Origin of the sequence: Arthrobacter sp. ISL-69 (genome assembly GCF_018613775.1) — a bacterium.
In the GTDB taxonomy this organism is placed as follows: Bacteria; Actinomycetota; Actinomycetes; order Actinomycetales; family Micrococcaceae; genus Arthrobacter.
Genome location: NZ_JAGGPO010000026.1, coordinates 1 through 56,796, shown reverse-complemented (window position 1 = coordinate 56,796; position 56,796 = coordinate 1). Strand labels below are relative to the sequence as shown.

Annotated in this window: 54 protein-coding genes and 1 tRNA gene (1 of these 55 only partly in view); 30 read left to right on the top strand and 25 right to left on the bottom strand. The window is 65.3% G+C overall.

Translation table 11 applies throughout. From position 1 onward, the window contains the following. The 3 genes in view from J7I79_RS18695 to J7I79_RS18685 are tightly spaced (at most 9 nt apart) and all read right to left on the bottom strand, a layout consistent with a single transcriptional unit that may run on beyond the window. A protein-coding gene (locus tag J7I79_RS18695; protein WP_214955741.1) for a glutathione S-transferase family protein crosses the window boundary here: on the bottom strand, positions 1-878 show its 5' portion. It extends 205 nt beyond the left edge of the window; the window shows 878 of its 1,083 coding nt (coding positions 1-878); its start codon is at positions 876-878; the stop codon falls past the left edge of the window. Positions 879-887: 9 nt separating this feature from the next. Then, entirely contained in the window at positions 888-1,646 is a 759-nt protein-coding gene (locus tag J7I79_RS18690) for a M50 family metallopeptidase (protein WP_214955739.1), read from the bottom strand. Beyond that, a complete protein-coding gene (locus J7I79_RS18685) occupies positions 1,643-2,008 on the bottom strand; it encodes a TraR/DksA family transcriptional regulator (RefSeq protein WP_214955737.1) in 366 nt (121 codons plus the stop codon). The genes J7I79_RS18690 and J7I79_RS18685 overlap by 4 nt, the downstream gene beginning before the upstream one ends. A gap of 142 nt (positions 2,009-2,150) precedes the next feature. Between J7I79_RS18685 and malQ the strand changes: the two genes are divergently transcribed. Then, positions 2,151-4,304 (top strand): 4-alpha-glucanotransferase, encoded by a 2,154-nt coding sequence (gene malQ, locus J7I79_RS18680; protein ID WP_214955735.1) that lies wholly within the window; start codon positions 2,151-2,153, stop codon positions 4,302-4,304. A 26-nt stretch (positions 4,305-4,330) separates the two neighbouring features. On the opposite strand, the gene J7I79_RS18675 is transcribed toward malQ, so the two are convergent. From J7I79_RS18675 to J7I79_RS18650, 6 genes are all read right to left on the bottom strand, one after another. Continuing rightward, positions 4,331-5,221: an HNH endonuclease gene (locus tag J7I79_RS18675; protein WP_214955733.1), complete on the bottom strand. Its 891-nt coding sequence runs from the start codon at positions 5,219-5,221 to the stop codon at positions 4,331-4,333. Positions 5,222-5,280: 59 nt separating this feature from the next. Next, on the bottom strand, positions 5,281-5,652 hold the full coding sequence (locus tag J7I79_RS18670; protein ID WP_214955731.1) for an STAS/SEC14 domain-containing protein: 372 nt from the start codon (positions 5,650-5,652) through the stop codon (positions 5,281-5,283). 142 nt (positions 5,653-5,794) lie between these two features. After that, entirely contained in the window at positions 5,795-6,994 is a 1,200-nt protein-coding gene (gene lhgO / locus J7I79_RS18665) for an L-2-hydroxyglutarate oxidase (RefSeq protein ID WP_214955729.1), read from the bottom strand. Positions 6,995-7,036: 42 nt separating this feature from the next. Beyond that, positions 7,037-8,338 carry a cyclopropane-fatty-acyl-phospholipid synthase family protein gene (locus J7I79_RS18660; RefSeq protein WP_214955727.1) on the bottom strand — a complete coding sequence of 434 codons (1,302 nt, stop codon included), beginning with the start codon at positions 8,336-8,338 and terminating at the stop codon, positions 7,037-7,039. Positions 8,339-8,820: 482 nt separating this feature from the next. Next, positions 8,821-9,012 (bottom strand): hypothetical protein, encoded by a 192-nt coding sequence (locus J7I79_RS18655; protein ID WP_209744677.1) that lies wholly within the window; start codon positions 9,010-9,012, stop codon positions 8,821-8,823. Beyond that, positions 9,009-9,482: a hypothetical protein gene (locus J7I79_RS18650; protein ID WP_214955725.1), complete on the bottom strand. Its 474-nt coding sequence runs from the start codon at positions 9,480-9,482 to the stop codon at positions 9,009-9,011. Before J7I79_RS18650 ends, J7I79_RS18655 begins: the two co-directional genes overlap by 4 nt. Positions 9,483-9,590: 108 nt before the next feature. Here J7I79_RS18650 and J7I79_RS18645 point away from each other — a divergent pair, with 108 nt between their 5' ends. From J7I79_RS18645 to J7I79_RS18635, 3 genes are all read left to right on the top strand, one after another. After that, positions 9,591-10,169, top strand: a complete 579-nt coding sequence (locus J7I79_RS18645) for a hypothetical protein (protein ID WP_214955724.1) — start codon at positions 9,591-9,593, stop codon at positions 10,167-10,169. Positions 10,170-10,296: 127 nt separating this feature from the next. Further along, positions 10,297-11,037 carry an HNH endonuclease family protein gene (locus J7I79_RS18640; protein WP_214955722.1) on the top strand — a complete coding sequence of 247 codons (741 nt, stop codon included), beginning with the start codon at positions 10,297-10,299 and terminating at the stop codon, positions 11,035-11,037. Positions 11,038-11,254: 217 nt separating this feature from the next. Then, positions 11,255-11,755 carry a DUF805 domain-containing protein gene (locus J7I79_RS18635; RefSeq protein ID WP_214955720.1) on the top strand — a complete coding sequence of 167 codons (501 nt, stop codon included), beginning with the start codon at positions 11,255-11,257 and terminating at the stop codon, positions 11,753-11,755. 127 nt (positions 11,756-11,882) lie between these two features. Here J7I79_RS18635 and J7I79_RS18630 read toward each other — a convergent pair whose 3' ends face one another. From J7I79_RS18630 to J7I79_RS18615, 4 genes are all read right to left on the bottom strand, one after another. Then, the gene (locus tag J7I79_RS18630) at positions 11,883-12,941 is read right to left on the bottom strand and encodes an MFS transporter (RefSeq protein ID WP_251043020.1); all 1,059 of its coding nucleotides are present in this window, start codon (positions 12,939-12,941) and stop codon (positions 11,883-11,885) included. Beyond that, on the bottom strand, positions 12,884-13,618 hold the full coding sequence (locus tag J7I79_RS24985) for a hypothetical protein (RefSeq protein ID WP_396020213.1): 735 nt from the start codon (positions 13,616-13,618) through the stop codon (positions 12,884-12,886). Before J7I79_RS24985 ends, J7I79_RS18630 begins: the two co-directional genes overlap by 58 nt. A 505-nt stretch (positions 13,619-14,123) precedes the next feature. Then, on the bottom strand, positions 14,124-14,807 hold the full coding sequence (locus J7I79_RS18620; RefSeq protein WP_214955718.1) for an alpha/beta hydrolase fold domain-containing protein: 684 nt from the start codon (positions 14,805-14,807) through the stop codon (positions 14,124-14,126). 268 nt (positions 14,808-15,075) lie between these two features. Next, a tRNA-Leu gene (locus J7I79_RS18615) sits at positions 15,076-15,158 on the bottom strand. A gap of 165 nt (positions 15,159-15,323) precedes the next feature. Between J7I79_RS18615 and J7I79_RS18610 the strand changes: the two genes are divergently transcribed. Together J7I79_RS18610 and J7I79_RS18605 are read left to right on the top strand one after the other, a co-directional pair. After that, positions 15,324-16,628 (top strand): M20/M25/M40 family metallo-hydrolase, encoded by a 1,305-nt coding sequence (locus J7I79_RS18610; RefSeq protein WP_214955716.1) that lies wholly within the window; start codon positions 15,324-15,326, stop codon positions 16,626-16,628. Positions 16,629-16,662: 34 nt separating this feature from the next. Next, positions 16,663-17,826, top strand: a complete 1,164-nt coding sequence (locus J7I79_RS18605; RefSeq protein ID WP_214955714.1) for an acyl-CoA dehydrogenase family protein — start codon at positions 16,663-16,665, stop codon at positions 17,824-17,826. Between the two features lie 66 nt (positions 17,827-17,892). On the opposite strand, the gene J7I79_RS18600 is transcribed toward J7I79_RS18605, so the two are convergent. After that, a complete protein-coding gene (locus J7I79_RS18600; RefSeq protein WP_214955712.1) occupies positions 17,893-18,126 on the bottom strand; it encodes a DUF5703 family protein in 234 nt (77 codons plus the stop codon). 39 nt (positions 18,127-18,165) lie between these two features. On the opposite strand from J7I79_RS18600, the gene J7I79_RS18595 reads away from it, so the two are divergent. Continuing rightward, on the top strand, positions 18,166-18,432 hold the full coding sequence (locus J7I79_RS18595) for a hypothetical protein (protein ID WP_214955710.1): 267 nt from the start codon (positions 18,166-18,168) through the stop codon (positions 18,430-18,432). 27 nt (positions 18,433-18,459) lie between these two features. On the opposite strand, the gene J7I79_RS18590 is transcribed toward J7I79_RS18595, so the two are convergent. Then, positions 18,460-19,395: an aldo/keto reductase gene (locus J7I79_RS18590; RefSeq protein WP_214955708.1), complete on the bottom strand. Its 936-nt coding sequence runs from the start codon at positions 19,393-19,395 to the stop codon at positions 18,460-18,462. A gap of 52 nt (positions 19,396-19,447) precedes the next feature. Between J7I79_RS18590 and J7I79_RS18585 the strand changes: the two genes are divergently transcribed. Together J7I79_RS18585 and mshC are read left to right on the top strand one after the other, a co-directional pair. After that, positions 19,448-20,281: an undecaprenyl-diphosphate phosphatase gene (locus J7I79_RS18585; RefSeq protein ID WP_214955701.1), complete on the top strand. Its 834-nt coding sequence runs from the start codon at positions 19,448-19,450 to the stop codon at positions 20,279-20,281. Between the two features lie 15 nt (positions 20,282-20,296). Further along, positions 20,297-21,574, top strand: coding sequence for a cysteine--1-D-myo-inosityl 2-amino-2-deoxy-alpha-D-glucopyranoside ligase (mshC, locus tag J7I79_RS18580; RefSeq protein ID WP_214955699.1), 1,278 nt, complete (start codon positions 20,297-20,299; stop codon positions 21,572-21,574). Positions 21,575-21,643: 69 nt separating this feature from the next. Here the strand turns inward: mshC and J7I79_RS18575 are convergent, their stop codons facing one another. Continuing rightward, complete coding sequence (locus J7I79_RS18575; protein WP_214955697.1) at positions 21,644-22,549, bottom strand: PAC2 family protein; 906 nt, start codon at positions 22,547-22,549, stop codon at positions 21,644-21,646. 186 nt (positions 22,550-22,735) lie between these two features. Between J7I79_RS18575 and J7I79_RS18570 the strand changes: the two genes are divergently transcribed. The 18 genes from J7I79_RS18570 to J7I79_RS18485 all read left to right on the top strand — a co-directional run bounded on the left by J7I79_RS18570 (position 22,736) and on the right by J7I79_RS18485 (position 43,601). After that, entirely contained in the window at positions 22,736-23,485 is a 750-nt protein-coding gene (locus tag J7I79_RS18570; RefSeq protein ID WP_214955695.1) for an HAD family phosphatase, read from the top strand. After that, entirely contained in the window at positions 23,478-24,665 is a 1,188-nt protein-coding gene (locus J7I79_RS18565) for a site-2 protease family protein (protein WP_214955693.1), read from the top strand. The genes J7I79_RS18570 and J7I79_RS18565 overlap by 8 nt, the downstream gene beginning before the upstream one ends. Positions 24,666-24,766: 101 nt before the next feature. Next, complete coding sequence (locus tag J7I79_RS18560) at positions 24,767-25,834, top strand: tRNA (adenine-N1)-methyltransferase (protein ID WP_251043006.1); 1,068 nt, start codon at positions 24,767-24,769, stop codon at positions 25,832-25,834. A gap of 82 nt (positions 25,835-25,916) precedes the next feature. Further along, a complete protein-coding gene (arc, locus tag J7I79_RS18555; protein WP_104174349.1) occupies positions 25,917-27,698 on the top strand; it encodes a proteasome ATPase in 1,782 nt (593 codons plus the stop codon). Then, entirely contained in the window at positions 27,695-29,368 is a 1,674-nt protein-coding gene (gene dop, locus J7I79_RS18550; RefSeq protein WP_214955691.1) for a depupylase/deamidase Dop, read from the top strand. Before arc ends, dop begins: the two co-directional genes overlap by 4 nt. An 83-nt stretch (positions 29,369-29,451) precedes the next feature. Continuing rightward, positions 29,452-29,655, top strand: a complete 204-nt coding sequence (locus J7I79_RS18545) for a ubiquitin-like protein Pup (RefSeq protein WP_104174275.1) — start codon at positions 29,452-29,454, stop codon at positions 29,653-29,655. A gap of 85 nt (positions 29,656-29,740) precedes the next feature. After that, positions 29,741-30,565, top strand: a complete 825-nt coding sequence (gene prcB, locus J7I79_RS18540) for a proteasome subunit beta (protein ID WP_214955689.1) — start codon at positions 29,741-29,743, stop codon at positions 30,563-30,565. A gap of 1 nt (position 30,566) precedes the next feature. Next, entirely contained in the window at positions 30,567-31,274 is a 708-nt protein-coding gene (prcA, locus tag J7I79_RS18535) for a proteasome subunit alpha (protein ID WP_214955687.1), read from the top strand. 1 nt (position 31,275) lies between these two features. Further along, entirely contained in the window at positions 31,276-32,640 is a 1,365-nt protein-coding gene (pafA, locus tag J7I79_RS18530) for a Pup--protein ligase (protein WP_214955685.1), read from the top strand. Between the two features lie 110 nt (positions 32,641-32,750). After that, positions 32,751-33,680 (top strand): FKBP-type peptidyl-prolyl cis-trans isomerase, encoded by a 930-nt coding sequence (locus tag J7I79_RS18525; protein WP_104174279.1) that lies wholly within the window; start codon positions 32,751-32,753, stop codon positions 33,678-33,680. Between the two features lie 30 nt (positions 33,681-33,710). Further along, on the top strand, positions 33,711-34,106 hold the full coding sequence (locus J7I79_RS18520) for an FKBP-type peptidyl-prolyl cis-trans isomerase (RefSeq protein WP_104174280.1): 396 nt from the start codon (positions 33,711-33,713) through the stop codon (positions 34,104-34,106). Between the two features lie 123 nt (positions 34,107-34,229). Continuing rightward, entirely contained in the window at positions 34,230-36,221 is a 1,992-nt protein-coding gene (locus J7I79_RS18515) for a YafY family protein (protein WP_214955683.1), read from the top strand. Between the two features lie 10 nt (positions 36,222-36,231). Then, positions 36,232-36,594, top strand: coding sequence for a hypothetical protein (locus J7I79_RS18510; protein WP_214955682.1), 363 nt, complete (start codon positions 36,232-36,234; stop codon positions 36,592-36,594). Between the two features lie 32 nt (positions 36,595-36,626). Then, entirely contained in the window at positions 36,627-36,923 is a 297-nt protein-coding gene (gene tatA / locus J7I79_RS18505; RefSeq protein WP_104174283.1) for a Sec-independent protein translocase subunit TatA, read from the top strand. 48 nt (positions 36,924-36,971) lie between these two features. Then, a complete protein-coding gene (tatC, locus tag J7I79_RS18500) occupies positions 36,972-37,766 on the top strand; it encodes a twin-arginine translocase subunit TatC (protein ID WP_104174284.1) in 795 nt (264 codons plus the stop codon). A gap of 24 nt (positions 37,767-37,790) precedes the next feature. Next, entirely contained in the window at positions 37,791-40,688 is a 2,898-nt protein-coding gene (locus tag J7I79_RS18495) for an RNA helicase (protein WP_214955680.1), read from the top strand. A gap of 81 nt (positions 40,689-40,769) precedes the next feature. After that, positions 40,770-42,440, top strand: coding sequence for an amidohydrolase (locus tag J7I79_RS18490; protein ID WP_214955678.1), 1,671 nt, complete (start codon positions 40,770-40,772; stop codon positions 42,438-42,440). A 420-nt stretch (positions 42,441-42,860) separates the two neighbouring features. Further along, positions 42,861-43,601, top strand: a complete 741-nt coding sequence (locus J7I79_RS18485; RefSeq protein ID WP_104174287.1) for a polyprenol monophosphomannose synthase — start codon at positions 42,861-42,863, stop codon at positions 43,599-43,601. A 119-nt stretch (positions 43,602-43,720) separates the two neighbouring features. On the opposite strand, the gene J7I79_RS18480 is transcribed toward J7I79_RS18485, so the two are convergent. From J7I79_RS18480 to J7I79_RS18465, 4 genes are all read right to left on the bottom strand, one after another. Then, the gene (locus J7I79_RS18480) at positions 43,721-44,068 is read right to left on the bottom strand and encodes an RNA polymerase-binding protein RbpA (protein WP_214955676.1); all 348 of its coding nucleotides are present in this window, start codon (positions 44,066-44,068) and stop codon (positions 43,721-43,723) included. 265 nt (positions 44,069-44,333) lie between these two features. Beyond that, positions 44,334-45,296 (bottom strand): SPFH domain-containing protein, encoded by a 963-nt coding sequence (locus J7I79_RS18475; protein WP_104174288.1) that lies wholly within the window; start codon positions 45,294-45,296, stop codon positions 44,334-44,336. Positions 45,297-45,401: 105 nt separating this feature from the next. Further along, a complete protein-coding gene (locus J7I79_RS18470; protein WP_104174289.1) occupies positions 45,402-45,863 on the bottom strand; it encodes an NfeD family protein in 462 nt (153 codons plus the stop codon). 122 nt (positions 45,864-45,985) lie between these two features. Continuing rightward, positions 45,986-46,840: a methyltransferase domain-containing protein gene (locus J7I79_RS18465; protein WP_214955675.1), complete on the bottom strand. Its 855-nt coding sequence runs from the start codon at positions 46,838-46,840 to the stop codon at positions 45,986-45,988. A gap of 115 nt (positions 46,841-46,955) precedes the next feature. Here J7I79_RS18465 and J7I79_RS18460 point away from each other — a divergent pair, with 115 nt between their 5' ends. Beyond that, on the top strand, positions 46,956-49,019 hold the full coding sequence (locus J7I79_RS18460) for a S9 family peptidase (protein ID WP_214955673.1): 2,064 nt from the start codon (positions 46,956-46,958) through the stop codon (positions 49,017-49,019). Here J7I79_RS18460 and J7I79_RS18455 read toward each other — a convergent pair. Then, positions 49,016-49,687 (bottom strand): peptide deformylase, encoded by a 672-nt coding sequence (locus J7I79_RS18455; protein ID WP_214955671.1) that lies wholly within the window; start codon positions 49,685-49,687, stop codon positions 49,016-49,018. The genes J7I79_RS18460 and J7I79_RS18455 overlap by 4 nt on opposite strands. A 9-nt stretch (positions 49,688-49,696) precedes the next feature. Further along, positions 49,697-50,659 carry a hypothetical protein gene (locus J7I79_RS18450; RefSeq protein WP_251043005.1) on the bottom strand — a complete coding sequence of 321 codons (963 nt, stop codon included), beginning with the start codon at positions 50,657-50,659 and terminating at the stop codon, positions 49,697-49,699. A gap of 59 nt (positions 50,660-50,718) precedes the next feature. Between J7I79_RS18450 and J7I79_RS18445 the strand changes: the two genes are divergently transcribed. Beyond that, positions 50,719-51,135 carry a nuclear transport factor 2 family protein gene (locus J7I79_RS18445; protein ID WP_214955669.1) on the top strand — a complete coding sequence of 139 codons (417 nt, stop codon included), beginning with the start codon at positions 50,719-50,721 and terminating at the stop codon, positions 51,133-51,135. A gap of 24 nt (positions 51,136-51,159) precedes the next feature. Here the strand turns inward: J7I79_RS18445 and J7I79_RS18440 are convergent, their stop codons facing one another. From J7I79_RS18440 to J7I79_RS18430, 3 genes are read right to left on the bottom strand one after another with little or no spacing between them, the layout of a single operon-like run. Then, positions 51,160-52,296, bottom strand: coding sequence for an NAD(P)/FAD-dependent oxidoreductase (locus tag J7I79_RS18440; protein ID WP_214955667.1), 1,137 nt, complete (start codon positions 52,294-52,296; stop codon positions 51,160-51,162). Further along, positions 52,289-52,999 (bottom strand): class I SAM-dependent methyltransferase, encoded by a 711-nt coding sequence (locus J7I79_RS18435; RefSeq protein WP_214955665.1) that lies wholly within the window; start codon positions 52,997-52,999, stop codon positions 52,289-52,291. The genes J7I79_RS18440 and J7I79_RS18435 overlap by 8 nt, the downstream gene beginning before the upstream one ends. Then, complete coding sequence (locus tag J7I79_RS18430; protein WP_251043004.1) at positions 52,999-54,228, bottom strand: type III polyketide synthase; 1,230 nt, start codon at positions 54,226-54,228, stop codon at positions 52,999-53,001. The genes J7I79_RS18435 and J7I79_RS18430 overlap by 1 nt, the downstream gene beginning before the upstream one ends. A gap of 107 nt (positions 54,229-54,335) precedes the next feature. Between J7I79_RS18430 and J7I79_RS18425 the strand changes: the two genes are divergently transcribed. Next, positions 54,336-56,729 carry an excinuclease ABC subunit UvrA gene (locus J7I79_RS18425; protein ID WP_214955663.1) on the top strand — a complete coding sequence of 798 codons (2,394 nt, stop codon included), beginning with the start codon at positions 54,336-54,338 and terminating at the stop codon, positions 56,727-56,729. The last annotated feature ends 67 nt before the right edge of the window (positions 56,730-56,796 follow it).

The window sequence follows — 56,796 nt, the reverse complement described above, 5'->3', positions numbered from 1 at the left end:
ATGGTGTCGCCGAAACCCGGCGTTTGGAACAGGTCCCGGGCGTAACCCCACAGGACCGGCATCTCGCTGAGCTTCTGGCGGTTGCATTTGAAGTGGCCATGGTAAACGGCATCGAACCGGACGAGGGTTGTGAACAGGCGGACGTCCGCTTCGGTGATCGTGTCCCCCACCAGGTAGCGTTGCCCGGCAAGCCGCTCTTCGGCCCAGTCCAGGGCAGTCCAGAGGCGTGCGTAGGCGGCGGCGTAGGCCTGCTGGGAACCGGCGAAGCCGCATCGGTACACGCCGTTGTTGATTTCGGTAAACACTCTTCTGTTGACTTTGTCGATTTCCGGTCGCAGATGCTCCGGGTAGAGATCGGGGGCCCCGGGACGGTGGAACGCTGTCCACTCCGTGGCGAAGTCCAGGGTGATCTGGGGGAAGTTGTTGGTGACCACCTCACCTGACCGGACATCCACGATCGCCGGCACGGTGATTCCGCGGGGGTAATCGGGGAACCGCCGGAGGTAGGCGTCCTGGATCCGCTCGATCCCCAGCACCGGGTCGACGCCGTCCGGGTCCAGGTCGAATGTCCACGACCGTGCGTCATGAGTGGGACCGGGCTGGCCGAGGGAAACGGCGTCCTCGAGCCCCAGCAGCCGCCGGACGATTACCGTCCTGTTCGCCCACGGGCAGGCACGGGCTGCGATGAGGCGGTACCTGCCCGCCTCCACCGGCCAGCCGGGTTCGCCGTCGGGGCCGGGGGTGCCGTGGCGGGTTATCCGGTCCTCGATGTAGTTGGTGTCCCGGGTGAATTCTTCTCCGCCGGTGACGTAGGACCCTCTGGTGCTGGACCCGGGGTCGGATCGATGTTCGGCTGCAGCGCGGGAATCGGAAGTCATGCTTCCACCCTATTGCCGCGCCAGCCCCGGCAGCGCCGTCAGCACTTGGGCCATCGGCTGCCAGGCCACCCACCAGGAACCGGCAACGACAGCGGCGAAAAGCAGAATCCAGATGGCTGAGGGCACGGACGTGGCACGGTAGAGGAGGTGGGCGTCTGACGTGGGCAGCCTGTCCCGGCGCCGCAGATGGACGTTGGAGAGTTTGGCGAGGTCACGGACGGCGGCCACGAGCAGGGCGAGCCCCAAGGAGATCACCACGTGGGCGGTGAATTCAGGCGGAACGAACAGCACCAGGAGCGCTGAGCCAAGGACGGCTGCAGACGTGATCAGGAGCCCCAGGGCGTTGCGGATGAACAGGAAGGAGCCCAGCAGGATCAGGGTGCCGACAGACATCGCCGCCGGTCCCCAGCCGTTGAAACCAGACCACACCATGGCGGCTCCCACGACTCCGGGCACCGGATAACCCCAAAACGTCGACCAGACGGCCGGGAAGCGGCCCCTGCTGTACGTGGTGGTTGTCCCGGAGTGGTCCAGGCTCAGCCTGATGCCTCCCAGGCGTTGCCCGGTCATGAGGGCGGCGAACGCATGGCCGAGTTCATGGGTGACGGTGGCCAGCAGCCCGAAGTACCGCCAGGACCCCTTGGGGAGGGATAAGGCCGTGGCAACCAGGATGACCAGCATCAGTTCCATGGCCGTCACCTGCGGGGACGGGGACTGCGAAAATCCCGACAGAATCCGCTGCCACAACGAACCGGCAACGTCCGTCATGCTTTCCGGCCCAACGTTCCGCCGGCATGGTCGATGCAGTACGGCGTCCAGGGGCGGGCTTCGAGCCTGCCTTCGCCTATGGGTGCCCCGCAGATTTCGCAGTAGCCGTAGCTGCCGTCTGCGATCCGTCCCAATGCCGCCTCGACCTGCACGAGCGTGGCGCTGCTTTGCTGCATCAGTGCGGCGGCCTGGGAGAGCTCAAAGGCGATGGTGGAGCCCTCGGGATCGTGTTCGTCGTCGACGTTTGAGTCCTGGCGTGCAGCGTTGGCGGAGCTAATGTCCGCACGGAGGGCGGGCAGCAACAGAGCCTTCCGGGCACGCTCCTCTTCCAGCAGCATCCTGAACCTCTCGACGTCGACCATAGTGTCCAAGGCTAGCCCGGTCCAGGCAGCGAGTCGAAAGCGGCGGGGCGGCGGGGCCGCTGAAACTCCGCCGGGGGAAGCTACGGAGAAAATGCGCAGGCGCTGACCGTGATGCGGCCCGGCAAGCCCATAGAGTAGGGCCATGGCGGATGTAACGGCAGAGGACCACATGGAAATTGACGACGAACTGCTCCGGAAACTGGCGGCAGCCCGCGGCGTGAGCACCTCCTTCCGCGGCTGGGACGGCGTTGCACATCCCGTTGCGGCCAGCACGCTGCGCAGCGTGCTGACCGCTTTGGGGGATCGGACCGAGACGTTGGAGGACCTTCAGGGCGCCCTGCATGAAGCGGAACTGGAGCCGTGGACGCGCGTGCTGCCGCCGTCGCTCGTTGCCAGGGAAGGCAGGGAAATCCATGTTGCCGTTCATGTGCCGCACGGTACCGGCGTCAATGTGTGGGCGGTGACCGAGGACGGGAACCGCGTGGACGCGGAGCAGCGTGAAGACTGGCAGGCGCCGAGGGACGTGCGCGGTGTCCTTACAGGGAGGGCTGCTTTCGCCATTCCCGGCGGTTTGCCGCTGGGCTGGCACACCCTGCATGCCGACGCCGACGGGGAGCGGGCAGAGTGTGCGCTGATCATCACACCCGATCGGCTGGAGACTACCCGGCGCTTGGCGTCCGAGCGCCATTGGGGCCTTACCGCCCAGTTGTATTCGGTGCGGTCGTCCCGGTCGTGGGGCATCGGCGACTTTTCAGACCTTGTTGACCTTGCCGCGATTGCAGGCAACGACGGTGCGGGTTTCGTCCTGGTGAATCCACTGCATGCAGGGGAGCCCCGGCCGCCCATTGAAGATTCCCCGTACCTGCCCACGACGCGCCGTTTCTTCAATCCGCTCTATATCCGCGTTGAGGACGTGCCGGAGTACGGTTACCTCGATCCTGCGTCCAGGGCCGCGATCGGGAACAGTGCGGTGGGCCTGCACTCCGCCAATACGGCCGACGGCCTGTTGGACCGAAATTCCAGCTACGAAGCCAAACTCGCCGCGCTCGAGCTCATTTTCAAGGTCCGCCGCAGCCCCGGCCGGGCCCTCATGTTCAAGAATTTTTGCGCAGCGGAAGGTAAGGGACTGGATGACTTCGCGCTGTGGTGCGCCCTCGCGGAGCGGCTTCCGTCCACGGCACCCGAATGGCGCGGCGAAGCGTCGTCACCGGACACGCCGTACTGCGACACCATGCGGGAGGCTTTGGCGGACCGGCTGGAGTTTTATCGATGGATGCAGTGGATCTGCGACGAACAACTGGCCACAGCGCAGCGGGCGGCCAAGGCGTGCGGGATGGCCATCGGGATCGTCCATGATCTTGCAGTGGGCGTCAAGACGGACGGGGCGGACGCTTGGATGCTCCACGGTGTGCTCGCCCCGGGCGTCACAGTCGGCGCCCCGCCCGACGTATTTAACCAGCAGGGACAGAACTGGACCCAGCCGCCGTGGCATCCTGGCCGCCTGGCGGCTTCAGGGTACAGGCCCTACCGAGACATGCTCCGGACCATACTCCGTCATGCAGGCGGCGTCAGGGTCGACCATATCCTGGGTCTGTTCCGCCTGTGGTGGATTCCGGAAGGCGCCGGACCAGCTGAAGGCACGTATGTCTACTATGACCATGAAGCCCTGATCGGCATCCTCGCCCTGGAGGCCCAGAGGGCGGGCGCAACAGTGGTCGGGGAAGACCTTGGCGTGTTCGAACCCTGGGTCCGTGACTACCTGACGGAGCGGGGCATTCTTGGCACCTCCATCCTGTGGTTCGAACACGGGGAAGCCGGACCCCTTTCGCCCGAGGAATACCGGCAACAGTGCCTGACCAGCGTCAACACCCACGACCTTCCCCCGACGGCGGGATATCTCGCCGGGGAGCACGTCACCCTCCGCGAATCACTGGGACTGCTGCTGCGTCCCGTCGAAGAGGAACGTGCGGAGGCGGCGGCCGAGCAGGAAGCCGTGCTTGCCCTGGTGCGTGAACGGGGTCTGCTGCCCGACGCGCCAGGCGACGTTCAGCGCACGGTGGAGGCGCTCTACGCCTTCACTGCCCTGACGCCGTCCGCCCTGCTGGGCGTCGCCCTCGTTGACGCCGTGGGGGAAACGCGCACCCAAAACCAGCCCGGAACGGACGCGGAACACCCTAACTGGCGCATCCCGCTTGCGGGCCCCGAGGGGCCCGTCCTCATTGACGACCTGCCGGCGAACGACAGGTTCAATTCCCTGGTCGGGGTAGTCCGCGACGCGCTGAAGGCCTCACGCTGAAGAGGCGTTGCCCCGCTGCGCGATCTTTACCGCCCGGGAGCCGGCGGATACCCGGGCTGAGCAGGGCCGAGGATCCGCTGTGCCTCGTGTTGGGACTCCAGTTCCCCGGGGCTAAGGGTGCGCCCGCGCATGAAACCGGCGCCGGCCAGGAGCTGGCGCAGTTCGGAGAGGGACCGCGGCGTCGTCGCACCGATGTGGGCCATGGCGTGGCAGTTCGCACAGAGCGGCACCAGATCCGTGACCGGATCCAGCCGGTAGTTGCTGTCGAGCTGCGAAGCCGGCACCGTGTGGTGCACGTCGATGAAGTCCCTGCCGGTTTCACCGTAGGCGATTTCGAAGGAAAAACCGCAGGCAGCACAGATGGTTCCGTAGTGGGCGATGCAGGCACGCCGCGCCTCCGGGTTCCGTTCGTAGCGGTTCATTCCAACTGTGCTGACCGCCCAGGCGGGGTAGGTGCCGGGCACCGGCAACGCGGATTCCGGGATTGGCGCCGGGCCTTCCACCTGCCATAAGTCACGGATGCGGGCCTCCGCGGACGGCGCTATGGCCTGGCCGCTGCGGACAACGTTCCACTGCACCTCCGGAACGTTGTCCCCCAGAACCTCGGGCGCCACCTGGTCGCCGAGGGGAAGGAGTGAATCGAAGGCGACGATCAGCTGCGTGGATGCCGTACCGGCCGCCGCGGCGGGCGCCCCTGCGCAGGGCTGTACAGGGATCACCGTGCCGTGTCCGAGCAGGCCCCTCCCGTGCTTGCCCCGCAACAGCAGCCAGGCATCCCCGCCGGCGGGGATGCCTGCCGGGCGGGCAACATCCCACCGGCCGTGGAACTGCCCGGTTTCGCGAACCTGTTCGACGACGGACGTGTAGTTCCAGTCGTTCCAGCGGTCCGGGTTCCACACCAGGAAGATGGCTGTCATGCGCCCATTCTTTCAGTGCTTCAGTCCGTCGGACACGCCGGTCCGTGCGGTGGGGAAATTCATTCGCTGACGGTTTGGAGCCAGTTCAGTGCTTCGTCCTCGTCGGTGAAGTATGCGCTCGGACAGGCGGGCAGCGGGAGCCCCAGCAAACCGTGGGCGATGACGCGGTCCACGGGAGTGCTGCCAAGGATGGCGAAGGCGCTGACTGTCACGGCCGAGCTGTAGACGCCGATCGCTTCCCTGCTGACGGAGCCCACGCCGGTGATTTCCAGCAACACGCCACCGCGGGAGCCCCCGGTCAGGGCCAGCAGCTGTTCCCGGGTGCGGACCCCGTCCTCCTCCGTGATCCGGGCGCTGGGCCGCAAGGTAATGCGCGATATTCCTTGGCGTACGCGGACCACACAGACGTTGGCCTCCGTAATGCTTGTCACTGGCTCCCCCAAGGGGCAGTACTCGGCGCAGCCGGACGGCTGCAATCTTTCCCCGGCGTTTCCGGGCCGGGAAACCTGCCCCGGCGTCAATCTAACGGGACGGACCACCGTTGTCCATCAACCACGCAGCACGAGCTGCCCCTCAGTTGTGGGGGAGGACATGGTGCTCCAGGAGATGCTCGGCAATGGCCATTGCGGATGTTGCCGCCGGGGAGGGTGCGTTCCGCAGGAGCGTCACCGGCCCCATCTTCTCGATTGCGAAGTCATCGAGGAGGCTACCGTCCAGGGACCATGCCTGGGCCCGGACGCCGGCGGCAGTCTTCGCCGTGAGGTCGTCCATCTGCAGCTCAGGGATGAACCTGCGGGCCTGCCGGAAATACAGGGGCTTGACCAGCGATGCGGCGATCTCTTTCGCGCCCATCCGCCAATGTTTCCTGGCCAGGGCGCCGGCACCCGGCCACAGGATCGACGCGGCAGTGTCCTTGAGAGACACGTTGCCCCAGCTGTAGCCTTCCCGGGCCAGGGCAGGAACCGCATTCGGTCCTACGTGGATAGTGTCGTACACGCCGCGGGTGAAGTGCACTCCCAGGAAAGGGAAACGCGGATCCGGCACCGGGTAAATCATGCCTTTGACGAAATGTTGCTTCGCCGCGGCCAAGCCCCAGTATTCGCCGCGGAAAGGAAGGATCTTGGGAGCCGCTGAAGCGCCCACAAGCCCGGCAACGACGTCGGACTGCAGGCCGGCGCAGACGATCAGGCGATCGAACACGAACTCCGCGTGGCTGGTGGTGACACGCACCGTACCGCGCTCGGTGGTGATGGCAACGGCTTCATGCCCGAACAGGATCTGCCCGCCCGCGGACCGGATATCCTCGGCCATGGCTTCTGTGATGGCCACAAAATCCACGACGGCGGTATGCGGCGAATGAAGCGCCGCCACCCCTGCGACGTGCGGCTCGACGTCGCGCATCGCGCCGGCATCGAGCCGGCGCAGCCCGGGCACGCCATTCGCGACGGAGCGGCTTTCAATGTTTGCCAGCGCAGGGAGTTCATCGTGCGTGAGGGCAACGACGAGCTTGCCCAGTTCCCGGTACGGCAGATTCCGCTCCCGGCAGTAGTCACGCGTGAGTACCCGGCCCCGTTGGCACAGACGGGCCTTCAGCGAGGCCGGCGCATAGTAAAGCCCCGCGTGCACCACCCCGGAATTGTGCCCCGTCTGGTGCATGGCAACACGCTGTTCCTTTTCCAGGACAGTGACGTCCGCCAGTCCGCGGGTGCTGAGGGCTCGCGCCATTGCGATTCCGACGATTCCGCCGCCAATGATGCCTATGCTCTCAGCCATCGCCCTGGCGCCCCTGCCTGCTTGCCGATGATTCGCGGGCCATCAAATCCATGCGGCCCGCCGCAGCGGCGGTTCGGTTCCGCCGGAGCGTTGCACGAGCACCTGGTTGACGCCCGTGAGTCCGTCCTCGAAGCCCAGTGCGCTGGCGGCCATGTAGATCCGCCAGACGCGGGCCCGTCCGGGGCTGCTGGCGCTGACTGCCTCATCCCAGTGCTGCTCCAGGTTGCGCACCCAGGCGCGGAGCGTCAGCGCATAGTGCCGCCGCAGCGCTTCGACGTCGAGCACTTCGAACCCACCGGACTCAAGCGCCCCGACCATGTCGGCGAGGCTGAGCATTTCGCCGTCCGGGAAGACGTAGCGCGGAATGAAGGAGTCGGGGTCTTCTTTGGTCGGTCCCGCGTTCCAGGAAATTGCGTGGTTGAGTAGCCTGCCGCCGGGACGCAGCAGGCCGTGCAGCTGAGAGACGTAGCGTGAAATCTGCTCGCGGCCTACGTGCTCGGACATGCCGATGGAGCTGATCGCATCGAACGGCCCGTCGTCCACGTCGCGGTAGTCCTGGACCCGGATGTCGACGCGATCGGTCAGACCGGCTTCGGCCACGCGTTTGCGGGCCAGTCCGGCCTGCTCGTTTGAGAGGGTGACCCCGACGACGTCGACGCCGTAGCGCTGGGCGGCGTGCAGGGCGAAGCTGCCCCAGCCGCAGCCGACGTCCAGTACCCGCATGCCGGGCTGTAGCCCCAGCTTGCGGCAGACCAGGTCGATTTTGGCCTTCTGGGCGGCCTCCAGGCTGCCTGGTCCGGCGTTCCCGTCAGCGTGGTGGTTCCAGACAGCGCAGGAGTAGACCATCGATGGACCAAGGACCATGGCGTAGAAGTCGTTGCCGACGTCGTAGTGATGCGAGATCGCCGCGGCATCCCGGGTCTTGGAATGGCGGCCGCCGAGCCGGTGCACCTTTGATTCCTCCGGCGGGGGAGCAGGATTCGGACCGATTGCGCCGACCCGGACCGCGGTCTTGAGCAGAGTCCATGCTTCCTGCGCGGTGAGCGGCGGGAACGGCCCGGGCTCGGCGAACTTTCCCGCCGAGCTGAGCGCGGCGAAGCTGGCGAATACATCGCCGGGGGCATCGATTTCCCCGGATACATAAGCCCGGCTGATGCCCAGCTGCCCGGGCGACCAGAGCATGCGCCGCAGTGCGCGCCGGGAGCGGAACTCGAGAACCGGGGCGCCTTCCGGACCTGCTTCCGAGCCGTCCCAGGCGCGAAGCCGGAGCGGGATCCCTTTGGTGCCCAAAACGATGGCAAGCGCTTCCGCCAGCCTTGGTGCCACACCCGTAGTCTTCGTCATGTGCACTGCCTTTCGTCCAACTGATCCTGCTGCCTGCCAGATCCTCATCTCATTGCTGCGGGAGCGCTCTGCCCGTGCCCACGCACCTGTAGTTGTTCAATCTATGGTGCAACCCCCGCCCGTGTCTTGGGCCGAACGACACCCCGGACCTGCCGTCCCAAAAAAACGTGTCGACCGCCGGGGAAATTGGGAGGAGGATTAAGGAGCATTCACTATGAGGAGGTCAGTGATGTGCTATCCGTATAACAAGGATTACCGGAGGGACATTCGGAAAGAGGAGTCGCGGGAACCTGAAAAGCAGCCGGAACCCCGAGTGGAAGCAAAGGACTTCAAGTTCTGGGCCTTCCCCCGCCGGGAACGGAAGTTCACGGGTTCGGAACCGGTTGTGGACCGCACACCCGAGAAGGTCTAAGGGACTCCGATAACGAATCATGGCAAAGGCCCCGCAGTGCGGGGCCTTTGCCATGAGTATCTGGCTTGCGTTAGAGATCTTCCTTGGACAGCGCCTTGGTCTCGGCCGGGGTAGGGCGGCCCAAACGTTCGTCGAGGGCCACACGGAGCTTGGCTGCCGCAACCTGGACTCTGTGCTCTGAGGGGGTCAACTGCCTGCCGCGGGAAGTGGAGACGTGACGGGGCGTCCGGGACTTTTTCTGTTCCGGTGTGCTGGTGCTCATGGCTTTCCCTCCTCCGTACCGTCGGTGCTCGTGGTTCCATTGTCGCCGATTGGTTCCCCGGAGTCCACGGCTTCGACGCCCTCGTCCCAGGTACCCTCGTCGCCGTTGGCCTCGGTCACCGATTGCCACGCAATGTCCAGCAGTTCCAGTTCCTCTTCGCGGGCAAGGTCGCTCCGCGCCAGGACTGCCAGGGATGCCAGCCCAAGGGCCTTGGCGTCCCCGTCGGCGTCCAGGGCTTTGTCGAGGGCCCACTGTGTGCGCTTCCACCATTCGGCGCGGTCATCAGCCCGGGTTCGTTGCTTCAGCGCCTGGGCGTCCGCCACTGCTTTCTGTCGCAGGGTCCGCCACCCGATGAATGCAGCGAGGACAGCGCCGGCCAGAACCGCAAGCGGCCCCAGCGCAGCCACGATCTGCCACCATTCGGCAGCGGCAGCAACAGCAAGTTCAAAAGGGCCAGGGGACAACGTCACAGACCAAGACTAGGCGTTGCCTGCTTGCAGGTACGGCATTTAGGGAACCGCAGCAGCGAGTCTCCTGACCCGGCGCGCCCTTGACCGGTACCGTTATTTCGGGGGTGCATGGAAATGGAAAGCGGCGTAACGGACCGGCTGTGGGACAAGGACGTGCAGGAGTTCATCATTGCCTGCCGGCACGAGCAGCTGAGCGACATCACCTTGGGCTATACGGTGCTGGGCGGCGGGCAGCTGCTCCTGACGGCCTCGGCCTTCTACCTGTCAAAAAGAGGACGCCGTGTGCCCGTGGGTTACCGGTGGACGGAGTCAAAGTCCGGCGCGGCAGCCGAAATCTTCGTAGGCAGGGCAAAGGCGTCCGCCGGGCAGGAACTGGATGGACTCTTCGGGCTGGCACTGAGGGCTGGGCTGTGGGGCGAGCGCCGGCACGTCGCTTTTGCGCTCATGGCGGTGGCTGACGTCCAGTCAAAAGCCGGCGGCGTCCGCGGCCGCCTGCAATTTGAGTACCTCAAGGCGCATTATGGCGCTGAACCGGTTTCCGCAGAGCCGCTGCCGTCCGGGCGGGATGACGCTGCCGGTTCTCCGGGACGGAGGTCAAGGATTGCCCAAGCGCAGGAGCTGACCCTGCAGACACTCAATGACCTCGCCTACCTTTACGGTGCCCGCGCCGGGAAGGAAACGCTCTAGGCTCATTTCGAGGCGTGCGGATTGTGGCGGCCCGTGCGCCGGCGGGCACAACTGTGACCGGCGCCATCGTTTGGCCTGCGAGGCCCGGACCCGCGAAGAGGATAGCCTGAGCGGGACCGCCGTATCAATGAAGGACAAGACGATCTCACGCCGCCGTTCCAAAGCACTGACCCTCCTGACCGCCGCTCTGCTGCTTGGAGGCCTGGCAGGCTGTGACGCCGCAGCCTCCGCGGGTACGGCGATCGGGAAGGCCACCGGCGGCGCAGCGCCGTCCACGCCCGCGGAAGCTCCGGCAGCGAACCCGGATGAAGTGGCCGCCGCAATTGCCCGGCTCGCCAGTATTCCGGTGAAGGGCCGTGCGCCGAAGACCGGCTACAGCCGCGATCAGTTCGGCGCCGCCTGGGCGGACGTGGACCACAACGGCTGCGACACACGGAACGACATTCTGGCCCGAGACCTGACAGGGGAGACCTTCAAACCCGGCACCCACGACTGCGTGGTGGCTGCCGGTACGCTGGCTGACAAATACACCGGTAAAACAATCAACTTCGTCCGCGGCGCGGACACAAGCTCGGCGGTCCAGATAGACCACATCGTTCCGTTGTCACTGGCGTGGCAGACCGGCGCCCAGCTGATCAGCGAAGACAATCGGAAGCAATTCGCCAACGATCCTCTGAACCTCATGGCCGCCGACGGTCCTTCCAATATGGCCAAGTCCGACAAGGACGCCGCCACTTGGCTGCCACCGAACAAGGCCTTCCGGTGCGAGTACGCTGCCCGGATGACGGCGGTGAAGGCCAAGTACAAGCTGTGGGTCACCCGGCCGGAACACGACGCGATCGAGAGCATCCTGGCCTCCTGCACATAGGCTCCGGCGCGTGTTCGGCCAGTCCCAATGACGAGTTCGCCACGTTCATCGGTGGGACAGCGTCCGCGCGATGGAGGGAACCGCCAAGCGGTTCTCCATCGACGAGAGCGCAACCTGCCGTAAATCGAAGTAAATTTTGTCCATCGAAACGCTAAACAGCCCCCGACGGCCCGTACGATGGGTTCGTCTCGTCACTCTGAATCCATGGGGGAATACCTTGAGCTATCAGCAATACCCGCAACAGCAGACGCCGCAGCAGACCTGGCAGGGCGGCGAACCGCCTCTCTGGGCGCCGTATTACGGTGCACCGTTCCCGGCAGCGGTCAAACGGTTCTTCAAGAAGTACGCCACGTTCTCCGGGCGGGCCAGCCGGAGCGAATACTGGTTGTGGACCCTCGTCTCCGTTGCTGTGAGCATCATCCTGAACATCATCATCGGAGTCGGGTCCGCCGCGACCACTTCGGCATCCGCCCTCACGAGCCAGGCAGCTCCCGGTCCTGGTGCCATTGTCGGTTACATCCTGCTCGCCATCTGGGGGCTGGCCACTATCGTTCCGTCGCTTGCCCTCGTTGTGCGCCGCCTGCACGACGGCAACTTCAGCGGCTGGCTGGTGCTCATCGTCCTGGTTCCGTTCCTCGGCGCCCTGGCACTGCTGGTGTTCATGATCCTGGGCTCAAACCCGGCCGGCCAGCGGTTCGACCAGCCAGCCAGCGCCTAGGACGCAAAACCCCGGCCAGCATCTGGCTGAATCACCAACGCAGAAGGGCCCGTTCCTGAACGGGCCCTTCTGGCGTGCCGGCTACCGGGGCCTTCCTCGACGTCGGCCCGGGTAACCGACCGGAGAGTCACCGAGCGGCTGTGTTCCCGGAGGCTGCGAGGTCGATGCCGCGGGTCTCCGGGAGGCCGAAGGTGGCGAATAGGCTCACCAGGCTCACGCCGGCCAGAAGCAGGCCGATGGCCGGACTCCCCAGGCTGGCGCCGAGCGATGCCGCCACCAGCGGCGTGACGCCGCCGCCGACGAGCGCTCCGAGGTTGTAGGCCATTCCGGCACCTGTGTAGCGGTAGCGGGTGGCGAAGAGCTCCGGCAGGAAGGCGCCCACCGGACCGTAGATTCCGGCGACGATCAGCAGCGTGCCGGAGAGCCCGATGGCAAACGACCAGGAGGTGCCGATGTCGAGGATTGGGAAGAGCAGGAGCGACCAGGGGATCGCCACGACGCACGAGCCGACGATCACGGCTCGGCGGCCGATCCGGTCGGAGAGCATTGCGCTGCCAAGAGTTCCGGCAGCGAAGAACATCGCGCCGACGATTCCCAGCGAGAGGATGGTGGACCGGCTGTGGCCAAGGCCCTCGGCACTTGTGCCATAGCTGCTGAGAAAGGCTGTGCCGATGTAGAAGAAGGCTAAGAGCATCATGGTGGAGGCGCCGCCCAGGAGGATCTGGCGTGGCTGGTTTCGCACCGACTCCCACACCGGCAGCTTGCGCGGCCCCGTCGGGACGGCGCTCTCGTCGCTGGCCTGCTTGAAGACGGGAGTCTCTTCGATCTTGAGGCGGATGTAGAGACCGATCATAACGAGCACGGCACTTCCGACGAACGGAATGCGCCACCCGTACGTGAGGAATGCCTCCGACTTGTCGCCGAGTGACAGATTGATGATGAGGAAGGTTGCACTCGCGAGGGCGAAGCCAATCGACGGGCCCAGCTGGGGGAAGGCTGCGAATAGGCCCCGGTGTTTGGGCGGGGCGTACTCTGCGGCCATCAAGGCCGCGCCGGCCCATTCGCCGCCGACAGCGAATCCCTGAAGAAAGCGTAGGACAACGAGGATGATCGGCGCGGCGATCCCGATTACGCTGGCGTCGGGCAGCAGTCCGATGGTGACGGTCGCGATGCCCATGATGAGCAGTGTGCTGACCAGCGTCTTCTTGCGCCCCAGCCTGTCACCAAAGTGGCCGAACAGGACAGCTGGCCGAGGGCGGACCAGGCCACCCCCAGGCGGGTCGCAACAAGGACTTCGGACGTGTCCTTGAAAGTGCGGGCACCGGGAAGAAGATTGGCTTTTGGAATGCGGACGTTATTGAGCTTGATTCGGGCCTGGTGTATTGCGCGCAGCGAGGCCTTTCCGGTGGCAAGGGATTCGAGCAACCTGAGAGCTTTGGGGTGCTGCGTCACGAGGCGCGTGAGCGCCGTGAGGTCAGGGGTTTGGTATGCGGAAGAATCGGCTGCTTCCGCTAAGACAAGAAGACCGCCCAGATCGTCTGCGAGCTGCCGGGGCTGGCCGTCGGACGTTAGGCGCAGGGCGAGCAGGGCAGATGCCCACGAGCGGTGGAGCACGCCTGGTTCCATGGCCAGGCCAACCCCTGTGCGCGATCCGGCCCCCGCCGGAAGCTGTGCGTCACCGAGCTGTGGAGTTGCGGGGAACCGGGGGACGAATGCCCGCACCGGGCCAACAACCGTGTAAATCAGGGTGCTCGGGGTGGTGCGCAGTTCGGCGGATGCGGGAACGACCACCACCCTATAGGCCGTATCACGGTCGAGGCGAAGCATGGCTGCGGCGTCCATCCGCCTGTCGAGAGGTGCCATAGCATCGATGAGCACCTCTATGGCCCTGCGGGAGCGGCCAATGGGCTGGTGCGGTCAAAGGAGATTCCAAGGGCGATCGCCACCCGCTCCAGGATCATTTCGTCGTTGGCGAAAGCCGTGCCGGACCGCTCAATCCAGACCCGCCCGCCAGCCCCGAAATCGTGTCCGGGCCAACCGCCGGGTCCCTTGCCACTGTCCGAACCAGATCCATCGGAAGCGCCGGGGCCTGTTCTTGTACCGGAGGCATCAACGCGTAAGGATTTGCCGTCCACCGTATATCCGGCCGTACAGCCGCTCAGCGCTGCAGCGCCACTCAGCAGAACCTGGGCACTAGCGTGACCGTCGACGAGCGCATCAAAGTACGCGATCACCTTGAGGCTTTCGGACGCCTCAGGGTCATGCGCTTTGAGGCGCCAACCAATCCCTGCATATCTGCCGCTCGTTGAGTTAGCTCGTCATCCGAATTTTACTCCGCCCAGAAACTGGTACTCCGACACCGCCTCCGTCAGGCGCCAAGGATGCGGCGAACCCATTTCGTTCGTACGTCGCGGGCATGGATCGACAGGGCGGCCTGCGGCACGATCATGTCGAAGCCGTGGAATCCGCCCGCCCATACATGCAGTTCGGCAACGCCTCCTACGGCCCAGATTCCCGAGGCGTAGGCAGCCACTTCATCGCGGAACACTTCTGCCGTTGCCACATCGATGAAGGCGGGCGGCAGGCCGGAGAGGTCGGTTGCCCTGGCCGGCGCCGCATAAACGGACACTTCCGGCGTCTTGCGCCCGGTCGCCGAGCAGGGCATCCCAACCGGTGTCGTTGCTGGTACGGTCCCACAACCCGAAGCCATCAATCGGTAGCTGGAGACCGTTTCGTTGCGGTCGTCGAGCATGGGGCAGATCAGAACCCACCGCCATGCGTGTGATAGATCCCGGGTCCGCCGGGGGACATGATCGGTCCTGGTGAAGATGGAAACAATGAGGTCCGGAGCGCCGTCAGGGCCAGGGATTGTCCGCTCCTGGTGGGACACGGCGTGGCCCGCCAGCTGCTCTTCAATGGATGCCGTGAGGGGCCCACCCCGCATCCCGGCAATCATGTCGGGAGTCAGCGTGGGATTGAGAAGATCACCCAACGCAGCGAGTGTTGAGCCCAGCTCAACATCAAACGGTGGGGCTTTGTGGACTGGCGTCATGGTGTCTCCTGGGTGGCTGCCGGTCACCGCGTTGTGACCTGAATTCAGCCTAGGCATTTCGTCCTGCGATTCTAACCGCCAGCAACTCGCAAAGGACTCGTGTCTAACCGCTAAGTGGCGGTCCTCCACCGCGGTAGCCCGCATACGGGGCCGGCCCGGCTCGTCTCCGGACGGTAACGCCCGCACCTGCGAATTTGGAACCTGCCGTCGTATGCGTGAAGACAGAAAAAAACCCCTGGAATCCGTGGATTCCAGGGGTTTTCCCTTGTGCGCGGAGGGGGACTTGAACCCCCACCCCCTTTCGAGGACTAGCACCTCAAGCTAGCGCGTCTGCCATTCCGCCACCCGCGCAGGTGGTAATTCGGGGATCCGTTCCGCCTTTCAGCGTTTTGGATTTCTCCGAAGCAGCGAGAAAGACTCTAGCACGACTTTTCCGGAAACAAATAATCGGGGGTTGCAGGGGGCTTGTGGGTAGGCTGAAACCAGCAATCAAGCCGCCCCCACGAGGAGTGAAACATGACTGAAGTACGTCCCGAGGATGAAGTTGTCAGGATCTGCCAGGAACTGATCCGGATCGACACTTCGAACTACGGTGACGGAACAGGACCGGGGGAACGTGCGGCTGCGGAATACACGGCCGGGCTCATCACCGAAGTGGGCCTTGAGGCAGAGATTTTCGAATCAGCGCCGGGCCGTGCCAACGTCGTTACCCGAATTGCGGGGGAGGACTCCTCGGCCAGCGCCCTGGTGGTGCACGGGCACCTGGACGTTGTGCCCGCACTCCGGGACCAGTGGTCAGTTGACCCCTTCGGCGCAGAGCTCAAGGACGGCCTCATCTGGGGCCGCGGAGCCGTAGACATGAAGGACATGGACGCCATGATCCTCTCCGTCATGCGGAACTTTGCCCGGACGGGACGTAAACCCAAGCGCGACCTGATTTTCGCATTCTTCGCCGACGAAGAGGCGGGTGGGACCTACGGCGCCCGTTACGCCGTCGAAAACCGGCGGGAGCTCTTCGACGGAGCCACCGAAGCGATCTCCGAGGTGGGCGGCTTCTCGGCCACCATCGGCGGCCAGCGCACCTATCTCCTGCAGACCGCAGAAAAGGGACTCTCCTGGCTGCGGCTGGTGGCCCATGGCCGCGCAGGCCACGGATCGCAGATCAACACTGACAATGCCGTCACACGCCTCGCCAGCGCGGTCTCCCGCATCGGCGAATACCAGTGGCCGGTGGAGCTGACACCCACCACCCGGCAGTTCCTGGACGGCGTGACGGAACTCACGGGCGTCGAATTCGATCCGGACGATCCGGACAAGCTCCTCAAGGAACTGGGGACCGTGGCGCGGTTCGTTGGCGCCACGCTGCAGAACACCACCAACCCGACTCTCCTCAAAGGCGGGTACAAGCACAACGTCATCCCCGAATCCGCCGAGGCCCTGGTCGATTGCCGGACGCTGCCGGGCCAGGAGCAGCAGGTCCTGGAAATCGTCAGGGAACTCGCGGGCAACGGCGTCGATGTTTCCTACGTCCATAACGACGTCTCACTCGAGGTCCCGTTTGCCGGAAACCTGGTGGACTCCATGATCGATGCCCTGCATTCCGAGGATCCCGGCGCCAAGGTACTTCCGTACACCCTGTCCGGCGGCACGGACAACAAGTCCCTCAGCCGGCTCGGCATTACCGGCTACGGCTTCGCCCCGCTCCAGCTCCCGGATGAACTGGATTTCACCGGGATGTTCCACGGCGTGGATGAGCGCGTACCGGTAGATTCCCTCAGGTTCGGGGCAAGGGTGCTGGACAGGCTGCTGACCAACTACTGAGCCCCCCGTCGCCGAAGCCCATGAAAGCCAAACCATGACGCCGGACCAGATCCTCACCGAGCCCCTGCTGGAGCGGATCCGCGGCCGTGCGGCCCGCTATGACCAGGAGAACAGCTTCTTCACCGAGGATCTGGAGGAACTTGCCGCGGCGGGCTACCTCAAGATCTTTGTGCCGGCGTCCGACGGCGGACTGGGGCTGGGCCTTGCAGCGGCAGCTCAGCTGCAAAGGAGGCTGGCGACGGCGGCCCCGGCCACCGCGCTGGCGATCAACATGCACCTAGTGTGGACCGGCGTCGCGCAGGTCCTGGCCGCGCGCGGTGATTCCTCGCTCGACTTCGTCCTCCGGGAGGCGGCGCAGGGGGAAATTTTCGCGTTCGGAAACTCGGAAGCCGGCAACGACTCCGTGCTTTTCGATTCACGGACCGTTGCCACGCCGCACGCTGACGGCAGTTACGGCTTCACGGGACGGAAGATCTTCACCAGCCTGTCTCCTGCCTGGACCAGGCTCGGGATTTTCGGCAAGGACAGCTCCGCCCGGCACGGCGAAGGCGAACTGATTCACGGTTTCATCACCAGGGACGCTGCCGGCTATGAAATCCTCAACGATTGGGACACCCTGGGCATGCGGGCCAGCCAGTCGAACACCACCGTGCTGGACGGCGCCGTCGTGCCAGCCGACCGCATCTTCCGAAAGCTCCCGGTAGGGCCGAACGCCGATCCGCTGATTTTCGCGATCTTTGCCTGCTTCGAGACATTGCTGGCCGCTGTCTACACCGGTATCGGCGAACGGGCGCTGGATTTGGGAGTGGAGGCGGCCAAACGGCGTACATCCTTCAAGAATGAGGGGCGCAGCTACGCCCAGGACCCCGATATCCGGTGGAAGGTGGCGGAGGCCGCCATGGCGATGGACGCCCTGTACCCGCAGCTTGCCGAGCTGTCGCGTGACATTGACGGGCTGGTGGACCACGGCAGCCAGTGGTTTCCCAGGCTCGTGGGCCTCAAGGTCCGGGCCACGGAAACGGCGCGGACAGTGGTCGACCTGGCAATCCGGGTATCTGGGGGATCAAGCTATTTCCGGGGAACCGAACTGGAACGCCTCTACCGCGACGTGCTCGCCGGGATGTTCCACCCCTCCGATGACGAGTCAGCGCACAACACCGTGGCCAACGCCTGGCTGGGGCCGCCGGAGACGCCGTAGCAGCTGCTGGGCAGTGAAAAGGCTGCACTTTCCCCGGGGCTTCGCTAAACGGTCCGCCGGGGGCCGCTAAACAGTCCGCTGGACTTGGATGACTTTGCGGCGAAGCCAAAAGCGCCTGCCACCGCCCACGTAGAGACGGCTGCGCTGCAGCTCCCACTTGCCGTATTCGGAATGTTCAACAAGGCGGCGGCGGGCCTCCGGCAGCGAATCCTCAGGGCCGACCGTCAGTACCAGGTACTCGTACTGCCTCGCGTAGTCCCGCTCCCGCTGGACTGAACTGCTCAGAAAATGTTCTTTCATTGCTCTCCATTTTCGTCCATTTCCGACTAACGTGAAGTCATGAGCATCGATCCGCGTGTCGCGCTTCAGTCCCTGACCACAGCCTTGGAAGAACACCTGATCGCTGCCTCCGCACGGCGGGGCGAGGGAGACCCAACGGTCGAAGCGGCGTTCTTTGCCGTAGCTGATGCCTTCGAAGTCTATGATGATTCACTCTACGAGGCCTATGGGGAGGTTACTCCGCTGGAGGTCATCGACGACGTGGATGACGACGACGATGAAGAGGACGCCGAAGAAGACGAAGACCTGGAAATCGTCCAGGACTGACCAGGATCCCGGCGCCTGCCGGAGCGCCTACTCCACCGCAGAAACGTCTTCCAGTGCCCGCGCGATTTCCGCCGGCACCGGCGTCAGCTGCGAATCCAAAATCTCCTTGAGCTGCACGGGGGACCTGGCGCCCACAATCGCCGTGGCCACACCGTGCTGAGACAGCAGCCAGCTCAGGGCAACATCGATCGATGACCGGCCGAGGCCGCGCGCGGCCATCGCCACCGCCTCCACGATCCGGGACGCAGGCCGCTCCAGGTAGGGCTCCACATAGCTGGCAAGCCTCTTCTGCGCCGCCCTCGAATCCGCCGGAATGTGCCCGCGGTACTTGCCGGTCAGCACACCGCGGCCCAACGGCGCCCAGGCAAACAGGCCAAGCCCGGCGTCTTCGACCGCCGGGATGACTTCGGCTTCCGGCCTGCGCTGCAGTAGCGAGTACTCCGACTGGCTGGCGACCAGGGGGAAGCCCGCTATCGCCGCGGCCTTGGCGGTCTGCCAGCCTGTGAAGTTCGACACACCCGCATACCGGGCGCGGCCTGTGCGCACTGCAAACTCAAGGGCGGACAGCGTCTCCTCCAGTGGGACATTGGCATCCCATGCCTGCGCGAACCAGATATCGACATAGTCCGTGCCGAGCCGGGCAAGGCTGGCGTCCAGGCCGGACAACATGCCGTTCCGCGAGGTATCGACGCTCCGCCGGCCGTCCGACGTCGAGATCCCAGCTTTCGTGGAAATCACCACTTCGGAGCGGGAGACGACGTCGCCCAGCATGGCTCCCAGGAGGGCCTCCGCCTGGCCGTCAGCATAGGAGGCGGCGGTATCGATCAGGGTTCCGCCTGCGTCGACGAACGTGCGCAGCAGTTCCGATGCGTCCTGCTCATCGGTCTCCCGTGCCCACGACATGGTGCCTAGGGAGAGTGAGGACACGCGCAACCCACTGTTGCCGACATAACGCTGCTGCATAGCTGTTAGCTTACGGGGATTCACCCTGCTTCATGACGTAGGGTCTATAAACGTGAACTGGTTTGAAGCGGCCCTGCTGGGTCTTGTACAAGGGCTGACCGAATTCCTCCCGATTTCCTCAAGCGCCCACCTGCGCATCGTCGGTTCGTTCCTGCCGAATGCGGCGGATCCGGGGGCGGCGTTCACCGCCATCACCCAGCTCGGAACCGAGACGGCAGTCATCGTCTACTTTTGGCGGGACATTGTGCGAATCATCAAGGCATGGTCCGGTTCAATGTCGCGTCGCGTGCCGTCGAACGACCCCGACGCCCGCATGGGCTGGCTGGTGATCCTGGGCAGCCTTCCCATCATCGTTCTCGGCCTGATTTTCCAGGACCAGATCGAGTCCGTGCTGCGCAGCCTGTGGATCGTGGCCACCATGCTGATCGTCTTCGGCCTGATCCTCGCCGTGGCGGATACTGTGGGCCGCCAGGAACGGGAACTTACCAATCTCACCTACAAGCACGGCATCCTGTACGGCCTGGCGCAGGCCATGGCCCTCATTCCCGGCGTGTCGCGGTCCGGGGGAACGATCACGGCCGGCCTGCTGATGGGTTACACCCGGGAAGCCGCAGCCCGGTATTCCTTCCTGCTGGCCATTCCTGCAGTATTCGGCAGCGGGCTCTACCAGCTGTACAAAGTGGTCTCCAAGGACGGCATCACCGGTCCATACGGCCTGCCGGAAACGGCCCTGGCCACGGTAATCGCCTTCGTGGTGGGCTACGTCATCATCGGATGGTTCCTGAAGTTCGTCTCCACGCGCAGCTACCGGCTCTTCGTCTGGTACCGCATTTTCCTCGGCATGGCGTTGTATTTGCTGCTCGGTTTCAATGTCATCAGCGCCTAGCACTAGGCTTGGCCTGTGAAATCCTGGATCTCCCGCCCTGTTCCTCAGCTCCCGGGCCGCATGCCCGCCGTTCGAATTTTCGACACCGTCGAGGGGGCCTACAGCACCCTTGACGCCGCGGATGAACAATCACTGTACGTCTGCGGAATCACCCCGTACGACGCCACTCATATGGGCCACGCCGCGAGCTATGTAGCGTTTGACCTTTTGAACCGTGCGTGGCGTGACGGCGGCCAGCGCGTTGCCTACGTGCAGAACGTCACCGACATCGATGACCCCCTCCTCGAGCGGGCCACGGCCACAGGCGTGGACTGGCGCGAGCTCGCGGCAAGCCAAATCGGGCTCTTCCAAACCGACATGGCAGCACTCAATGTCCTGGCGCCCGACCACTATGTCGGGGCGGTCGAATCCATCCCGGAAATTGTTCCCGCAATCGAGCGGCTCCTGCAGCTCGGCCTGGCCTACCGTGTCGCCGGAACTGCCGGTGAGCCCGACGGCGACGTCTACTACGACGTCGAAGCCGCCAGCAAGCAATCAACCGACGCCGGGGCGTGGACCCTGGGCTCGGTGTCCGGGCTTTCCGAAACCGAAATGCTGGAACTCTTTGCGGAACGCGGCGGCGACCCGGGCCGCGGCGGCAAGCGCCAGGCGCTGGACCCGCTTCTTTGGCGTGTTGCCCGCCATGGTGAACCCAGGTGGCCCGGCGGGGAACTGGGGGAGGGGCGGCCCGGCTGGCACATTGAGTGCACGGTGATCGCGCAGAAGTACCTGCCGGCACCGTTTACCGTCCAGGGTGGCGGTTCCGACCTGGTTTTCCCGCATCATGAGATGGGTGCCGGTCACGCGTATTCACTGTCCGGCGTTCCATTGGCCCGGCACTTTGCCCACGCCGGGATGGTGGGGCTCGACGGCGAAAAAATGAGCAAGTCCAAGGGAAATCTGGTGCTCGTGTCCAAACTGCGGGCCGACGGCGAGGACCCTGCAGCCATCCGCCTGGCTATCCTCGCCCACCACTACCGCAGTGACTGGTCCTGGACGGAGGCTGACTTCGCCGAGGCCAAAGCCAGGCTCGAAGACTGGCGCAGCGCGCTTGCCATGGCCCCGGAAGGCTCGGCAGCCGCCCTTGTCGCCGAAATGCGGACCGAACTGGCGGACGACCTCAATGCCCCCGGCGCCCTCGCGGCCGTGGACCGGTGGGCCGCCGAGGCACGGAAGCAGGCGGTTGCCGCGTCGGCCATGGACGAGGCGCTGGTCAGTGACGCCGTGAACTCCCTGCTCGGCGTCGAACTCTAGCCTTTTTCGGAAAAGCTCCGGAGTCAGGCGATCTTCGCCGGACTCCGGAGCTGTTTTACGGCCTGCGCCTTACTGCTTATCCTTGCCGCGGCGCTTGAGGTAGCGCTCGAACTCGCGGGCAATGGACTCGCCGCTTGCTTCGGGAAGATCAGCGGTGTCCTTCGCTTCTTCCAGCTGCCGGACATAGGCGGCAATCTCAGGGTCCTCGGTGGCGAGCTCATCCACTCCCCGCTCCCAGGCATCCGCTTCTTCCGCCAGTTCGTGTGTGTCCAGCGGGACCTGGAGCAGCTCCTCAATCTTGTGCAAGAGGGCGAGCTGGGCCTTCGGCGAGGGGGCCTGGGCCACGTAGTGGGGGACCGCCGCCCAGAGCGACACGGTGGGCAGGCCTGCCAGTAGCGCCACTTCAGACAGCACGCCGACAATTCCCACCGGCCCCTCGTACTGTGACGCCTCCAGGTTCATCCGTTCCCGCAGGGCGCTGTCGTCCGTCGATGTGCTCACCGGAATGGGCCGGCTATGAGGCACGTCCGCCAGCAGCGCACCCACGAGGATGACGTAGTCAACGTGCAGGGCCTCGGCGTGGACCAGCAACTCAGCAGTGTAGGCCCGCCACTTGTAGGACGGCTCCGTGCCCTGGACGAAGATCACATCGACATTCGCCTCCGGGGCACTGGCCTTGTAAATGCGCGTGGACGGCCATTTGATTTTGCGTTCCCCGGACGACGTCCGGCGGATGGTGGGCCTGGTGAACTGGAAGTCGTAGTATTCGTCGGCGTCAATCGAGGCCACTTTCTTGCCGCCCCAAAGTTTGTTCAGGTACCGGAGAGCATCGCTCGCTGCTTCGCCGGCATCGTTCCACCCTTCAAAAGCGGCGAGCATCACTGTGATGCGCTGGCCTTCGGGCACGGGCTGCAGCAGCCGCTCCGGCTCGGGCGTGGCACCCGGTTCGCTGGTGTCTCCCTCGAAGCTATTCATTTCTTCACCCTACGTCCAAGACCCCGCCGGTTGCATGAAATGAAGCGCCACTAATCTTGGCCGAGCCGCAGCGATTCCGCTTCCACACGGCGGCGACGCCGCGACAACTCCGCAGCATCCTGCAGGATATTCGCCAAGGGCGTACTGCAGGCCTGCGCCCGATTGCTGCACCGTAGACTTGGATCCATGCAATCCTCAGCCTCCCAGCCACTTCTCAAAGCCGCTTTATGGGACATGGATGGCACCATCGTCGATACCGAACCGTATTGGATCGAAGCCGAGCACGCGCTCGTTGCTGCCCACGGCGGCCAATGGTCCCACGCCCAGGCCATGCAGCTGGTGGGGCAGTCCCTGGTGTTCTCGGCCGGCATTCTCCAGCAGGCCGGCGTGAAGCTGGAGACACGGGAAATCATCGACACACTCACGGCCCAGGTCATCAGCAAGGTCCGCACCTCCGTTCCGTGGCGGCCCGGTGCGCGCGAATTGCTGGACCAGCTCCACGAGGCAGGCGTCCGGTGCGCCCTGGTGACAATGTCCGAGGCGCCGCTGGCGCGCGAAATTGTGGCGAGCCTGCCCAAGCCCTACTTCGAGTTCCTGGTCACCGGGGACACCGTCACCAACGGCAAGCCCCATCCCGAGGCATACCTCAAGGCGGTCGCCCTGCTGCAGCAGGAGGACCCGGACCTCAGCATCCACGAATGCGTTGCCCTTGAGGACTCGGCGCCGGGCGTCGCAGCCGCCATGGCGTCCGGAGTGGTGACCGTGGCTATCCCGCACATCGTCCCGTTGCCCGACGATCCGGCCCGGGCCACGTGGCATTCCCTCGATGGACGGACGGTGGCGGACCTGCAGGAACTGTTGGTCCGGCGCAACGAATTCCCGGCGGGGGACTTCGGGCTGGAAGAAGCAGCGGTTCGGAGTTACAGCCTTGACTGAGCCAGCAAGCGGTAGGGACCAGAAGGCCGCCAACGGCCGCCGGGAAGGCATCTCGCTGGGCCGCATCGCCGGCATCCGGGTTGTCCTGGCGTATTCGTGGTTCATCATTGCAGCGTTCACTGTAATCGTGTACGGACCCGTACTGGAGGGCCAGTACCCGGACATGGGCGTTGCCGCCTACTACGTGGCCTTCGCCTACGCGTTGCTGCTGCTCATCTCAGTGCTGGTTCACGAGCTCGCCCACGCCCTGACGGCCAAGATTTTCCACTGGCCCACGGAGAAGATCGTTTTGAACCTGTGGGGCGGGCACACCCAGTTCGAGGGGTTCACCGCCACGCCGGGCCGCTCCGTCCTGGTTGCCCTGGCCGGTCCGGCCGCAAACTTCCTCCTGGCCGGTGCGGGCTGGTTGCTCATCCTGGCAACGGACCCTTCCGGCGTGGCGGGGATCCTGTCCAACATTTTTGTCTGGGCGAACCTGCTGATCGGTATCTTCAACGTCCTTCCGGGCCTTCCCCTGGACGGCGGCCGCCTCGTGGAATCCGCCGTCTGGAAGGCCACCGGCAGCCAGGAAAAGGGCACGGTGGCAGCAGGCTGGGCCGGCCGGGTCATCGTCATCGCCTTGGCCGCCTGGTTCGTCCTGCTTCCGCTGTTGCGGGGTGACCGCCCCGACGTTTCGCTCATGCTCATCACGGTGCTGGTTGGCAGCTTCCTCTGGATGGGGGCTTCCGCCTCCATCCAGCACGGGCGCCTCCGCAGCCGGCTGCACCTCGTCAACGCCGCGGCACTGGCTGAACCCGCCGTCGGGATACCGGAATCCTCCACGGTGGCCGATGTCCGCCGGCTTGCTGCGGACGGTGCAACGGCCATCATTCTGTGCGGAGCGGACGGCCGGCCCGCAGGAATTGTGGACGAGGCCGCCGTCGCTTCCGTTCCGGCCGGGGCCGCGGCAGCAACGCCGGCCACTGCGGTTTCGCACGCCCTCAGCGCCGGAGCCTACGTGCCGGAATGGTCCCAGGGCCAAGAGCTCGTGCAGTACCTGGCCCAGCTCGAAGGCCGCGAGTACGCAGTGGTAGATCACCACGGGAGAGTGATTGGGCTACTCCGGCAGTCGGCCGTGGTGACGGCCATTACGGGCAAGGAAATGCGCCGCAGCGGGCGCGCGAAGGTCCGGAACCGGTAGAGTTACCTGCCGGTCGTGAAATATCGGCGCCCGGGCCGGCGACTGGTGCCCGGCCGTCTTGATGCACGGCCACACAGGTTTACAAAAGCGAGGAATAATCCATGAGCAGCGAAACTGCCGCCAACAACATCACGCCTGGCGACACCGCAGACATCGCCGGCACCACCGGCACACTGCCGGTCGGCGCCGCCCGTCGTCGAGGTCCGTTCCGGGAAGGCGAGCGGGTACAGCTGACTGACGAGCGCGGCCGGATGAACACGATCACCCTGGAGGTCGGCGGGGCGTTCCACACCCACCGCGGTTTCCTGAACCATGACGAAATCATCGGCAAGGTGGACGGGTCCGTTGTCATCAACAACGTGGGCCAGCAGTACCAGACCCTCCGTCCGCTGCTCTCGGACTTCGTCCTGTCCATGCCCCGCGGCGCGGCTGTGGTTTACCCCAAGGACGCCGGCCAGATCGTCACCATGGCGGACATTTTCCCCGGCGCCCGCGTGGTGGAGGCCGGCGTGGGTTCGGGTGCATTGTCGATCTCGCTGCTGCGTGCAGTCGGAGACAACGGCTACCTGCACTCCTTTGAACGGCGCGAGGAATTCGCGGACATCGCCCGCGGCAACGTGGAAACCATTTTCGGCGGTCCGCACCCTGCGTGGAAGATCTCCCTCGGCGACTTCCAGGAGGAAGTGGTCCGCAGCGAGGCTCCCGGTTCCGTGGACCGCGTGGTCCTGGACATGCTCGCACCGTGGGAATGCCTGGACTCCGTAGCCACCGTGCTTGCCCCCGGCGGCGTGTGGATCAACTACGTGGCCACCGTGACCCAGCTGTCCCGGACGGCGGAGGCCATCCGGGCCGACGGCCGCTTTACCGAGCCCGATGCCTGGGAATCCATGGTCCGCGGCTGGCACCTGGAAGGACTGGCCGTGCGTCCGGACCACCGCATGGTCGCCCACACGGGCTTCCTGCTGGTCACGCGCAGGCTCGCGGACGGGGTCACCGGCATCTCCGTGAAGCGCCGTCCCTCCAAGACTGACTTCAACGAAGAGGACGTCAACGCCTGGACGCCCGGCGCCGTGGGTGAGCGCCTCGTCTCCGACAAGAAACTCCGCCGCGCCGCACGCGATGCCATCGCCGGAACCAACGTGAAGGATGATCCGGAGGTCACGAACTAGTCCGTATTTCGGATGTCTCCAGCAGTACCCGGCTTCTTGGGGCTAAGGTCTTAATAGAAGCGCAGGAAGGGGCTGATGCATGATGGAGACTCCGAACAACGACTCCTCACGGACACCGGACGAAACCACGGGGGCAGTGGAACCTGAGAACGCCCGCTATGTGGCCAACGAACTCTCAGTTGCGGACCGGCAGGTGAACATCCTCCGGGACAAACTGCGGCACATCGACCGCCAGCTTGCCGCCGCGACGCAGAACAACTCAAAGCTGGTAGGCATGCTGGAAACCGCGAAAGCGGAAATCCTGCGGCTCAAGAACGCCCTGGACCAGGAGGGCCAGCCACCCTACAGCTTTGGCACCATTCTGCAGCTGAACCCCAAACGGCAGCCCACCGCCGGTAACAGCGGGCAGGCGGCCACGGAGGAATCCGTGGACATCTTCAACGCCGGCAGGAAGATGCGAGTCGGGGTGAGCCCGCTGGTGAACATGAACCAGCTCGCCGTCGGCCAGGAAGTCCTTCTTAACGAAGCACTCCTGGTGGTGGCCGGCCTCGGCTATGAACGCGCCGGCGAACTGGTCACGCTCAAGGAAATGCTGGGCACGGACCGCGCCCTCGTGGTGGGACGCGCGGATGAGGAACGCGTCATCCGCCTTTCCGGGGCTTTGATGTCGGAAAAGCTTCGCGTCGGCGACGCCCTATCCATCGACTCCCGGACGGGCTACGCCTTGGAGAAGGTTCCGCGCTCCGAAGTGGAGAACCTTGTGCTTGAAGAGGTTCCGGACATCACTTACGAGGACATCGGCGGCCTGGGGCCGCAGATTGAACAGATCCGGGATGCCGTGGAGCTGCCGTTCCTGCACCCCGACCTTTATCGTGAACACGGCCTCAAGGCTCCCAAGGGCATCCTCCTGTACGGCCCTCCGGGATGCGGCAAGACGCTGATCGCCAAGGCTGTGGCGAATTCCCTGGCCGCCAGGGCTGCCGAGCGTACCGGGAACGTTGACCTGAAGAGCTACTTCCTCAACATCAAGGGCCCGGAACTCCTGGACAAGTACGTCGGCGAAACGGAACGGCACATCCGCCTGATCTTCTCCCGTGCACGGGAGAAGGCCTCGGACGGCAGCCCCGTGGTGGTGTTCTTCGACGAGATGGATTCGCTGTTCCGCACCCGCGGCACCGGCATCTCCTCCGACGTCGAAACAACGATCGTGCCCCAGCTCCTCAGCGAGATCGACGGCGTCGAACGCCTGGACAACGTCATTGTCATCGGTGCGTCGAACCGGGAGGACATGATTGACCCGGCCATCCTTCGCCCGGGCCGGCTGGACGTCAAGGTCAAGATCCAGCGGCCGGACGCAGAGGCCGCCGCCGATATTTTCTACAAGTACGTCACCACGGACCTGCCGTTCCACGAATCCGACCTCGCGGAGCATGGCGGCGACGTCCAAGCCACCGTCGATGCCATGATCCAGCGCACCGTCGAAGCAATGTACTCCACCGAAAAGTCCAACGAATACCTTGAGGTGACCTATGCCAACGGGGACACCGAGATGCTGTACTTCAAGGACTTCAACTCCGGTGCCGTCGTCCAGAACGTGGTGGACCGTGCCAAGAAGTACGCCATCAAGGACCTGCTGACCACGCAGCAGAAGGGTCTGCGCATAGACCATCTGCTGCGCGCCGTCGTCGACGAGTTCCGCGAACACGAGGATATGCCCAACACCACCAACCCGGATGACTGGGCCCGTATCTCCGGCAAGAAGGGCGAGCGCATCACCTACATCCGCACCATCGTCCAAGGCAAGGCAGGACAGGAACCCGGGAAATCCATCGAGACAATGCCCAACACGGGCCAGTACCTGTGACGCCGCGCAGCGAAGCGGTACCAGGAGGTCCGCTGCCGGTCGGCGGCGTTCTGCGGGTGATGGGATCGGAGACCGAATACGGCATCCACGCGCCGTCGGCCCCGGGTGCCAACGCGACCATGATGTCCGCCCGGGTCATCCAGGCGTACGCCCAGCTGACGCGGCTGCGTGCCGCCGGCGGAGCCGAAACGCGTTGGGATTACACGGATGAAGAACCGCTGCACGATGCCCGGGGCTGGACCCTGGAACGGAACCAGGCGGACCCCAGCCAGCTGACTGACCAGCCGCCGGTGCTTGACGCCGAAGCCGTGGCGCTGGCCTACGGACGCGAAGAGCTGGAGCAGGACGGCGAGGACGAATCAGGTTCACTCCTCATGAACATGGTCCTGGGTAACGGCGCACGCCTTTACGTGGACCATGCGCATCCGGAGTACTCAAGCCCGGAAGTCACCAATCCGCGCGACGCCGTCGCCTGGGACGCCGCGGGCGACGTCGTGGCGCTTTCGGCGGTCCGCCGCATGGCCGCGGATCCGCAGCTGCCGCCAGTGAACCTGTACAAGAACAACACGGACAATAAATCGGTGTCGTACGGCTCGCACGAGAACTACCTGATGCCCCGCGCGGTGCCCTTCGGCGACATAGTCCGGGGCCTGACCCCGTTTTTCATCACCCGCCAGATCATGTGCGGCGCCGGGCGGGTGGGCTTTGGACAGGACAGCTCCCGGCCCGGGTACCAGATCAGCCAGCGCGCGGATTTCTTCGAGGCGGAGGTGGGCCTGGAAACGACCATCCGGCGGCCGATCATCAATACGCGCGACGAGCCTCACGCCACGGCGGACAAATACCGCCGGCTGCACGTGATCATCGGGGACGCGAACCTCAGCCAGGCCGCCAATTACCTCAAGTTCGGGACAACGGCCATCGTGCTCAGCCTGATTGAGGCGGGCCTGGCTCCCCGAGTGGAGGTCTACGAGCCCGTGGCAGCCCTGCAGGCCGTCAGCCACGACACCTCGCTGACCGCCACGCTCCGGCTCCTCGACGGGCGCCGGGTCACGGCCCTGGACCTGCAGTGGATTTACCACGAAGCCGCCGCCAAGCTGGCCCAGGACACCGGGGTGGGCGACGCCGTGGACGGTGACGGACACACCCACGCACTCCTGGACCGCTGGGCGGCGACGCTGACGGACCTGGACAGTAACCGGACGGCTGCTGCATCCTCCGTGGAGTGGCTGGCCAAGCTCTCGCTGCTGGAAGGCTACCGGCAGCGGGACGGACTGGAGTGGAACGACGCCCGGCTGGGCCTCGTGGACCTCCAGTGGGCGGACGTGCGGCCGGAAAAGGGGCTGTACCACCGGATGCTTGCCCGCGGCCGGATGGACAGGATCGTCGACGACGAAGCAATCGCCCGGGCGATGACGGAACCGCCGTCCGACACGCGCGCCTTTTTCCGCGGCCACTGCGTCAGCAGGTTCAGCAAGGATGTGGTGGGCGCCAGCTGGGACTCGGTCATCTTCGACGTCCCCGGCCACGGAAGGCTGCAGCGGGTGCCTACCCGGGAGCCCTTGAGGGGAACCGAGGCACTCACAGGAGGCCTGTTTGCCAGGCACAAAGACGCCGGGTCCTTCCTGGCCGAACTGCTCGGACAAACTCCGCCTCCGCCACCGGCATAAAGCACCCCACCGCGGCTTAAGCCGTGGCAATATGGGCTTACAGGATGTCCCCTCTCATCGGGGACGGATAGAAGGAGAAGGAAATGGCAGGCCAGGAGCAACAGCAGCCGCAGTCGCGGGAAAGCGAAATCGAAGACGACGCCCCCGCAACGCCACCCGCAGCCGGGGACGCCCAGGCATCGGCAGCCACCCAGGGCGTGGACGACCTCCTGGACGAAATCGACGGCGTCCTCGAATCCAACGCCGAAGAATTCGTCCGGGCCTTCGTTCAAAAAGGCGGCCAGTAGGATTCACGCCGCCAGCGCCTGATAGGAGGACGGCAGCCCGGACGGTCGAAGAGACGTTGACCCACCACGTTGAAGGAGTGCATCAGTGCAGGACACAACAGCCAACCAGGTAGCTGCCAACGCGACGTCATCATTCACTGAACACCTTCAACGCAACAGGCCCGGCTTACTTCCATACAATCAGCCGTTCCCCACGCCCACTGGCCCTGGCTCGCAGCCGCTTCAGGTGCCGCATGCCACCACCATCGTCTCGCTGACCTATGGCGGGGGAGTGCTGATGGCCGGCGACCGCCGCGCCACGATGGGGAACATCATCGCGAGCAGGCACATTGAAAAGGTCTTTCCGGCAGACCGCTATTCGGTCCTGGGAATCGCGGGCACCGCGGGCATCGCCATCGACCTCACGCGGCTGTTCCAGGTGGAGCTGGAACACTACGAGAAGATCGAGGGAACGCTGCTGAGCCTCGAAGGCAAGGCCAACCGGCTCGGCGCAATGATCCGCGGTAACCTGCCCATGGCCATGCAGGGCCTAGCCGTTGTGCCCCTCTTCGCCGGGTTCGACCTCCCTGCCGGCATCGGCCGCCTGTTCTCGTACGATGTCACCGGCGGACGGTACGAGGAGCAGGAACACCACGCAGTGGGTTCGGGTTCCATGTTTGCCCGCGGAGCCCTCAAGAAGCTCTGGCGGCCGGGACTAAACGAAGAGGAGGCGGTGGCCGTCGCCGTCGAAGCCCTCTACGATGCGGCGGATGACGACTCGGCAACCGGCGGACCGGACCCGGTCCGGCAGTTGTGGCCGGTTGTCTACACCGTGGGCCGTAGCGGCGCCAGGCGCATCCCAGACCATGATCTCGCTGCCGTGGCCGCGGCCATCATCGAGGCCAGAACCGCAGCTCGGCGGGAGGCCTGATATGACTCAACAGTTTTATGTGTCGCCCGAACAGCTGATGAAGGACCGTGCGGATTTCGCACGGAAGGGAATTGCCCGGGGCCGGTCCGTCGTGGTGGTCAGCTGCGAGGAGGGAATCGCCCTCGTCGCGGAGAATCCGTCGCCGTCATTGCACAAGATCGGCGAGATCTACGACAAGATCGCCTTCGCCGCCGTCGGCAAGTACAACGAATTCGAAAGCCTCCGGCAGGCGGGGGTGCGGTACGCGGACGTCCGCGGGTACTCCTACGACCGCGAAGACGTCACGGCCAGGGGATTGGCCAGCGTCTACGCGCAGAGCCTCGGTGCCGTATTTACCGCCGAGCAGAAGCCGTTCGAGGTGGAACTTGCAGTGGTGGAAGTTGGCGGCAGCCCGGCCGACGACCACCTTTACCGGCTGACGTTCGACGGTTCGATTGCTGACGAAAAGGGCTTCATTGTGATGGGCGGTCAGGCAGACAAAGTGGCCGAGACCGTGGACGGCGGGTGGCAGCGGGAACTGAACTTCGCCGGTGCAATCAGGCTCGCCATGAAAGGACTGGTCACTGACAAGGAAGCGGGCGAGTTGCCCGCGTCAGCCCTTGAGGTGGCCGTACTGGACCGCAATTCGGAGGGCACCCGGGGATCCCGGCGGGCTTTCCGACGCCTCGGCGACGACGAAATCGCCGCCCTGCTGTCTGAGGAGAACTGAAATGGACAAGCGCATTTTCGGCATCGAAACCGAGTTCGGCATCTCTTACTCGAGCCCGGACTCGCGTCCGCTCGCCCCGGAGGAGGTGGCTCGCTACCTCTTCCGCAAAGTGGTCAGCTGGGGACGCTCGTCGAATGTGTTCCTGACCAACGGTTCCCGGCTCTACCTCGACGTGGGCTCCCACCCCGAGTACGCGACCGCCGAATGCGATGATCTGGGACAGCTGATCGCCCATGACCGCGCGGGCGAGCTGATCCTGGACGACCTCGTTGACGAGGCGCAGGAACGGCTGGCCGCCGAGGGGTTCAACGGCACGGTATACCTTTTCAAGAACAACACGGACTCCGCAGGCAATTCCTACGGCAGCCACGAAAACTACCTCATTCCCCGTCGCGGCGAATTCTCCAGGCTGGCGGAAATCCTGATTCCCTTCCTGGTGACCCGGCAGCTCATCGCCGGTGCCGGGAAAATCCTGAAGACCCCGCACGGGGCCACGTTCGCATTCTCCCAGCGCGCGGACCACATCTGGGAAGGCGTTTCCTCCGCCACCACCAGGTCCCGGCCCATCATCAACACCCGGGACGAACCGCACGCCGACGCCGAGTTCTACCGCCGTCTCCACGTGATCGTGGGTGACTCCAACATGTCTGAAACCACGGCCCTGATGAAGGTGGGCACCGTGGACCTCATCCTCCGGATGATCGAGGCAGGCGTGATCATGCGGGACATGCGGATGGAGAACCCCATCCGCAGCATCCGGGAGGTCTCCCACGATCTCAGTGGCAGGGCGCTCATCCGTCTGGCCAACGGCCGGCAGCTGACCGCGCTGGAGATCCAGCGCGAGTACCTGAACAAGGTCACCTCGTTTGTTGCCGAACACGGCGCGCACAATCAGCATGTGCCCCTCATCCTGGACCTGTGGGAACGGACGCTTTCCGCCATTGAGAGCGGAGACACCAGCACGATCGACACCGAGATCGACTGGGCCATCAAGAAGAAACTGATGGACAGCTACCGGAACCGGCACGGACTCGGGCTGGATGCGCCGCGGATTGCCCAGCTCGATCTCACCTACCACGACATCTCGCGGACCCGCGGTCTCTACTACCTGCTGCAAGCCAGGGGAGCGGTGCGCCGCGTGGTGGACGACACCACAGTCAAGGACGCTGTTGATGCGCCACCGCAGACAACCCGGGCAAAACTCCGCGGGGATTTCGTCCGCCGCGCACAGGAACTGGGCCGTGACTATACGGTGGACTGGGTGCACCTGAAGCTGAACGACCGCGCCCACCAGACGATCCTGTGCAAGGATCCGTTCCGGAACGTGGACGAGCGCGTCGATGCGCTCCTGGACTCTATGGGCTGATACCCAGCTTCAGGGGCTATTCTGGATGGGGCCGTTTACGCGGCCACAGACTGCGTTGCCGCGCATCATCGGCTGCAACGCATCCATCTTGCCCCGACGAAAGTTCTTACGTGCGCCGACTACTAGCAATTCTCATTCCCGGACTGCTGCTGATCACCGCCTGCGGCGGCTCGCCTGCAGCCCCGGAGCCCACCAGCCAGTCTGCTGGCGAGACCGCCAAGCTCGACTCTCTGAAGCTTACGGACAACGGTGACAAGAAGGCACCCGGAGTCGAATTCGATAAGCCCCTTGATGTGAAGGAACCCACCGTCAAGGTGGTTAACGAGGGCGACGGAGAGCGCCTCAAGGCGAACCAGATCGCCGACATCTCGATCCTCGCCGTCAGCGGCAAGGACGGCACCACGCTCGAAGACACCTTCGCGAAGGACCCCGAGCCCCTTGAGCTGAACGATGCACTTAAGACCGGCAACGCCGTGATCTACAACGCCTTCGTGGGCGCCAAGATCGGCTCGGAGCTTGCGCTTGCAGTCCCGGGCCAGGCTGCCCAGGAAGGCGCCGAGGCCGGCCCCACGCAGCTTCTGGTGGTTAAGGTACTGGCCGCCAAGGACGCCCCGAAGGTCCTCGACAAGCCGGAAGGCGAAACGGTCACGCCGCCCGCCGGACTGCCGACCGTCAAGGAAAACGACAAGGGAATCCCGGAAATCTCCGTCGAAGGTGTCAAGGCACCGACAGCCCTCGTCTCGCAGGACCTGATCAAGGGCACCGGCCCGGCCGTCAAGGAAACCGACACGCTGACCGTCAACTACGTCGGCGTCACCCTCAACGGTGGCACCAAGTTTGACTCCAGCTTCGACCGCGGCGAAAAGGCCAGCTTCCCGCTGACCGGCGTCATCAAGGGCTGGACGCAGGGGCTTGCCGGCAAGAACGTGGGCTCACGTGTCCTCCTGGTCGTCCCGAAGGATCTTGCCTACGGCGATGCCGGCCAGGGCGAGGCCAAGGGCGATCTGGTGTTCGTCGTCGATATCCTCGGCGTCAAGTAAGCCATCCCAATCCAAGAAAAAGGAGCAAACATGTCATTTGGACAGCGCAATTTCGACCGCCAGAAGCCGGAAATTGACTTCCCGGAGGGGGACGTCCCCACCGACCTGGTCATCACCGACCTCATCGAGGGCGACGGCGCCGAGGCCAAGCCGGGCGACACCGTTTCCACCCACTACGTCGGAGTCGCCTGGTCCACGGGCGAGGAGTTCGACGCCTCGTGGGGCCGCGGAGCTCCCCTGGACTTCCGGGTCGGCGTGGGCCAGGTCATCCAGGGCTGGGACCAGGGCCTGCTGGGCATGAAGGTCGGCGGCCGCCGCCGCCTCGAAATCCCCTCGGAACTCGCTTACGGATCCCGCGGTGCCGGCGGAGCGATCGGCCCCAACGAAGCGCTGATCTTCGTAGTGGACCTCGTCGGAGTCCGCTAAGCGGAGGAATGCCCGGCACCCGCCGGGCAAGCCACAGGGAGCGCGGTAACAATCGGAAGGAAATTTCCGTTTGTTGCCGCGCTTTCGGCATTAAGCCGCAGCGGCTTTAGTAACGTAGCCAAGGTGTCCGCCTCACGTACAGAACGCCTCCTGAACCTGCTCATCGCGCTGCTCAACACCCGCTACGGGCTGCGGCGCAGTGATCTGCGCGAAAAGGTCTACCACGACACAAGAAGCACCGAAGCTGCCTTCGGACGCATGTTCGAGCGGGACAAGAGCGACCTCCGCCAGTTCGGTTTTGACGTCGAGACGGTCATGGACCACGGCTGGAGTTCCGACGACCCGGCCACCACGCGCTACCGGATCGGCAAAGAGTCCAACCGGCTCCCGGATGTAAGCCTCACTTCCGCCGAATGCACCGTCCTCATCCTGGCGGCACAGCTGTGGGAGCGGGCCGCCCTGGGATCGGCGGCGCAGGACGCCATGCGCAAGCTGCAGGCAGCCGGCGGGCTCGCTGAGGCTGAACTGCCGGCCGGGGTCCAGCCGCGGATCAAACCAGCCGGGCAGGCCTTTGAGGACCTGATCACGGGGATGCACGCCCAGCATCCCGTTAGCTTCACATACCTTGCCGGCACTACCGGCCGTGAGGAGAACCGTACCGTTGAACCGTGGGGCCTCGGCAGCCGCTTTGGCCAGTGGTACCTGGTGGGTTTTGACCGGGACCGGGCCGCGAAGCGCTTCTTCCGGCTGTCCCGCTTCACATCGGCCGTGACCGTCCTCGACAAGGACAGCTACACGCCCCCGGCCGGCTTCAACGTCCGCAGCGAACTGGATTCGCTTCCTGAGCTGCCGGTGCAGTCCGCCCTGGTGGACGTGGCCGCAGGCAAGCTGCTGGGGCTGCGCAAGCGCGCCACCGAAACCCCCACACCGGAAGCGCCTGGCGCCATGCCCGACGGCGGATGGGACCGGCTCAGCGTTCCGTACCGCGACGCTGAGGTACTGGGGGAAGAGCTGGCCTCCTACGGTCCGAACGTGGTGGTCTCAGCGCCGGCGGAGCTGGCGGCCGCTGTCCGCAGAAGGCTGAAGGCCGCCGCGGATTTCTCCGCCTCCCCGGCTCCCGCCGTCGCCTTTCCGGACACCGTGCCGGCGAAGCGTCCTCGCAAACGAACGTCCGAGGACCAGCTCAAGAGGATGCTTCAGCTCGTCCCGTTCCTGGTCCACAACCAGGGCCTGCATATCAGCGAGGTCGCCTCCAGCTTCGGCGTGACGCGGAAAGAGCTGGAGGACGACCTGCGGATCCTGATATGTTCCGGCCTGCCCGAGGGTTACCCGGATGATCTCCTGGACATCCAGTGGGAAGACGACCACGTCTTCATCACACAGGACCTGGACCTCAATCGTCCCGTCCGTTTCACGGTGGACGAAGCGTGCGCCCTGCTGACCGGGCTGGAGACCCTCAACGGGCTCCCTGAGCTCGCCGAGGGGAGCGCGCTGGAGTCCGTAACGGTGAAGCTGATGGCCGCCGCGGGGGAGGAAGGCCTGAAGGCCGGCTCCATTGCCGGCCCCCAAGTCGGCCCGGCGAACTCGGTGCATCTGGCGACGATACGGCAAGCCATTGCGGACGGGCGCCAGCTGCACCTCACCTACTTTTCAGCGCAGCGCGACTCCATGTCCGAGCGGGACGTGGATCCCTTGCGGCTCTACTCCCTGGACAACACCTGGTACTTCGAGGCGTACTGCCACAGCGCCGGCGGCCTCCGGAACTTCCGGCTGGACCGCATCGAGGGGCTGGCGCCGAACCGACAGGCAGTGACGGAGGCGGCGAGACCCGCCGAGGGTTTCCCCGTCAAGCTGTTCACCCCGAACGACGACGACACCCTGGTAACGGTGCAACTGGCGCCCCAGGGCGCCGGCCTCGCAGACGACTATTACGCCGAACGGACAGCACCGCTACCGGGCGGCGGGCTTATTGCCGAGATCAGGTTCGGCAGCACCAGCTGGCTGCCCATGTTTGTTGCCCAGCATGGCGGCGCCGTCCGTATCCTGGAGCCGGCGGAGCTCGCCGACGCGGCGCAGGAATGGATCATCGCAGCACTGTCCCGTTACGGCGGTTAGACTTCTCAGCATGCCTTGGTGGTCCTGGATCCTGATTTGGATAGCGCTCGTAGCCGTTTCCCTGCTCTTTTATGTGCTGTTGGGGATCAGGCTTTTCCGCCAGTTCATGGCCACGATGAAGGTCCTGGGCGCTGCTGGCGAGCGGTTCGGCGCACCCCTCGCCGATATCACCGACCCGGCCCCCCAGCCGGGGACGGCCCCGGAGGGGCTGCAGGCCGTGCCAGGTTCTGCAGTTTTTGCCTCGCCGATGCAGATGAGACATGATTACCTCACGTCCAAATCCTCCCGCAGGGAAGAGCGCCGCCGGCGGCGCGTTCAGCGCAAAGCGGACCGTGGCCAGCCACAGGCGCTGCGCGACATCGAATTCAGTTAGACGTAGGATGTATTTCGAGGAAAGGACTTCCAGTGGGACGACTCTTTGAGGGCCCTTGGCCCATCGTGATTATTATCATCGTGGCTCTGCTGCTTTTTGCCGCGCCCAAACTTCCGGCCATGGCCCGCAGCCTCGGCCAGTCCATGCGGATCATCAAATCCGAGGTCAAGGAAATGAAGAACGACGGCAAACCCGAGACCAAGGACGGCACGGACCCAGTCGAGGGCAAGATCGTCAACCACCCGCAGTCCAGGCCGCAAAACGGTGACTCAACCAGCGGCACGGGCAGCGCAGACGGCACCGACGTTCCGCCGTCGAACCGCGTTTGACCTGAAGTGGCACTGACGAAGGGCCGTAAATCCAACCCCGAGGGTCGGATGGCCCTGATGGACCACCTTAAGGAGCTTAAGAACCGGCTCATTAAGTCAGCCATTGGCCTTGTCATCGGCGGGATCGGTGGCTGGATCCTCTACGACCCCGTATTGAGCGCCCTCAAGGAACCTGTTGACCGGATCGCCGAGCACACCGGCGGCACGTCTTCAGTCAACTTCTCTAGCATCGCCTCGCCGTTTGACTTCAAACTGCAGCTGTCGCTGCTGATCGGCGCCGTGATCTCGAGTCCCATCTGGATCTACCAGCTGTGGGCCTTCATCACCCCCGGGCTCACCAAGAAGGAGCGGCACTACACGCTCGGCTACATGGCCGCAGCCGTGCCGCTGTTCCTTGCCGGGGTGTGGGTGGGATGGATGGTGACGCCGCAGGTGGTGCGGGCGCTGACGCAGTTCACCCCGGCAGGGTTTTCCAACCTCATCGATGCCCGTGACTACGTCGATTTCGTCACCCGCATGGTCCTGTTCCTTGGCCTTGCCTTCCTGGTCCCTGTGGTCCTCGTGGGGGTCAACATGGCCGGCATCATCAGGGGTGAAACCATCCTGAAGGCATGGCGCATCACGGTCTTCCTCGTGTTCGTGCTTGCCGCCGTCGCTGCGCCGGGTGCGGATGCCCTGTCCATGTTCCTGCTCGCAGGCCCGCTGCTTGCACTCTTTTTCGCCGCCATCGGACTCTGTATCTTCAATGACCGGCGCCGGGACCGGAAGGCCGCGAAGATCGCCGCCGAAACTGAAGCGACCGCCGACGTCGCAACGCCCGGCTCCGAACTGGGGAAACTGTAGTCCCAAGCCCACTAGGCTGGAAGTATGTCCTCCACAACCGGGCCACAGTCGCCGTCCGAGCTTTATCGGGCCAGTGCCGAACGGACCGCAGAAGCAAACACTTACCTCGGTGCATTTGTCCGGACGCTGGATTTCGAACTTGACGATTTCCAGCGCCGGGCCTGCAGCTCCCTGCAGCAGGGGAAGGGAGTCCTGGTCGCGGCGCCCACCGGAGCCGGGAAGACCATCGTGGGGGAGTTCGCTATCTACCTGGCCCTCCAGCGGGGCCTCAAAGCCTTCTACACGACTCCCATCAAGGCCCTGAGCAACCAGAAGTACTCGGAGCTGGCCGGCAAGTACGGCCCGGAGAACGTGGGGCTCCTCACGGGGGACACCAGCATCAACGGCGATGCCCCGGTGGTAGTGATGACAACCGAAGTCCTGCGGAACATGCTTTACGCGGATTCGGACACCCTAGACGACCTTGGCTTCGTGGTCATGGATGAAGTCCATTACCTCGCTGACCGGTTCCGCGGCGCGGTCTGGGAAGAAGTGATCATCCACCTGCCCAGCGAAGTCCAGGTGGCGTCACTGAGCGCCACCGTTTCCAACGCCGAGGAATTCGGTGCCTGGCTGGACACGGTCCGCGGCCACACGGACGTGATCGTTTCCGAGCACCGTCCGGTCCCGCTCTGGCAGCATGTCATGGTGGGACGCGAAATCGTCGACCTCTTCGCCGGCGAAACGACCTTTGACGAAATCGCCCCGGCCGGGCAATCGGATCCCGCCGCGACGGCGGAAAAGGTCAACATTGCACTGGAACGGGGCTTCGAGGTGAACCCCGACCTCCTGGCCATGGCGCGCACCGAAAGCCAGATGAATTCGCGGGCCCGCTTCGGGCACGGCGGACGCAGCCAGCGCCGCCAGCAGGGCCAGCGCGGCGGGGACACCCGCGGGTCCCAGGGAGGCCAGCAGAGCCCCGTCCGCAAGGCCAGCCGCCCGCAGGTCATCGCCAGCCTGGACAGGCAGGACCTCCTGCCGTCGATTACGTTCATCTTTTCCCGGGCCGGTTGCGACGCAGCAGTTGCACAGTGCGTCTCGGCCGGATTATGGCTGACCACGGAACGGGAACAACAGGTCATCGCCCGCCGTGTTGACGAAGCGGCCCAGGACATTCCGTCAGATGATCTTGACGTGCTCGGCTTCTGGAGCTGGCGGGATGGCCTCCTGCGGGGCCTGGCTGCCCACCACGCCGGAATGCTTCCCACGTTCAAGGAAGTCGTGGAGAAACTCTTTGTCGAGGGTCTGGTCAAGGCGGTGTTCGCCACCGAAACCCTGGCGCTGGGCGTCAACATGCCGGCACGCTCGGTGGTGCTCGAAAAGCTGGACAAGTTCAACGGAGAAGCCCACGTTGGCATCACCGCCGGCGAGTACACCCAGCTCACGGGCCGGGCAGGCCGCCGCGGCATCGATGTGGAGGGCCACGCAGTGGTCCTGTGGCAGCCGGGCACCGACCCGACCGCCGTGGCTGGCCTGGCTTCACGGCGGACCTACCCGTTGAACTCCAGCTTCCGTCCCACGTACAACATGAGCATCAACCTGCTGGCCCAGTTCGGCAGGCCACGTGCCCGGGAAATCCTCGAATCCTCCTTTGCCCAGTTCCAGGCCGACCGTTCTGTGGTGGGCATTGCCAAGCAGGTCCGCAGCAGGGAGGAATCCCTGGCCGGTTTCCAGAAATCCATGACGTGCCACTTGGGCGACTTCACCGAGTACTCACGGCTGCGGCGGGAACTCTCGGACGCGGAAAACCTCGCCTCCCGCAGCACCTCACGGGCCCGGAAGTCCATTACCGAGGACTCGCTGAGCAGGTTGCTGCCCGGAGACGTGGTGGACGTGCCGACGGGCCGGGCGCCTGGCTTCGCCGTCGTGCTGGGGTCCGACCACAACTCACGCGAGCCGCGCCCTGCCGTGCTGACCCTCGACAACCAGCTACGCAGGCTTGGCATCCAGGACCTCGAAGGGCCAATCACCCCGGTCACCAGGGTGCGGATACCCAAGTCGTTCAACGCGAAGGTGCCCAAGTCACGCAAGGACCTGGCGTCCTCGGTCCGGAACGCGATCCGGGAAAACCGGCCGCCGTCCCCGGCCAGCAACCGGAACACCGATTTCGGCCGGTCCGCTGCCTTGCCGGATCAGGAAAAGAAGATCACCGAACTTCGGCTGGCGCTGCGGTCCCATCCCTGCCACGGCTGCAGCGAACGCGAGGACCACGCCCGCTGGTCCGAGCGCTGGTGGAAGCTGCGCCGCGAAACCGACGGACTGGTCCGCGAGATCCAGGGGCGGACCAACACCATCGCCAAGACATTCGATAGGGTCTGCGATCTCCTCTCCAGCTACGGCTACCTCGAGACCTCAGAATCGGGAAAGGTGACCATCAACGCCGACGGCCAGAAGCTGCGCCGGATTTACGGTGAAAAAGACCTCGTCATCTCCCAGTCCCTCCGGCAGGGCGCATTCAGCGACCTTGACGCCACGGAAGTCGCCGCACTCGCGAGCGTGCTGGTCTACCAGGCCAAGCGGGAAGAACGCGGTCTGCGGCCGAGGATGCCCAGCGTGTCGCTTGAGACCGCCGTCGATATTGTCGTCCGTGAGTGGTCCGTCCTGGAAGACGCCGAGGAGGCGAACAAACTGCCGTTGACCGGGGAGCCGGAACTCGGACTCGTCTGGCCGATATTCAAGTGGGCCAAGGGCCGGCACCTCCAGGAAGTCCTTAGCGGGACAGACCTCGCAGCGGGCGACTTTGTCCGGTGGGTCAAACAGGTCATTGACCTCCTCGACCAGCTGGCGAAGATCCCCGGCCTGGATCCCCGGCTTTCACGGCTGTGCTCGGAGGCCATCATCCTGGTGCGCCGCGGCGTGGTCGCATACTCCACGGTGGTGTGACCGCACGCCGGTCCCGCGAAGCACCGCACACCACAGCACACCATCCATAACCTTCAAGGCTGCTTAGGAGCACCACACAACATGACTGATGCACTGGCGGACCTGCCGGCCGGAGAACGCAAAGTGACGCTGTACCGCAACGGTTCGGTCTATACCGCTGCCGACCCGTTTGCCACCGCCATGCTGGTGGACGGGGACACTGTGGCCTGGGTCGGTTCGGAGCAGGCGGCAACGTCGATCGCTGATGCGTCCATGGAGATCATCGACCTGCACGGCGCCCTGGTGGCGCCCGGTTTTGTTGATTCACACGTTCACCTGACCGAAACGGGCATTGCCTTGGACGCGCTGCAACTGGGCGGCGTGCGTTCAGCGGCCGGAATCCTGGACGCGGTTGCCGCCGCCGTTGCCGGCTCGGACGCTGACGCCACCGTCCTTGGCCATGGCTGGGACGAAAGCCGCTGGGATGACCAGGCCCTGCCCGGCCGCGAGGAACTGGAGCGTGCCTCGGGCGGCAGGCGGGTGTATCTGTCGCGCGTGGACGCCCACTCCGCCCTCGTGTCGTCCTCACTGGCCGAAGCGGCAGGCCTGGACGGCCAGGACGGCTTCTCTTCCGGCGGCCAGGTCAAGCGGCATGCGCACACGTCGGCCCGGCTTGCCGCGAGGCAGCTCCCGGACAGCGTGCTGCGAAGCTACCAGGGCCGCGCCCTGGCTGAATCGGCCGCAAACGGGTACGTGGCCGTGGCCGAGATGGCGGCACCGCACATCGGCAGCACCACCGACCTGCGGATCGCAGCAGGGTGGAACAGCCAGGATCCTTCCGGGAAGCCCGTGCCTGAGGTCCTTCCGTATTGGGGCCAGCTGGCCGGGTCCGCGGACGATGCCCGGAGCATCCTCGATGGCCTAGGAGCCAGCGTGCGGGGCCTCGCGGGCGACCTGAACATTGACGGTTCCATAGGCTCCCGCACCGCGGCCCTGAGGGAGGACTACAGCGACGCGCCGGGGGAGCGCGGCAGCCTCTACCTGTCCGTGGACGAAGCGGCGGCCCACTTGGCTGCCTGTTCAGTGCTGGGAATCCAGGCCGGGTTCCACATCATCGGCGACGCCGGACTCGACGCAGCGCTGGATGCGCTGGACCGGGCGGCCGCGGAAGTGGGGGAGCAGCGGGTCAGGGCGGCCGGGCACCGGTTCGAACATGTTGAAATGGCCGATGCCGGTGCCATCGGCCGGCTGGCCAAGTACTCGGTAACAGTCAGTATGCAGCCCGTATTCGACGCAGCCTGGGGCGGCACCGGGCACCTGTACCAGGAGCGGCTGGGGCACCGGGAGCGTGCGATGAACGCCTTCGCCTCCTTCTACGCCGCAGGCGTTCCTATCTGCTTTGGCAGCGACAGCCCCGTGACACCGCTGAACCCATGGGCGAGCGTGCGTGCCTGCCTCGAGCACAGCAACCCGGACCAGCGCATCTCGGCCCGGGCCGCGTTCCTCGGCCACACAAGGGCCGGCTGGCGCGCAGCCAAGTACAGCAATCCGATGGCGGGCCAGCTGGTGCCGGGAGCACCCGCCAGCTTTGCGGTCTGGGAGGTGGAGGAACTCATGGTCCAGGTTGCGGACGGACGGGTGCAGTCCTGGAGCACGGATCCCCGGGCCCGCACCCCCCTGCTCCCGGCGCTGGACACGGGCAGCGATCCTGTCTGCCTGCTGACTGTCCGCGATGGGCAGGAGCTGTTCACAAACGGCTCCCTGCGGTCATAGTCCGGAAAGCCACCGGCGCGCCGTATGCTCCTGACCTGCGGTAATGGCTAAAACCGCACGTCAAACGCGGGTTGACACTGTTGAGGCTGTCCGTACCATTGTGGCAACGGACGGAATCCACCTTCAAGGGACTCCGTCTGGCCACGTCACTCTCCAGCGGGTTGCCCAACCCGGCCCTGCTGGCGGGCCAGGCCGTGGCAGTCCCAGGGGCAGGTCCACTTCGCAGCAGAAAACAGTTCCACCGGTGCACATCGCATCTGACTGAAACTGGCCCGAGGCATGTGGACCTGCCCGCGGCTTGCCCGTGTGACGCGCCCGGCAGGCCTGAACTCCCTATAATGGTGACTTGCGCCTTAAAGCCGGCACCTATGCTCAGCTTCATGGCGCGTTGACCGCTCCCATCAAGGAAAGGGCCTCGCTGTGCGTGTCCTCACCATCATCCCCACCTACAACGAGCTCGAATCGTTGCCCAAGACACTCGCACGCCTGCGTGCAGCCGTCCCGGCTTCCGATGTGCTGGTGGTGGACGACAACAGCCCGGACGGCACCGGACAGCTGGTGGACGGCATCGCTGCACAGGACAGCCAGGTGCACGTGCTGCACCGCGAAGGCAAAGCCGGACTGGGAGCCGCCTACATCGCCGGTTTCAAATGGGGCCTGGAAGCCGGATACGACGTCCTGGTGGAAATGGATGCCGACGGTTCACACAAGCCTGAGCAGCTGCAGCAGCTCCTGGATGCCGTTGAAGAGGGCGCAGACCTGGCCATGGGCTCGCGCTGGGTTCCCGGCGGCAGCGTGGTCAACTGGCCGCTGTACCGGCAGGCAATCTCACGGATCGGCAGCACCTACGCCCGGATCATGCTGGGTGTCAGGATCAAGGATGTCACCGGCGGCTACCGCGCCTTCCGCCGCACAACCCTGGAGAAGATCAACCTCGACCAGGTGGACTCCGTAGGCTACGGATTCCAGGTGGACCTCGCCTGGCGGGTGGCAAAGATGGGCCTGAAAATTGTGGAACGCCCCATCACCTTCGTGGAGCGCGAACTCGGAGCCTCCAAAATGAGCGGCAACATCGTGCTGGAAGCCATGATCAACGTCACCAAGTGGGGGCTCACCGCCCGCTGGAATAAGCTCACGCGCCGGGGATCAGCCGCGTCCTAGGCAGAGACAGCAGAAAGGGCCGGGCCCGTAACCTCAAATTGAGGTTACGGGCCCGGCCCTTTGTGCTGTCAGACTGGCACGTGGCCGTTACGCCGGCACGTGCCGCCGACGCTTTCGGACTAAGCCGAGCGCCGTTCGCCGCGCCGTTCGCGCAGAATGGTCAGACGGTCTCCGAGGATCTGCTCGAGCTCGGGCAGCGAGCGGCGTTCCAGGAGCATGTCCCAGTGCGTGCGCACTGCTTTCTCGTTGCTGTTGATGGGGCGTTCGCCGTCAACAAGCAAGGCTTCCTTGCCGGTCTTCGAAACCCACACCGGGGGGATCTCGGCTTCGGAGGAGAAGGTTACGAAGACCTGCTCGCCGTCCTCGCAACGGTACTCAACCCGCTGGCGTGGAGCCGGCTCAACACCGGATTCGGTCTCCATGCTCTGTGCGCCAAGACGCATGCCCCGGAGGCTGCGATCGCTCATGATTTCTCCCTTTGGTCGGTTCACGGAGTCAGGCTCCGCGCTAGCCGGGGCAGCTCACGCCACGGACTACTGTTTGCATTGCCCTGCATCAATAGATGCAACGCTTTGCTAAGCCTTTATGTTCCAGTCGGTCTGAACCAGCCGGACAAATATCCCATTATACGGGCTAGCTTCCCGGCGCGTAAAGCCGGGGGAAAAGCGTCAAAAGCAGGGGAGGCACCGGCATTGCGGACACCTCCCCTGCCAGTCGCTGAGCCGTGCAGTCCTACAGCGGCTGCTTCGAGTCGTTCGGCTGGGTTTCCGCCGGCTTGGAGTCCTTATCGCCGTCGAATAGACCACCCGTGCGGGGATCCGGGTTGGTTCCGCCCAGGGCGTTGCCGATGCCCTTCAGGGCCTCACCGACTTCGCTCGGGATGATCCAGAGCTTGTTGGAGGAACCCTCGGCCAGCTTCGGGAGCGTCTGCAGGTACTGGTAAGCCAGGAGCTTCTGGTCCGGGTTGCCCTTATGGATTGCGTCGAACACCTTCTGGATTGCCTGGGCCTCACCGTCAGCGCGGAGGATGGCTGCCTTGGCGTCACCTTCGGCTTTAAGGATCGAGGACTGACGCTGGCCCTCCGCAGTGAGGATGGCCGACTGCTTGGTGCCCTCGGCGGTGAGGATGGCAGCGCGGCGGTCGCGCTCCGCGCGCATCTGCTTCTCCATCGAGTCCTGGATGGAGTGGGGCGGATCGATGGCCTTCAGCTCCACGCGGGAGACACGGATACCCCAGCGGCCCGTTGCTTCGTCCAGTACGCCGCGGAGCTGGCCGTTGATCTGGTCGCGGGAGGTCAGGGCCTCTTCGAGGTTTAGCCCGCCGACGACGTTTCGGAGCGTGGTGGTGGTGAGCTGTTCGACTGCCTGGATGTAGTTGGCAATCTCGTAGGTGGCTGCCCTGGCGTCAGTGACCTGGAAGTAGACCACCGTGTCGATCGAGACGACGAGGTTGTCCTCGGTGATGACGGGCTGCGGCGGGAACGAGACCACCTGTTCGCGAAGGTCCAGGAGAGGCAGGAGCCGGTCAACGAACGGGATCAGGATGGTAAGGCCGGGCAGCAGCGTCCGCTGGTACTTCCCGAGCCGCTCCACGACGCCGGCACGGGCCTGCGGCACGATCCGCACCGAACGCACCAGCACGATAATTACGAACGCAACGAGAACCAGCAGCACAATTGCGACTGCGATATCCATACATCACCTATTCCCCAGTTTTGTGGTCTTGCTATGTTTTGCGGCGGTGTCCCGCCGCGAGCCCGGCTCCGGTGGCGGCTGCCGGAAGACTGATTGTCGCTGGACTTACTGCACGGCTGTTTCAGGCTGTGGCGCCACAACGGCGGTTGCGCCTTCGATGGCCGAAACCACCACGCGCTGTCCGGCGTTCAGCACACCCTGCTCCGAGCGGGCGCTCCAGACGTCACCGCCGATCTTGACCAGGCCGGAGGACGTGCTGACAGTCTCCATGACAAGGGCAGATTCGCCAATCAGGCGGTCGATGTTGGTCCGCTGCTCCGCGGGGCCCTTCTTCAGGTGCTTCAGCGCAACGGGTCGGACGAAGACGACCATCAGGAGCGAAACCACACAGAAGACCACGATCTGCAGCCAGAAATCGGCGCCGGCGAAATCAGCCAGCAGCCCGGCCAGCGCGCCGCCTCCGAGCATGATGAAAAAGAGGTCCAGCGTCAGCATCTCCACCACTGCAAACGCCAGGAATACAGTGAGCCACAATGCCCACCAGTTCTCGCCAAGCCATTCAAACATGCGTTCCCCCTTCGTCCCCGGAGCTGCGGCAGCAGGCCCTCAGTAACTGTCCTTCCATCCTAGACCGAAGCCGAGGGGCGCAGGAGGGGGCTGTCAGGCACGTTCCGAAAGTAGCCAAGTCGTTATGCGGACGGCTGCTTCCGGGGTTCAAACACGCTGATTCGGAACCGCGCCGAAACCGTCGTGACCGGCGCCAGGCCGGCGACGATGGCGTCCAGCGCCGAACGGTCCAGGTGGTGGCCGGCCGGCCCCATCAAGGCCAGGTTGCCGACGTCGGCGGGCTCAAGCCCCAGCTCCAGATCGAGCTCCCGGACCGAGCGGGACTCAAAGTGGGCGTCGAGGGAAGCGGCCAGCCGCTCCTCCTTGGCAGGCTCGATGCCGAGCATGCCGGTCTGCCCCGCAACCTCCGCAAGGTGCCCGGCCCGCGGCGTCACCACGATCAGCCGTCCGCCGGGGCGGAGCACCCTGGCGAACTCCGCGGCATTCCGTGGCGCGAAGACCACCGTGACGACGTCAACGGCGCCGTCCCTGACGGGAAGCGGCTGCCAGACGTCGCTGACCAGGTTGACGGCGTCGGGATTCAACCGGGCCGCGCGGCGCAGCGCGAACTTAGAAATATCCAGTCCGATGGCGGACGCGGGAACCGCCGCCAGCAGCCTCTGCAGGTAATGTCCGGTTCCAGTACCGGCGTCGAGCACCGCGGCCTCCGGCCCTTGCAACGCGGGCGCCGCAAGGTCGGCGATCCCGTCGGCAAGGGGCTGGTAGTGTCCCCGGGACAGAAAATCGAACCGGGCAGCCACCATGGCGGCAGTATCGGCCTCGAAGACGGTACCCCTGCCCACCAGGAAATTGAAGTAACCCTGCCTGGCCGCGTCAAAGCTATGACCCCCAGGGCATGCCAGCCGGTCGCCGCCGCCCGGCATCAGGCCGTTCCGGCAGACGGGGCACAGCAGGGAGCGGACAGCGTCGGGAAGCATAAATCCAATCCTAGGGCCGGCATGGCGGCTGCCCTCCCGCTGATGCTTCCCCGGGATCCCCGCGGGACGAGTGAGTTATTTCACAGGCCGCGCGCCAGCCGTTAGGCTCACAATCGTGAAACCAGAACATTTGCCCCTGCTGAAGTCCGTTTCCGCCCCGGCCGTCCACCCGGAGGGTAGCCGGGCGGTGGTCTCGGTCATCCGTCCCGACTTCGACGCCGACACCTATGTGGGCCAGTTGTGGACAGTGCCGCTGGACCCGGAAAAGCTGCCACGCCGGCTGACCCGCGGATTCCGCGACACGGCCCCGGCATTCTCGCCCGACGGTCTGGTGCTGGCTTTTCTCCGCGCAACTGCCGACGGCAAACCGCAGCTTCATGTTGTGGAGGCCGCGGGCGGCGAACCGCAGGTCCTGACCAACGCCAAACTCGGCGTCTCGTCTTTTGCGTGGTCACCCGATTCGCACAGCATTGTCTTCGGCGCCAGAATGCCCGACGACGGCCGCTACGGCACCCTTGACGGCGTGTCCGCCGGGGCCGAGGATGCGCGGCTCATCACCGACTACCAATACAGGATGAACGGCGTCGGCTACACGGCCGACAAACCTCTCCAGCTGTACATCGTGGAAGTACCCGAGCTGGACGACGAACCGCGGGTGGCGCCCGCGGGCCGCGCGCTCAAGGCCCTCAAGGCCGCCGCGGAGAGTACGGCGGCAGAAGCCGACACTGACACGCTGGCCGAAGCCCTGCTTCCGTCGGCACGGCAGCTCACGTTTGCCGCGACGGACCACAGCGGTGAATCGTTCAGCATGGACGGCCGGTTCGTGTACTTCGTGGCCGCGCTTCATGAGGGCCGCGACCTGGACCTTGAGACCGGCGTGTACCGTGTGGCCGTCGCCGGCGGAGAGCCCGAACCCGTCAAGGCTGCCAATTGCGGCCGCCAGACTGTCGGGGCGGCACGCCAGTCCAGGAACGGCAAGTGGCTGTTCTTCACGGCCCAGGAGCTTGGCGAATCAGGCCAGGACTTCGTGGCGCGGAACACCGCCCTCTACGTGATGCCTGCGGACGGTGGCGACGCCATTGTTCTGAGCGACGTGGAAACCATGGACGTTTCCGGTACCGCGGCCGGCCTCGAGCTGCGCGGCCCCGATTCCGTGCTGCTGCTGAACAACGCCCAGGGCACTGTGGAGCTGCTGGAGTTCGGAGCCACGGGGAACCACTCGCTGCTGGTTCATGGAGACCGGGTTGTCACCGGTGCCTCTTCGGCAGGCGGAGCCATGTTCGTCAGCTTCTCCGATGCCGCCACGGCCGGGGACCTGGCCGCCCTGGAGGACGGCCAGCTGAGGCTGTTGACCGATTTCTCGGCGGAACTCCGGCTCCAAGCCGAGATCATCGAGCCGCAGGAGCTGACCTTCGATGCGGCGGACGGGTATCCGGTCCACGGCTGGCTGGTGCTGCCGCCCGGGAAAGGGCCGCACCCCGTCCTGCTCAACATCCACGGCGGACCCTTCTCCCAGTACACGGCAGCCCTGTTCGACGAGGCCCAGGTCTACGCCGCCGCCGGCTACGCGGTACTCATGTGCAATCCCCGGGGCTCCGCCGGCTACGGCCAGTCCCACGGGCGGTCCATCAAGGAGAAGATGGGGACCGTGGACATGCAGGACGTGCTGTCCTTCCTCGACGGCGCCCTGGCTAAGTTCCAGGAGCTCGACGGCGGTGCGCTCGGGATCATGGGAGGTTCCTACGGAGGATACCTCACGGCCTGGACCATCAGTCAGGACCACCGTTTCAGGGCGGCCATCGTGGAGCGCGGATTCCTGGATCCCGTCAGCTTCGTCGGCTCCTCCGATATCGGCTGGTTCTTCGGCGGCGAGTACACCGGCAGCTCAGCGGAGCAGATGGCAGCCCAGAGCCCCATGGCCACGGTCCGGAACGTGCGCACGCCCTCGCTGGTGATCCACAGCGAAGAGGACCTTCGTTGCCCGGTGGAACAGGGCCAGCGTTACTTCACCGCGCTGAAGCAGCAGGGTGTGGACGCCGCGTTCCTCGTGTTCCCGGGGGAAAACCACGAGCTTTCCCGGTCGGGCACCCCGCACCACCGGAGGCAGCGCTTCGAGGAGATCCTGCGGTGGTGGGCCCGCTACCTGCCCACCAAGGCCAACCCGGGGGCGCCCGGCTAGTCCGTGGCGGCGCCCGGCAGGAACCCCAGTTCCTGCCGGGCCAGGCCGATGTCCGGATGCGCCCAGCGGGCAGCGTATTCGGCGTTGTTGCTCAGTGAGCGCAATTCCGCCCGGTCGATGTACAGGATTCCCTGCAGGTGGTCGGTCTCGTGCTGCGCGATCCGTGCCTGCCAGCCGGAAAACTCCTGCTGCCGGGCTGTTCCGGACGGGTCGGTGAAGTCGAAGTGCACAGACTCGTGGCGCGGCACCACGGCCTGCAGGCCCTGGAGTGAGAGGCAGCCTTCGTAAAACGCCGCGCTGCCGGTGCCCACCGCGCGGTACGACGGGTTGATGACCGCGAAGAACGCCAGCGGTGACCGGCCGCGGACGACGGAAGTTTCGGCGTCGACGTCGTACTGGTCCTCGAGGACCGCAAGCTGGAGGGGGATGCCCAGTTGCGGCGCCGCGAGGCCGACACCGGGTGCGTCATGCATGACCTCACGCATCAGGGCGATCAGCGCCGCGAGTTCAGAGCTGTCCAGTTGGCCGTCGAACACGGCCGCCTGCTGCCGGAGCACGGGATGGCCGGCCTGGACAATGGGCGGAAGAACGCCCGCGGCCAGGATCTCCTGAACTGTCTCGTGGATCCGTGCGGTGCTGAACGGCGTGGGGTTCGCGATTTGAAGCATGTGAAAAGCCTAGTGCGCCCCGCACGCCGCGGTGACGAAGTCATGGATCTGCCCTTTGAGTGCGGGGCCGGCGGCAACCTTCAGGGTGCCTTCCCTGCCGCCGACGTTCACGAGCAGCGGCAGCAGCGTTCCCACCTTGTCCTCGGCAACGGCGTGGGCGTCGCAGCGTGCGGGGCGGACCCGGAGGCGGAACTCCGCGGGACCGGTACCGGCAGCAACCGTCACGCCGCTCGGCCACGGGCTGTCAGGCGGGACGGCCAGGAGGGTGGTTCCTTCAATGCGTTCGATGGTCAGTTCGCGGATTGCTCCGGTTCCGGCTTTGTTCGGTGTGACCGTCAGGCGGACGACGGCGGTACGGCCGTCCGCCGCAACCTCCAGGTCCGGGGCCAGGCTGAACACGGCCACACGCCCGGCGTCCAGGGCAAGGCACAGCTCCTCATAGTTCCGTGCGAGGACACCGAAGGGATCCGCCGCCGCCATTTGCACCGTGCTGGTTGTGGATCCCTGCCGGACGGAGACCGTCGCCTCGGCCGGAACCGTGCGGGCCCCGGCGTCCTCGGCAGGACTTTGGCAGGAGGGGGCGGGGAGCCTTGCCGGCAGGCTCTTGGTTTGGCCCGGCGGCACTTCGGTACCTTCCGGCCCGGCCTGCCAGGCGGCCCCCGCGGGGAACAGTGTGCTCGACACGTCGGCGCCAAGGACCGTCACGGGCACGGACGATGTGTTGCTGAGCTGGATCTCGATGATCTGCGAGGCGTAATTGTCCCTGAACTGGTTGAGCCCGGCAGTAAGCGGCCCGCGCGGCGAAGGCACCGCGGACGCCGGGGCGGCACCACCGGAATCGCCGGACTGCCGCGGCGCGGGGACCGGCGTTCCCGGGCTGCAGCCCTGCACGGCGGGAGCGGCCATCAGGGCAGCAAGAACGACGGCGGCCGCCGCGTGCCGCCGTCGTCGCGCCTGCAGGACGCCGTTCATGCCAGCAGTCTATGGCCAGGGCTCCGCGGCGTCGCCGGGTGATGGGCTACCCTCGTTGCATGACTGAACAGACGCCGCTCAATTGTGTCCTTGGATTTGTACGAGCCATTGAGGCCGGGGGCGGCGCGGCGGAGGTGGACACCTTCCTTGCGGAAGACTTCACCCTGGTCGAAGCGCCGCACCTTCTTGCGCCTGAAGGTTCCACCCGCAGCCGCGACCAGGTGCTCGCCGGTGCTGACCAGAGCCGCCACGTGGTGTCCGGCCAGAACTTCGACGTTCGGCGGACCACATGCGAAGGAAGCCGTGTTGTGCTGGAAGTCGACTGGTCGGCCACGCTGCTGATGGACCTCCGCTACTGGGATGCCGGTGAGACCATCCGGGCGCGGACCACGTCGGTCTTCGAGGTCCGGGACGGCCGGATTACCAGCCAGGACAGTTACGACTGCTACTTCACCGATGACGCGGACGCGGAATAGACAGGGGCGGAGCGCCCCGGTGCTCTAGTGCATGGTGAACCGGGCGGCCACCCGTGAATTGATGGCCGGCACGCCTGCTGCATAGCCGATCAGCAGGTTCCGGGCACGCCACAGCGGAAGGGGCAGCGGCCGGCCAAGCGCCATGTTGATTTCGGACTGACGGGCAGCCCTCGCGGCCGCCTGCATCCGGTGCCGTTCAAAGCATTGCAGTCCCCCCTCCAGTTCCGCGTGCGCAAGCCGGCCGAGGAGGAGCGGTACCAGCTCAGCAGCATCCAGCCAGCCCAGGTTCATTCCCTGGCCGCCGATCGGGCTGATTTCATGGGCGGCGTCACCGATGAGCGCCGTGCGGCCGCGGATCATATTCTTCGCCAGGCGCGAACGGACCCCGAAACTGCTCAGCATGGAATTGGTGCCCGGTTCGACGGCTACGCCGGTCCGGTCCCGCACGATCCGGGCCAGGGACCGGGCGGTGGGCGCGTCTGCGCCGGATGCAGGCATTCTCGCCACCCAGCGCCGAACTCGTCCTGGCAGCGGAAAGGACTCCACGATCCCTGCGGCTTCCAGGAACAGCGCCGCATCCGGGCCGAACGCGGTACTGTCGGCGAAGTCTCCCATCAGGTAGGAATCGGGGTAGTCCTTGAGCCGCACCGGAATGCCCAGCAGCTGCCGGACCGTGGAGCGGACACCGTCCGCGGCCACCGCCAGGGACGCATGAATCCGGGACTCCCCGTCCTCCGTGACGACGTCCAAGGCAACCCTCGCGCCGTCGTCGTGCAGTCCCGTCACGGTGGCTCCGCGCAGCATCGACCCGCCGTCGAGCTCCCTGACGCGCTGTTCCAGGACGGCCTCCGTGCGCGCCTGCGGGACCGACAACACGAACGGGTAGCGGCGGGACACAGCGCGGAAGGACATCCCCGCCACTTCCACGCCGCCCCCGATGGCAACGCCGCGTCGGATCTGCACGCCCTCCGACACCAGTGCGGACGCGACGCCAATGCCGTCGAGTGCTTCCAGCGACGGGGGATGGATGCCGATGGCGCGCGAGTGGGTGTTCGGCTCGGCGCGCTGTTCCAGGATGCGGACTGACACGCCCTGCTGCAGCAAGAGGGCTGCCAGGTACAGTCCCACCGGTCCGCCGCCCACCACGACGACGTCAATCACCGCGCGCGTTCCGGCTCAGTGTCAGCAGGTTGCGGAAGGGTGGGCGGGCCAGCACGGTCCAGCCCGGGGGAGCGGCAGCCTGGAGTTCCGCGGTTGTGTAGCTCCGGCGGATCGAGGTCAGCCCGTCCTCCCGGATGAAGGAATCGGGGAACGGCCACGAGGCCGCATAGAACAGCGCGTACGCGGCGGGGCTGCGGCGGATGTCGTTGTGGATGACGGTGCCGCGGGACAGCAGCGCGGATTCGGCGAGGAATTGCGGCAGCTCAGCGGTGCCCAGATGGTGCAGGACGTGATTGGACACGACGACGTCGTAGCGCTGCCCTTCGCCGGCCAGTTCGGCCGTGGACGCCTGCCGGAACGTCACCCCTGGCGTGGGCCTACGGCGCCGGGCGAAGTCGAAGGCACGCCGGTCCGGATCAATGGCGGTGACCTCCAGCTTCAGCCGGTCGCGGGCCGCCCACGCGGCCAGCAGGACAGGCACGTCCCCGCCGCCGCACCCGATGTCCAACAGCGTTGTCACCGTAGTGGCTGACAGGACGGGCCGGATGTGCGTCCAGTAGATTCCGCGCCAGCCGGCAACGGCCCTGTTGACCACGGAAAACTGCGCGTACGTGCGGTTCAGGCGTGACGGGTCGCAGTCGGGGCGGTCCATCTCCTCCACCGCCTGGACGTCACGGTCGCGCAGCCGGCCCCGGTTGGCCATCAAATCAGTGACGGCTCAGTCCGCGCTGTGGCGTCCGGTATGGCGTCCGGTATGGCGGCGGCGTCCCGGGCGGTTGCCTCAGGCGAACCTCCCGTCAGCGGTGCGCGCACTTTGGTGAACATCGCCGTTTCCACTGTCAGTCCTGGTCCGAACGCCATCGAACAGATACGTTCATCACCATCCTGCGGCGGGAGCCCGGCGATGTGCTTGAGGACAAAGAGCACCGTGGCGCTGCTCATGTTTCCGTAGTTGCGGAGGGTTTCCCGGGCGGGCACCAGTTGCTCGTCCGTAAGTTTGAGCCTGGACTGCACCTTGTCCAGGATGCTCCGGCCGCCGGGGTGGATGGCCCAGTGGGTGATATCGCGGTAGGGGAGTCCGCGCAGGGATTCATCGCGGGAAAGCAGTGGCTCAAGCGCGCCGATGATGTGGTCGTCAATAATGTGCGGAACGTAGTTCCCCAGCACCATTTCGAAGCCTTCGTCGCCGATGTTCCACGCCATGGATTCCTCACCGACAGGAGTGAGTACGGTTTCGAAATGGTCCAGCCGCAGCAGGGGGTTTCCGTCCGGAATCTCCCTGGCGGAAATGATGGCCGCCGCTGCACCGTCGGCAAACAATGCCGAGCCCATGATCGTGTCGGGATCGTTGGAGGTGCGGACATGGAGCGAGCAGAGCTCGGCGCAGACCACCAGGACAACGGCGTCGGGATCTGCCTCGCAGAAGGACTTGGCGGCACGCAGCGCCGGAAAAGCCGCGTAGCAGCCCATGAAGCCAAGGTGGTAGCGCTGCACTGCCGGATTCAGGCCGAGGGCGCGGACAATCTTGTAGTCCGGTCCGGGGTTGAAGAAACCCGTGCACGAGACCGTTACGAGATGGGTGATGTCCTGAGCGCCGATTCCGGGGCAGGCATCCAGCGCGGCCTGGGCGGATTGCACGAACAGCTTGGTGGCTTCGCGGCCGAAGATGTCGTTCCGGACCTTGGTGCTGGGGCTCAGCACCAGGCCGGTGTCCGGGTCAAAGAACTTCGGCTCGTCCGCGCGGCTGTCCTTGGTAAGTTCAGTGACAGCTGTGTACCGGGTGTCGATGGCGGCGGAATCAAAGCACGTGCTCACCAGCCGGGAACCCAGCCTGGTAAGGCCCGGTTGGGCGGCAAATACATCGCGTGCTTCAGACTGAATGAGTACGGTGGGCGGGACAGCAGTTTCCAGGGACCTCATGTAGACCGTCATGGTTCATTCTCAGCGAGCTTTGCTGTTAAGACAATGCTGGTTAGATTGGGGCAGGCGACGCCGGCGCATGCCAGGAAGGCGGCCCCCGAATAACGGATGGAGACACGATGAGCATGGCCACCCAGGCGGACTCGCAATTGCACGCGGAGCACGTCGCCGACAGCCACGACCTGATCCGCGTGCAGGGCGCCCGCGAGAACAACCTCAAGGACGTCAGCCTGGAGATCCCGAAGCGCCGGCTGACCGTGTTCACCGGCGTCTCCGGCTCCGGCAAGAGCTCGCTGGTGTTCAGCACGATCGCCGCCGAGTCGCAGCGGATGATCAACGAAACTTACAGCGCCTTCGTGCAGGGTTTCATGCCGAATCTGGCGCGGCCTGATGTGGACTTCCTCGAGGGGCTGACGACGGCGATCATCGTGGACCAGGAGCGGATGGGCGCCAACCCCCGCTCCACGGTCGGCACTGCCACCGACGCCAACGCCATGCTCCGCATCCTCTTCAGCCGGCTCGGCACGCCGTACGTCGGTCCGCCCACGGCGTTCTCCTTCAACGTCCCCACGCGCAAGGCCAGCGGGGTGATGAGCACCGAGAAGGCAGGCGGCCGGGTCGAGAAGAGTGTGGTGCACGGCGCTGTGTACCTCGGCGGGATGTGTCCGCGCTGCGAAGGGATGGGCTCGGTTTCCGACTTCGACCTCACGGCGCTCTACGACGACAGCAAGTCGCTGGGCGAGGGTGCCCTGACCGTTCCCGGTTACAGCATGGACGGCTGGTACGGCCGGCTGTTCGAGGGAATGGGCCTCCCGATGGATAAGCCGATTGCCACGTTCACGAAGAAGCAGCTTGAGACGATGCTGTACTCCGAGCCCACCAAAATCAAGGTTGAGGGTATCAACCTCACGTTCGAGGGCATCATCCCCAAGATCCAGAAGTCCATGCTATCCAAAGACGTCGAGGCGATGCAGCCTCACGTGCGGCGCTTCGTGGAAAGCGCCATCACTTTCCAGGCCTGCCCCGAGTGCGAGGGCACGCGGCTCAGCCCCGAGGCCAGGTCGTCGAGGATCCAAGGCAAGAACATTGCCGATCTGTGCGAGATGCAGATCAGCGACCTGGCCGAGTGGGTCCGCGAGTTCGACGAGCCGTCGGTCGCGCCGCTTCTCAGGGGCTTGCGGCACCTCTTGGATTCCTTCGCCGAAATCGGGCTGGGTTACCTCTCGCTGGACCGCCCGGCGGGCACACTGTCCGGGGGAGAGGCCCAGCGCACGAAGATGATCAGGCACCTCGGCTCTTCCCTCACGGACGTCACCTACGTCTTTGACGAGCCGACAATCGGCCTGCACCCGCATGACATCGAACGGATGAACCAGCTGCTGCTGCAGCTGCGCGACAAGGGCAACACCGTGCTCGTGGTTGAGCACAAGCCGGAGACAATCGCCATCGCTGACCACGTCGTTGACCTCGGGCCCGGGGCCGGCACCGAGGGCGGCAGAGTCTGCTTCGAGGGAAGCGTCGAGGGGCTGCGGGGGAGCGACACCATCACCGGCCGCCACCTCGACGACCGGGCCAGGGTCAAGGAATCCGTGCGTACGCCGTCCGGCACCCTCGACGTCCGTGGTGCCTCGACGCACAACCTTAAGGACGTCGACGTCGACGTTCCGCTTGGTGTGCTTTGTGTGGTCACCGGTGTCGCGGGTTCGGGCAAGAGTTCCCTGATCCACGGTTCAGTGGCCGGCCGCGATGGTGTTGTGGTGGTCGACCAGGGTGCCATCAAGGGGTCGCGGCGCAGCAACCCGGCGACGTACACCGGCCTGCTGGAGCCGATCCGCAAGGCGTTCGCGAAGGCCAACGGGGTCAAGCCGGCGCTGTTCAGCTCCAACTCGGAAGGCGCCTGTCCCACCTGCAACGGCGCGGGCGTCATCTTCACTGAACTGGGTGTCATGGCCACCGTGGAGTCCACCTGCGAGGACTGCGAAGGCAGGAGGTTCCAGGCGTCAGTCCTCGAATACAGGCTGGGCGGCCGCAACATCGCCGAAGTGCTGGCCATGTCGATGACCGAAGCGGAGGGATTTTTCGGGGAAGGAGAGGCACGCACGGCGGCGGCCCACAAGATCCTCGACCGGCTCGTGGACGTCGGACTCGGCTACCTCACCCTTGGCCAGCCGCTCACGACGCTGTCCGGCGGCGAGCGCCAGCGCGTCAAGCTCGCCACCCAGATGGCCGAGAAAGGCGACGTCTACGTTCTCGACGAACCGACCACCGGCCTCCACCTTGCCGATGTCCAGAACCTGCTGGGCCTTCTCGACCGCCTCGTGGAGTCCGGAAAATCTGTCATCGTTATCGAGCACCACCAGGCAGTGATGGCACACGCCGACTGGATCATCGACCTCGGTCCGGGCGCCGGCCACGACGGCGGACGGATCGTTTTCGAGGGCACACCGGCAGACCTTGTGGCCGGACGCTCCACGCTGACCGGCGAGCACCTTGCGGCCTACGTCGGCGGCTAGGTGTATTAACCACGGAGGTTGGTGACGCGGCTGGCGGGTGGTTGCCCCTTGAGTGAGGTGTGGCCTC

Excerpts from the sequence above, each read along its gene's own strand:
- J7I79_RS18640 (WP_214955722.1), top strand. The coding sequence starts at position 10,297 with ATGAAGGACAAGACGATCTCACGCCGCCGTTCCAAAGCACTGACCCTC.
- J7I79_RS18570 (WP_214955695.1), top strand. The coding sequence starts at position 22,736 with ATGCAATCCTCAGCCTCCCAGCCACTTCTCAAAGCCGCTTTATGGGAC.
- J7I79_RS18510 (WP_214955682.1), top strand. The coding sequence starts at position 36,232 with ATGCCTTGGTGGTCCTGGATCCTGATTTGGATAGCGCTCGTAGCCGTT.
- J7I79_RS18425 (WP_214955663.1), top strand. The coding sequence starts at position 54,336 with ATGAGCATGGCCACCCAGGCGGACTCGCAATTGCACGCGGAGCACGTC.
- malQ (WP_214955735.1), top strand. The coding sequence starts at position 2,151 with ATGGCGGATGTAACGGCAGAGGACCACATGGAAATTGACGACGAACTG.
- J7I79_RS18620 (WP_214955718.1), bottom strand. The coding sequence starts at position 14,807 with ATGACGCCAGTCCACAAAGCCCCACCGTTTGATGTTGAGCTGGGCTCA.
- J7I79_RS18480 (WP_214955676.1), bottom strand. The coding sequence starts at position 44,068 with ATGAGCGATCGCAGCCTCCGGGGCATGCGTCTTGGCGCACAGAGCATG.
- J7I79_RS18690 (WP_214955739.1), bottom strand. The coding sequence starts at position 1,646 with ATGACGGACGTTGCCGGTTCGTTGTGGCAGCGGATTCTGTCGGGATTT.
- J7I79_RS18560 (WP_251043006.1), top strand. The coding sequence starts at position 24,767 with ATGAGCAGCGAAACTGCCGCCAACAACATCACGCCTGGCGACACCGCA.
- J7I79_RS18475 (WP_104174288.1), bottom strand. The coding sequence starts at position 45,296 with ATGGATATCGCAGTCGCAATTGTGCTGCTGGTTCTCGTTGCGTTCGTA.
- tatC (WP_104174284.1), top strand. The coding sequence starts at position 36,972 with ATGGCCCTGATGGACCACCTTAAGGAGCTTAAGAACCGGCTCATTAAG.
- J7I79_RS18590 (WP_214955708.1), bottom strand. The coding sequence starts at position 19,395 with ATGCAGCAGCGTTATGTCGGCAACAGTGGGTTGCGCGTGTCCTCACTC.
- J7I79_RS18490 (WP_214955678.1), top strand. The coding sequence starts at position 40,770 with ATGACTGATGCACTGGCGGACCTGCCGGCCGGAGAACGCAAAGTGACG.
- J7I79_RS18660 (WP_214955727.1), bottom strand. The coding sequence starts at position 8,338 with ATGACGAAGACTACGGGTGTGGCACCAAGGCTGGCGGAAGCGCTTGCC.
- J7I79_RS18435 (WP_214955665.1), bottom strand. The coding sequence starts at position 52,999 with ATGGCCAACCGGGGCCGGCTGCGCGACCGTGACGTCCAGGCGGTGGAG.
- J7I79_RS18430 (WP_251043004.1), bottom strand. The coding sequence starts at position 54,228 with ATGACGGTCTACATGAGGTCCCTGGAAACTGCTGTCCCGCCCACCGTA.
- pafA (WP_214955685.1), top strand. The coding sequence starts at position 31,276 with ATGGACAAGCGCATTTTCGGCATCGAAACCGAGTTCGGCATCTCTTAC.
- J7I79_RS18675 (WP_214955733.1), bottom strand. The coding sequence starts at position 5,221 with ATGACAGCCATCTTCCTGGTGTGGAACCCGGACCGCTGGAACGACTGG.
- lhgO (WP_214955729.1), bottom strand. The coding sequence starts at position 6,994 with ATGGCTGAGAGCATAGGCATCATTGGCGGCGGAATCGTCGGAATCGCA.
- J7I79_RS18645 (WP_214955724.1), top strand. The coding sequence starts at position 9,591 with ATGGAAATGGAAAGCGGCGTAACGGACCGGCTGTGGGACAAGGACGTG.
- prcA (WP_214955687.1), top strand. The coding sequence starts at position 30,567 with ATGACTCAACAGTTTTATGTGTCGCCCGAACAGCTGATGAAGGACCGT.
- J7I79_RS18605 (WP_214955714.1), top strand. The coding sequence starts at position 16,663 with ATGACGCCGGACCAGATCCTCACCGAGCCCCTGCTGGAGCGGATCCGC.
- J7I79_RS24985 (WP_396020213.1), bottom strand. The coding sequence starts at position 13,618 with ATGGCACCTCTCGACAGGCGGATGGACGCCGCAGCCATGCTTCGCCTC.
- J7I79_RS18470 (WP_104174289.1), bottom strand. The coding sequence starts at position 45,863 with ATGTTTGAATGGCTTGGCGAGAACTGGTGGGCATTGTGGCTCACTGTA.
- J7I79_RS18575 (WP_214955697.1), bottom strand. The coding sequence starts at position 22,549 with ATGAATAGCTTCGAGGGAGACACCAGCGAACCGGGTGCCACGCCCGAG.
- J7I79_RS18595 (WP_214955710.1), top strand. The coding sequence starts at position 18,166 with ATGAGCATCGATCCGCGTGTCGCGCTTCAGTCCCTGACCACAGCCTTG.
- J7I79_RS18495 (WP_214955680.1), top strand. The coding sequence starts at position 37,791 with ATGTCCTCCACAACCGGGCCACAGTCGCCGTCCGAGCTTTATCGGGCC.
- J7I79_RS18610 (WP_214955716.1), top strand. The coding sequence starts at position 15,324 with ATGACTGAAGTACGTCCCGAGGATGAAGTTGTCAGGATCTGCCAGGAA.
- J7I79_RS18455 (WP_214955671.1), bottom strand. The coding sequence starts at position 49,687 with ATGCTTCAAATCGCGAACCCCACGCCGTTCAGCACCGCACGGATCCAC.
- J7I79_RS18465 (WP_214955675.1), bottom strand. The coding sequence starts at position 46,840 with ATGCTTCCCGACGCTGTCCGCTCCCTGCTGTGCCCCGTCTGCCGGAAC.
- J7I79_RS18655 (WP_209744677.1), bottom strand. The coding sequence starts at position 9,012 with ATGAGCACCAGCACACCGGAACAGAAAAAGTCCCGGACGCCCCGTCAC.
- J7I79_RS18600 (WP_214955712.1), bottom strand. The coding sequence starts at position 18,126 with ATGAAAGAACATTTTCTGAGCAGTTCAGTCCAGCGGGAGCGGGACTAC.
- J7I79_RS18520 (WP_104174280.1), top strand. The coding sequence starts at position 33,711 with ATGTCATTTGGACAGCGCAATTTCGACCGCCAGAAGCCGGAAATTGAC.
- J7I79_RS18450 (WP_251043005.1), bottom strand. The coding sequence starts at position 50,659 with ATGAACGGCGTCCTGCAGGCGCGACGACGGCGGCACGCGGCGGCCGCC.
- J7I79_RS18685 (WP_214955737.1), bottom strand. The coding sequence starts at position 2,008 with ATGGTCGACGTCGAGAGGTTCAGGATGCTGCTGGAAGAGGAGCGTGCC.
- J7I79_RS18445 (WP_214955669.1), top strand. The coding sequence starts at position 50,719 with ATGACTGAACAGACGCCGCTCAATTGTGTCCTTGGATTTGTACGAGCC.
- arc (WP_104174349.1), top strand. The coding sequence starts at position 25,917 with ATGGAGACTCCGAACAACGACTCCTCACGGACACCGGACGAAACCACG.
- J7I79_RS18545 (WP_104174275.1), top strand. The coding sequence starts at position 29,452 with ATGGCAGGCCAGGAGCAACAGCAGCCGCAGTCGCGGGAAAGCGAAATC.